General features: G+C 43.2%; 59 protein-coding genes, 1 tRNA gene and 1 other RNA gene (1 of these 61 running past the window's edge). 9 read left to right on the top strand and 52 right to left on the bottom strand.

What is annotated here, in order from left to right; translation table 11 throughout:
- The 14 genes from AC1DIV_RS09165 to AC1DIV_RS09100 form a co-directional block, all read right to left on the bottom strand.
- Positions 1–645, bottom strand: the 5' portion of a protein-coding gene (locus tag AC1DIV_RS09165) for a response regulator transcription factor (RefSeq protein WP_340878063.1). Its footprint begins 51 nt before the window's first position; only the first 645 of its 696 coding nucleotides appear in the window; it begins with the start codon at positions 643–645; its stop codon lies beyond the left edge, outside the window.
- Positions 646–792: 147 nt separating this feature from the next.
- The gene (gene msrA / locus AC1DIV_RS09160) at positions 793–1,314 is read right to left on the bottom strand and encodes a peptide-methionine (S)-S-oxide reductase MsrA (protein WP_053536794.1); all 522 of its coding nucleotides are present in this window, start codon (positions 1,312–1,314) and stop codon (positions 793–795) included.
- 108 nt (positions 1,315–1,422) lie between these two features.
- Positions 1,423–2,031, bottom strand: a complete 609-nt coding sequence (locus tag AC1DIV_RS09155) for a response regulator transcription factor (protein ID WP_053536795.1) — start codon at positions 2,029–2,031, stop codon at positions 1,423–1,425.
- Positions 2,032–2,043: 12 nt separating this feature from the next.
- Positions 2,044–3,165, bottom strand: coding sequence for a sensor histidine kinase (locus AC1DIV_RS09150; RefSeq protein WP_048688106.1), 1,122 nt, complete (start codon positions 3,163–3,165; stop codon positions 2,044–2,046).
- 94 nt (positions 3,166–3,259) lie between these two features.
- On the bottom strand, positions 3,260–4,312 hold the full coding sequence (gene desA / locus AC1DIV_RS09145) for a Delta(5) desaturase DesA (RefSeq protein ID WP_340878064.1): 1,053 nt from the start codon (positions 4,310–4,312) through the stop codon (positions 3,260–3,262).
- A 293-nt stretch (positions 4,313–4,605) separates the two neighbouring features.
- On the bottom strand, positions 4,606–5,310 hold the full coding sequence (locus AC1DIV_RS09140; protein WP_477576200.1) for a response regulator: 705 nt from the start codon (positions 5,308–5,310) through the stop codon (positions 4,606–4,608).
- Positions 5,267–6,898: an ATP-binding protein gene (locus AC1DIV_RS09135; protein WP_340878065.1), complete on the bottom strand. Its 1,632-nt coding sequence runs from the start codon at positions 6,896–6,898 to the stop codon at positions 5,267–5,269. The genes AC1DIV_RS09140 and AC1DIV_RS09135 overlap by 44 nt, the downstream gene beginning before the upstream one ends.
- 79 nt (positions 6,899–6,977) lie before the next feature.
- On the bottom strand, positions 6,978–8,504 hold the full coding sequence (locus AC1DIV_RS09130) for a tripartite tricarboxylate transporter permease (RefSeq protein ID WP_340878066.1): 1,527 nt from the start codon (positions 8,502–8,504) through the stop codon (positions 6,978–6,980).
- An 18-nt stretch (positions 8,505–8,522) separates the two neighbouring features.
- Entirely contained in the window at positions 8,523–8,978 is a 456-nt protein-coding gene (locus AC1DIV_RS09125; RefSeq protein WP_053536800.1) for a tripartite tricarboxylate transporter TctB family protein, read from the bottom strand.
- A gap of 56 nt (positions 8,979–9,034) precedes the next feature.
- A complete protein-coding gene (locus tag AC1DIV_RS09120) occupies positions 9,035–10,057 on the bottom strand; it encodes a tripartite tricarboxylate transporter substrate binding protein (RefSeq protein WP_034310025.1) in 1,023 nt (340 codons plus the stop codon).
- A gap of 159 nt (positions 10,058–10,216) precedes the next feature.
- Complete coding sequence (locus AC1DIV_RS09115; RefSeq protein WP_323066286.1) at positions 10,217–11,143, bottom strand: AEC family transporter; 927 nt, start codon at positions 11,141–11,143, stop codon at positions 10,217–10,219.
- 148 nt (positions 11,144–11,291) lie between these two features.
- Positions 11,292–12,164: a LysR family transcriptional regulator gene (locus AC1DIV_RS09110; protein WP_340878067.1), complete on the bottom strand. Its 873-nt coding sequence runs from the start codon at positions 12,162–12,164 to the stop codon at positions 11,292–11,294.
- A gap of 146 nt (positions 12,165–12,310) precedes the next feature.
- Positions 12,311–13,108, bottom strand: coding sequence for a formate dehydrogenase accessory sulfurtransferase FdhD (gene fdhD, locus AC1DIV_RS09105; RefSeq protein WP_323596303.1), 798 nt, complete (start codon positions 13,106–13,108; stop codon positions 12,311–12,313).
- 55 nt (positions 13,109–13,163) lie between these two features.
- Positions 13,164–13,526: a Na-translocating system protein MpsC family protein gene (locus AC1DIV_RS09100; protein WP_048688083.1), complete on the bottom strand. Its 363-nt coding sequence runs from the start codon at positions 13,524–13,526 to the stop codon at positions 13,164–13,166.
- A gap of 334 nt (positions 13,527–13,860) precedes the next feature.
- Between AC1DIV_RS09100 and fdhF the strand changes: the two genes are divergently transcribed.
- The 3 genes from fdhF (at position 13,861) to AC1DIV_RS09085 (ending at position 17,778) form a co-directional block, all read left to right on the top strand.
- Positions 13,861–16,800 (top strand): formate dehydrogenase subunit alpha, encoded by a 2,940-nt coding sequence (gene fdhF, locus AC1DIV_RS09095; RefSeq protein ID WP_340878069.1) that lies wholly within the window; start codon positions 13,861–13,863, stop codon positions 16,798–16,800.
- Positions 16,801–16,818: 18 nt separating this feature from the next.
- Positions 16,819–17,295, top strand: a complete 477-nt coding sequence (locus tag AC1DIV_RS09090) for a helical membrane plugin domain-containing protein (RefSeq protein WP_340878070.1) — start codon at positions 16,819–16,821, stop codon at positions 17,293–17,295.
- 111 nt (positions 17,296–17,406) lie between these two features.
- Positions 17,407–17,778, top strand: coding sequence for a hypothetical protein (locus tag AC1DIV_RS09085; protein WP_260358738.1), 372 nt, complete (start codon positions 17,407–17,409; stop codon positions 17,776–17,778).
- A 67-nt stretch (positions 17,779–17,845) separates the two neighbouring features.
- Here the strand turns inward: AC1DIV_RS09085 and AC1DIV_RS09080 are convergent, their stop codons facing one another.
- The 6 genes from AC1DIV_RS09080 to secG form a co-directional block, all read right to left on the bottom strand.
- Entirely contained in the window at positions 17,846–18,820 is a 975-nt protein-coding gene (locus tag AC1DIV_RS09080) for a nuclease-related domain-containing protein (RefSeq protein WP_340878072.1), read from the bottom strand.
- A 201-nt stretch (positions 18,821–19,021) separates the two neighbouring features.
- Positions 19,022–19,383: a transfer-messenger RNA gene (ssrA, locus tag AC1DIV_RS09075) on the bottom strand.
- Between the two features lie 123 nt (positions 19,384–19,506).
- Positions 19,507–19,974, bottom strand: coding sequence for an SsrA-binding protein SmpB (smpB, locus tag AC1DIV_RS09070; protein ID WP_034310006.1), 468 nt, complete (start codon positions 19,972–19,974; stop codon positions 19,507–19,509).
- 67 nt (positions 19,975–20,041) lie between these two features.
- A complete protein-coding gene (rnr, locus tag AC1DIV_RS09065; protein WP_202313617.1) occupies positions 20,042–22,399 on the bottom strand; it encodes a ribonuclease R in 2,358 nt (785 codons plus the stop codon).
- Between the two features lie 30 nt (positions 22,400–22,429).
- Positions 22,430–23,176, bottom strand: coding sequence for an alpha/beta hydrolase (locus tag AC1DIV_RS09060; RefSeq protein ID WP_048688071.1), 747 nt, complete (start codon positions 23,174–23,176; stop codon positions 22,430–22,432).
- A 141-nt stretch (positions 23,177–23,317) separates the two neighbouring features.
- Positions 23,318–23,551, bottom strand: a complete 234-nt coding sequence (gene secG / locus AC1DIV_RS09055; RefSeq protein WP_034309999.1) for a preprotein translocase subunit SecG — start codon at positions 23,549–23,551, stop codon at positions 23,318–23,320.
- 176 nt (positions 23,552–23,727) lie between these two features.
- Here secG and AC1DIV_RS09050 point away from each other — a divergent pair, with 176 nt between their 5' ends.
- Both AC1DIV_RS09050 and AC1DIV_RS09045 read left to right on the top strand, forming a co-directional pair.
- Complete coding sequence (locus AC1DIV_RS09050) at positions 23,728–24,270, top strand: hypothetical protein (protein WP_048688068.1); 543 nt, start codon at positions 23,728–23,730, stop codon at positions 24,268–24,270.
- Positions 24,271–24,325: 55 nt separating this feature from the next.
- Positions 24,326–25,156 carry a M15 family metallopeptidase gene (locus tag AC1DIV_RS09045; RefSeq protein WP_252268017.1) on the top strand — a complete coding sequence of 277 codons (831 nt, stop codon included), beginning with the start codon at positions 24,326–24,328 and terminating at the stop codon, positions 25,154–25,156.
- Between the two features lie 152 nt (positions 25,157–25,308).
- Here the strand turns inward: AC1DIV_RS09045 and eno are convergent, their stop codons facing one another.
- The 9 genes from eno to AC1DIV_RS09000 form a co-directional block, all read right to left on the bottom strand.
- Positions 25,309–26,604 carry a phosphopyruvate hydratase gene (eno, locus tag AC1DIV_RS09040; RefSeq protein ID WP_034309992.1) on the bottom strand — a complete coding sequence of 432 codons (1,296 nt, stop codon included), beginning with the start codon at positions 26,602–26,604 and terminating at the stop codon, positions 25,309–25,311.
- Positions 26,605–26,634: 30 nt separating this feature from the next.
- A complete protein-coding gene (gpmI, locus tag AC1DIV_RS09035; RefSeq protein ID WP_340878077.1) occupies positions 26,635–28,170 on the bottom strand; it encodes a 2,3-bisphosphoglycerate-independent phosphoglycerate mutase in 1,536 nt (511 codons plus the stop codon).
- Complete coding sequence (gene tpiA, locus AC1DIV_RS09030; RefSeq protein WP_340878079.1) at positions 28,163–28,924, bottom strand: triose-phosphate isomerase; 762 nt, start codon at positions 28,922–28,924, stop codon at positions 28,163–28,165. The genes gpmI and tpiA overlap by 8 nt, the downstream gene beginning before the upstream one ends.
- Positions 28,925–28,970: 46 nt before the next feature.
- Positions 28,971–30,155 carry a phosphoglycerate kinase gene (locus tag AC1DIV_RS09025; protein ID WP_034309986.1) on the bottom strand — a complete coding sequence of 395 codons (1,185 nt, stop codon included), beginning with the start codon at positions 30,153–30,155 and terminating at the stop codon, positions 28,971–28,973.
- Positions 30,156–30,401: 246 nt separating this feature from the next.
- Positions 30,402–31,409, bottom strand: coding sequence for a type I glyceraldehyde-3-phosphate dehydrogenase (gap, locus tag AC1DIV_RS09020; protein ID WP_034309982.1), 1,008 nt, complete (start codon positions 31,407–31,409; stop codon positions 30,402–30,404).
- A gap of 32 nt (positions 31,410–31,441) precedes the next feature.
- Positions 31,442–32,476 carry a sugar-binding transcriptional regulator gene (locus AC1DIV_RS09015; RefSeq protein ID WP_048688036.1) on the bottom strand — a complete coding sequence of 345 codons (1,035 nt, stop codon included), beginning with the start codon at positions 32,474–32,476 and terminating at the stop codon, positions 31,442–31,444.
- 139 nt (positions 32,477–32,615) lie between these two features.
- Positions 32,616–32,858, bottom strand: coding sequence for a glutaredoxin family protein (locus AC1DIV_RS09010; RefSeq protein WP_340878081.1), 243 nt, complete (start codon positions 32,856–32,858; stop codon positions 32,616–32,618).
- Between the two features lie 15 nt (positions 32,859–32,873).
- Positions 32,874–34,211, bottom strand: coding sequence for an RNA polymerase factor sigma-54 (gene rpoN, locus AC1DIV_RS09005; RefSeq protein ID WP_309076871.1), 1,338 nt, complete (start codon positions 34,209–34,211; stop codon positions 32,874–32,876).
- A gap of 314 nt (positions 34,212–34,525) precedes the next feature.
- A tRNA-Arg gene (locus AC1DIV_RS09000) sits at positions 34,526–34,597 on the bottom strand.
- Between the two features lie 289 nt (positions 34,598–34,886).
- On the opposite strand from AC1DIV_RS09000, the gene clpP reads away from it, so the two are divergent.
- Positions 34,887–35,492: an ATP-dependent Clp endopeptidase proteolytic subunit ClpP gene (clpP, locus tag AC1DIV_RS08995; RefSeq protein ID WP_034309977.1), complete on the top strand. Its 606-nt coding sequence runs from the start codon at positions 34,887–34,889 to the stop codon at positions 35,490–35,492.
- 99 nt (positions 35,493–35,591) lie between these two features.
- On the opposite strand, the gene AC1DIV_RS08990 is transcribed toward clpP, so the two are convergent.
- The 16 genes from AC1DIV_RS08990 to AC1DIV_RS08915 all read right to left on the bottom strand — a co-directional run bounded on the left by AC1DIV_RS08990 (position 35,592) and on the right by AC1DIV_RS08915 (position 49,167).
- Positions 35,592–35,849 carry an HPr family phosphocarrier protein gene (locus tag AC1DIV_RS08990; protein ID WP_048688029.1) on the bottom strand — a complete coding sequence of 86 codons (258 nt, stop codon included), beginning with the start codon at positions 35,847–35,849 and terminating at the stop codon, positions 35,592–35,594.
- A 20-nt stretch (positions 35,850–35,869) separates the two neighbouring features.
- Positions 35,870–36,823, bottom strand: a complete 954-nt coding sequence (gene whiA / locus AC1DIV_RS08985) for a DNA-binding protein WhiA (RefSeq protein ID WP_048688026.1) — start codon at positions 36,821–36,823, stop codon at positions 35,870–35,872.
- A gap of 67 nt (positions 36,824–36,890) precedes the next feature.
- Positions 36,891–37,877, bottom strand: coding sequence for a gluconeogenesis factor YvcK family protein (locus AC1DIV_RS08980; protein ID WP_318291976.1), 987 nt, complete (start codon positions 37,875–37,877; stop codon positions 36,891–36,893).
- A complete protein-coding gene (gene rapZ / locus AC1DIV_RS08975; RefSeq protein WP_048688021.1) occupies positions 37,867–38,766 on the bottom strand; it encodes an RNase adapter RapZ in 900 nt (299 codons plus the stop codon). The genes AC1DIV_RS08980 and rapZ overlap by 11 nt, the downstream gene beginning before the upstream one ends.
- 45 nt (positions 38,767–38,811) lie before the next feature.
- Positions 38,812–39,270 (bottom strand): NUDIX hydrolase, encoded by a 459-nt coding sequence (locus AC1DIV_RS08970; RefSeq protein ID WP_034309963.1) that lies wholly within the window; start codon positions 39,268–39,270, stop codon positions 38,812–38,814.
- Between the two features lie 558 nt (positions 39,271–39,828).
- Positions 39,829–40,776, bottom strand: a complete 948-nt coding sequence (trxB, locus tag AC1DIV_RS08965; RefSeq protein ID WP_034309960.1) for a thioredoxin-disulfide reductase — start codon at positions 40,774–40,776, stop codon at positions 39,829–39,831.
- A gap of 103 nt (positions 40,777–40,879) precedes the next feature.
- Positions 40,880–42,382, bottom strand: coding sequence for a tetratricopeptide repeat protein (locus AC1DIV_RS08960; RefSeq protein ID WP_063595786.1), 1,503 nt, complete (start codon positions 42,380–42,382; stop codon positions 40,880–40,882).
- Complete coding sequence (locus AC1DIV_RS08955) at positions 42,375–42,560, bottom strand: hypothetical protein (protein ID WP_340878082.1); 186 nt, start codon at positions 42,558–42,560, stop codon at positions 42,375–42,377. Before AC1DIV_RS08955 ends, AC1DIV_RS08960 begins: the two co-directional genes overlap by 8 nt.
- A gap of 31 nt (positions 42,561–42,591) precedes the next feature.
- Positions 42,592–43,248: a bifunctional phosphoribosyl-AMP cyclohydrolase/phosphoribosyl-ATP diphosphatase HisIE gene (gene hisIE / locus AC1DIV_RS08950; protein ID WP_251540511.1), complete on the bottom strand. Its 657-nt coding sequence runs from the start codon at positions 43,246–43,248 to the stop codon at positions 42,592–42,594.
- Complete coding sequence (gene hisF, locus AC1DIV_RS08945) at positions 43,245–44,003, bottom strand: imidazole glycerol phosphate synthase subunit HisF (protein WP_063595784.1); 759 nt, start codon at positions 44,001–44,003, stop codon at positions 43,245–43,247. Before hisF ends, hisIE begins: the two co-directional genes overlap by 4 nt.
- Positions 44,004–44,738, bottom strand: coding sequence for a 1-(5-phosphoribosyl)-5-[(5-phosphoribosylamino)methylideneamino]imidazole-4-carboxamide isomerase (gene hisA, locus AC1DIV_RS08940; RefSeq protein ID WP_063595783.1), 735 nt, complete (start codon positions 44,736–44,738; stop codon positions 44,004–44,006).
- Positions 44,735–45,367, bottom strand: coding sequence for an imidazole glycerol phosphate synthase subunit HisH (gene hisH, locus AC1DIV_RS08935; RefSeq protein WP_340878083.1), 633 nt, complete (start codon positions 45,365–45,367; stop codon positions 44,735–44,737). Before hisH ends, hisA begins: the two co-directional genes overlap by 4 nt.
- Complete coding sequence (hisB, locus tag AC1DIV_RS08930; RefSeq protein ID WP_048688005.1) at positions 45,368–45,955, bottom strand: imidazoleglycerol-phosphate dehydratase HisB; 588 nt, start codon at positions 45,953–45,955, stop codon at positions 45,368–45,370.
- Positions 45,956–46,044: 89 nt separating this feature from the next.
- Positions 46,045–47,334, bottom strand: a complete 1,290-nt coding sequence (hisD, locus tag AC1DIV_RS08925) for a histidinol dehydrogenase (RefSeq protein ID WP_323596313.1) — start codon at positions 47,332–47,334, stop codon at positions 46,045–46,047.
- A 26-nt stretch (positions 47,335–47,360) separates the two neighbouring features.
- Complete coding sequence (gene hisG, locus AC1DIV_RS08920; RefSeq protein WP_034311625.1) at positions 47,361–47,990, bottom strand: ATP phosphoribosyltransferase; 630 nt, start codon at positions 47,988–47,990, stop codon at positions 47,361–47,363.
- Positions 47,983–49,167, bottom strand: coding sequence for an ATP phosphoribosyltransferase regulatory subunit (locus tag AC1DIV_RS08915; protein WP_048687999.1), 1,185 nt, complete (start codon positions 49,165–49,167; stop codon positions 47,983–47,985). Before AC1DIV_RS08915 ends, hisG begins: the two co-directional genes overlap by 8 nt.
- A gap of 474 nt (positions 49,168–49,641) precedes the next feature.
- On the opposite strand from AC1DIV_RS08915, the gene AC1DIV_RS08910 reads away from it, so the two are divergent.
- From AC1DIV_RS08910 to AC1DIV_RS08900, 3 genes are all read left to right on the top strand, one after another.
- Entirely contained in the window at positions 49,642–50,700 is a 1,059-nt protein-coding gene (locus AC1DIV_RS08910; RefSeq protein ID WP_340878084.1) for a processed acidic surface protein, read from the top strand.
- A gap of 1 nt (position 50,701) precedes the next feature.
- Positions 50,702–51,334, top strand: coding sequence for a class D sortase (locus AC1DIV_RS08905; protein WP_340878085.1), 633 nt, complete (start codon positions 50,702–50,704; stop codon positions 51,332–51,334).
- 78 nt (positions 51,335–51,412) lie between these two features.
- Entirely contained in the window at positions 51,413–51,556 is a 144-nt protein-coding gene (locus AC1DIV_RS08900) for a YwzD family small protein (RefSeq protein WP_340878086.1), read from the top strand.
- 37 nt (positions 51,557–51,593) lie between these two features.
- Here AC1DIV_RS08900 and AC1DIV_RS08895 read toward each other — a convergent pair whose 3' ends face one another.
- The 7 genes from AC1DIV_RS08895 to AC1DIV_RS08865 form a co-directional block, all read right to left on the bottom strand.
- Positions 51,594–52,112 (bottom strand): acyltransferase, encoded by a 519-nt coding sequence (locus tag AC1DIV_RS08895; RefSeq protein ID WP_054398691.1) that lies wholly within the window; start codon positions 52,110–52,112, stop codon positions 51,594–51,596.
- A complete protein-coding gene (gene ppaX / locus AC1DIV_RS08890) occupies positions 52,109–52,780 on the bottom strand; it encodes a pyrophosphatase PpaX (protein ID WP_323596317.1) in 672 nt (223 codons plus the stop codon). The genes AC1DIV_RS08895 and ppaX overlap by 4 nt, the downstream gene beginning before the upstream one ends.
- The gene (locus AC1DIV_RS08885) at positions 52,770–53,714 is read right to left on the bottom strand and encodes a nucleoside recognition domain-containing protein (RefSeq protein ID WP_251540531.1); all 945 of its coding nucleotides are present in this window, start codon (positions 53,712–53,714) and stop codon (positions 52,770–52,772) included. Before AC1DIV_RS08885 ends, ppaX begins: the two co-directional genes overlap by 11 nt.
- Before the next feature lie 27 nt (positions 53,715–53,741).
- Positions 53,742–54,554 (bottom strand): prolipoprotein diacylglyceryl transferase, encoded by an 813-nt coding sequence (gene lgt, locus AC1DIV_RS08880; RefSeq protein ID WP_340878088.1) that lies wholly within the window; start codon positions 54,552–54,554, stop codon positions 53,742–53,744.
- A gap of 26 nt (positions 54,555–54,580) precedes the next feature.
- On the bottom strand, positions 54,581–55,516 hold the full coding sequence (gene hprK / locus AC1DIV_RS08875) for an HPr(Ser) kinase/phosphatase (RefSeq protein WP_048687982.1): 936 nt from the start codon (positions 55,514–55,516) through the stop codon (positions 54,581–54,583).
- Between the two features lie 534 nt (positions 55,517–56,050).
- Positions 56,051–57,151 (bottom strand): DUF4097 family beta strand repeat-containing protein, encoded by a 1,101-nt coding sequence (locus AC1DIV_RS08870; RefSeq protein WP_340878090.1) that lies wholly within the window; start codon positions 57,149–57,151, stop codon positions 56,051–56,053.
- A gap of 291 nt (positions 57,152–57,442) precedes the next feature.
- Positions 57,443–57,671: transposase (locus AC1DIV_RS08865; protein ID WP_477576198.1), on the bottom strand; the 229-nt coding region annotated here is incomplete at its 5' end.

Below are 57,671 nucleotides of genomic sequence, written 5' to 3'. Positions count from 1 at the left end.
CTGCAGCTCAAAGGGATAATCTATCTTTTTGCGCAAATAACGGATATACACATCAACCACATTCGTATCCCCTGCAAAGTCATATCCCCATACATGTGTCAGGATTTGCTCCCTTGAAAGTACTTGATTTTTATTTTGCAAAAGATAAACCAGCAAATCGAATTCACGTGAAGTCAGCTCAATCCTATTGCCTTGCCTGTGAATGTCCCTAGTACCAAGGTTCAGCTTCAGATCATGGATCTTTAATTCATCCGCTTCCCCTATTGATTGGCTCTCCCTTACATGGGTACGAAAACAAGCACGGATCCGTGCCAGCAGCTCTTCAATTTCAAACGGCTTCGTTACATAATCATTCGCGCCATGGTCCAGGCCGTTCACCTTGTCTGGCACAGCATCCCTTGCGGTCAGAAGGATGACCGGTGTCGATCCATTCTTTTTCCGGTAACGCCTTAGTACCTCTATGCCATTCAACTCGGGCAGCATCACATCCAATAAGATTAAATCCCACTCTTCGGCTTCCGCCCTTTCCAGACCTGCCTTTCCGGTAAAAGCCGATTCTGTTTGATAACCCTCATGATTAAGTTCCAGCTGAAGGACCCTCGCTATTTTTTCTTCATCTTCTATTATTAAAATTCTCTTATTCATGATCATCACCACCTACCCCTTAGTGTACTGAAGAAATATGAAAATATCATGAGAAATTGACCCCTCCGCATAAAATAATGCATTTAATTTTTGTACCTTTAAAAGGACAATAAAAAGAACCGGATGTGAAAACACACCCGATCCATTTCATTCACCGTTCCAATGCTGGCCAATGAATTCATCGCGTCCCGATTTCGCACGGTCCGCTTTATAATCATCTTTGTTTTTTTTATGATAGCCTTGATGGTATTCTTCGGCAGGGTAAAAGGTTTGGGCCGGAAGGATTTCCGTTACGATTGGTTTCTGGAACTTCCCGCTGGCCGCTACCTTTTCTTTCGCTTCAAGGGCCAGTTTTTCTTGAGCTTCATCATGATAGAAGATGGCCGTCCGATATTGGCTTCCTCTGTCATGGAATTGACCGCCATCGTCGGTTGGATCGATTTGCTGCCAATATAGTTCCAGCAATCTTTCATAAGGAAATAACTGAGGATCGAAAGTGATTTCCACGACTTCATAATGCCCAGTAGTTCCCGTCTTCACTTCCTCGTAAGTCGGGTTTTCAACATGTCCTCCCGTATAACCGGATACGATTCCCCCAATCCCCGGTTGTTCTTCAAATGGTGTCACCATGCACCAGAAACAGCCTCCAGCAAATGTAGCCTTTTGCATAATGGTCATCCTCTTTCCTTATGTAATAGAAATTAATTAATATACCATATTTCAATCCTGACACTGTGCTTTTTTGATTTGCGAAGCCTCCAGGGATTTACGCTTTGTTCAATCTTTTGACCAGCCCTTTTCCTTGAATTTTACGATTGCTTCAACGCGGTTGCTTACATCCAATTTATCAAGGATGACTGATATATAATTACGGACCGTTCCATTGGTCAGATAAAGCTGGCTTGCGATTTCCTTTGTGGTCTTACCATCTGCGATCAATTTAAGCACCTGGCTCTCTCTTTCAGTCAAAGGGTTTTCTTCTTCGAAAGCCATATCCACCAGCTCGGGAGCATAAATGCGCCGCCCATCCATGATGACACGGATCGAGTTCGCCAGTTCCTCACTAGGGCTATCCTTGAGAAGATATCCGCCTACCTCGGCCTTTCTTGCTCTTTCAAAATACCCAGGACGTGCAAAGGTGGTCAAAATGATGACTTTGCATTGGTGGCCCTGATCCTTGATCTCCTCCGCTACATCTAGCCCGGTTTTAACTGGCATTTCAATATCGGTTATGCAGATATCCGGCTTTAATTGATTGACGAGATTCATTGCTTCTTCCCCATTGCTCGCTTTTCCGACAACTTCCATGTCACTTTCCAAATCAAGGATGGACCCTAGTGCGCCAAGCAGCATCCGCTGATCTTCGGCAATTACGATTCGAATCAAGGTTAATCCCACCTATCCATTATTTTTTATAGCATTCGGAACCCTTATATACAGTGTCGTTCCATCTGTTGATCTAATATCCAGGCTGCCATTAACGAATTCGAGCCTTTCTTTCATTCCTTGAAGTCCATTTCCTTTAATATACTCTGATCGATGTGAAAGTCCCACTCCATTATCCTGTACTGTGATCGTCACCCCTGTTTGTAATTCTTCGATGACGATATTACAGCAGTCCGCACCGCTATGCTTGACGATATTGGTCACAGCTTCCTTCAAGCACATGCTCAAAACCGTTTCAACAAGCAATGGGGTATCTCGCAATTCCGTGGTGCCTTCCAAATTGAATTCTATCTCTGCCGCTTTCAATATTTGCTTGACCCGGATGATTTCATCGCTTAGCTTCGCCCCACGCATTTCCGACACCATTTCACGTACTTCCTTGAGTGCCGTCCTCGCCGTTTGACGGATATCCTTGATTTCCTTCTTGGCTGTCTCCGGATTCAAATCGATCAATTTCCCTGCAAGGTCACTTTTCAAGCCAATCAAGGACAGCTTTTGTCCAAGTGTATCATGTAGGTCACGGGCAATCCGCTGACGTTCTTCCATTTTGCCAAGCTCTGATATTCGTTTATGGGCGTCCTCCAATTGTTCTTCCAGCATACCCCGTTTATTCCGATTATACGTGTTGAAAGGGAGAAGGATCACTCCTACGACACAAATGAGCATAAAGGGAAATTGCGAAAAGAAGGTAGGGTCTTTCATGATGAAGCCAATATTGACAGACACGATGGTAGCCAATAGCTGGATTGAATATAATACGAAAAAGCCAACCTTATTTTGAACATTCCCAATAAAGAATGCCAAAAAGAGTGAAAAGTAAATGTAGCTGAAAAATATGGTCATCGATATGGAAATGATTATTTGTATCGCCGTCCACACGTATACGGGCCATCCCTTCGAAACGAATGAGAGACCATATGATATGAAAAACAAAATGATCATGACGATTCCAAAGACTATCTCCAACATCGAAGAGGATTTGAAGATGAAATAAAAAGGAAGGATACAAAAAATGATCCAGACATAAGGGCTCAGCCCTGTGTTTTTCGGAAAGATATGATACCAACTTTGCATGGCGCCGCCTCTATTTCTTTTTACCCTAGTATATACTAAGGAGTTTCATCAAAAAACCATCCAATGGGAATTGAATGGTTTTTTGATGAACTATTTATTTTTCTTGCAGACTTGGACGTTTATTATTGATTTCCACCTTAGACTTTGTTTCATTTAGACGTTCCTTAATCTCTTTAAAACTTACAAACGTCTTGTTTTCTCCATCATAAAGGCGAAAGCGAAGCGATTTTAAACTTGAACTAAGGGTGATTGTCGTTGCCTGCTGCAATGGCAGGGTGGAATCATGGACTTTTTCCAAGTTATAGTTTGGCACTCTTGGACTAAGGTGATGCACGTGGTGGAAACCGATATTACCGGTTACCCATTGCAAAACCCTTGGAAGTTTATAATAAGAACTTCCATCAATGGCAGCCTTCACGTAATCCCATTCAGATTCCTCTTCAAAATAAGAATCTTCGAACTGATGCTGTACATAAAACAGCCAGATGCCCAGTGATCCCGTTACAAAAAGCATCGGTACCTGAATCATCAGGAATGCCTGCCATCCGATAGCCAAGCATAAAAGACCATAAATTGCCACGATTGCAGCATTTGTCAAATACGTATTCATCCGTTCTTTCTTTTTAGCGCCCTTTTTATTCAGACGGTTCGATACAAGAAATAGATAAAATGGACCCAATCCAAACATGACGATCGGATTTCTATATAAACGGTAAGCAAGACGCCCCCAGAATGAAGCGGCGATATATTCATCAACGGTCATGATCCAAATATCCCCTGTACCGCGTTTGTTTAAATTACTGCTTGTTGCATGATGTATGGAGTGGCTATGCTTCCATTGCTCATAGGGAAATAATGTAACGATCCCACTGATTGTACCCAGGACGCTATTCGCTTTCCTGCTTTTGAAAAACGATTGATGGCAGCAATCATGGAAAATGATGAAAATCCTGACTACGAATCCAGAAGCAAGAACGGCCAATGCAAGTGTCAGCCAGTATGAAATGGTTAAGCTTTGATAAGCTAAAAACCATAACAGGAAAAATGGCGGAAATGTATTTATGAGCTGTTTCACGCTTGATTTAGTACTGGATTTTTCAAAAGGGGCAATATCTTTTCTCAATTGTTTTTGATTATGGTTACTCATGTTTTCCTCCTCTTAAAATATATGGAGTGTTTGAATGCATTAATTCAAAAAACGATGTCGGCATCTCTGCTTTAAGTATAAGATTAATAATCGACTTTCTATAGTCATAAACGTCAAATCCCTGCCATGACACTTGTCATATACTTGTCTGCATCAAAACTTTTCACACGTATTTTTTCCTCATTCATCATTTTTAAACTGCAAAAAAACGTGAATTTCCCATCAATCCGATTCCAAGAAATCGCCTGCATTTATTCGATCAAATAAAAAAAGATCCGCCTTTGGCGAACCCATTATATCTTGATGGCATAAACCCGTTCAGGTCGTCCTACCGTGCCATATGTTAAATCGGCATCAATTTTTTCCTCTGACATCAAGTGCTCCAGATACCGCCTTGCCGTTGTCCTGCTCACGATTTCCTTCGCCACTATTTCCGCAGTTAACCCCGGGGAAGATTTCCCCAACACAACCATCACCTTCTCCAAAGTCATCCGATCGATTCCTTTTGGCAGTGAAGTTTGTTCCCTCTCTTTTTCTTTCATTTCCTTTCGCAAAAGCTTGTCCACCTGTTGCTGCGTTACGGGAAAATTGCCCTTTTCCAATTCAGACAGTTTAATGTGATACTCTTGATACCGGCGTAACGACTGCTTGAAACGTTCAAATGCAACAGGCTTGATTATATAATCAAATATGCCGATCTTGATGGCCTCCTGGACTTTTTCAATTTCTTTAGCCGCCGTTATCATGATGACATCCATTTGTTTGCTTTGCTGCTTGATTTCCTTCAGGATATCGAGCCCATTCATATCCGGAAAATACATATCGAGCAGCAATAGATCCGGCTGCATGATTTCAATGAAGCTTTTAGCCTCGTCATAGCTTGAAGCGATCCCGATCGTTTGAAACCCCTCAAGCTTTTCGATGAATAGCTTTTGTATCTCGGCAATCCGCAGGTCATCCTCGACGATCAGAACTTCTATAGCGCGATGGGCCATCATTTAATCCCCCTCTGTCTTTTGGTATTGCTACTGTAAAGATCGTATATTCCCCTTCTTTCGTCGAAAAAGTGATATACCCCCCTAAACCATCAATTGCTTCCTGAACAAGGCTCAAACCTATACCTGAATTGGTTTGATGGCTTTTCGTCGTAAAACCGTTCCGGAAAATCAGTTCGGTAACCTCTGAGCTCATCCCTTTTCCATTATCTTCAACCTCTATGATCAACTCTTTACCCAAGTCCGTGACGAACAACGATACCCTTTTTTCCTCCCTTTCGTTTTCCCGTACAGCTTCGAAGGCATTATTGATGAGATTGCCGATGATCGTCACTAATAAATCCCGATCTATTTCGGACGGAATATCTTTAAAACTGCTTTCTCTATCGATGGTAAAATCAATTTTCAGCTCGCTGGCTAAACTTACCTTCCCTAAGATGAACCCCGCAATGATCGGATCGGGCACTTCCTTCATCAGAAAGTGAATGAAGCCCTGGGTCACATCGACTTCCTTCGATATGAAATCCATTGCTTCTTTATATGAACCAAGTTGAATCAAGCCCAGCAGTGTATAAAGCCGATTGGAATATTCATGTGTCTGGGCCCTCAGCCCTTCTGCATACGCCTTTACATGTGACAGTTCTTGAAGGAGATTGGATAGCTCCGATTTATTTCTCAAACTTGCAACGGCACCGATGATTTCCCCCTGTCCATTCAAAATGGGAATCCGGCTTGCCAAAAAAACTTCACCGTCAATCATGAATTCCTGGTCATATTCGGCCTGTGCCGTGCTTACTACATCAAGCAAATGTGTATGCGTTATGACTTCTTCGATTTTTTGTCCGCGAAGCATGACGTCTTTAGGAATATGAAGGATTTTATGCGCCGTTTCATTGACGATCGTGATTTTCCCATGAACATCAATGGCAATGATGCCTTCATGAATGGATTCCAAAATGGCATGCTTCTCTTGAAACATCCAGGCGATCTCTTTCGGCTCCAGACCCAATATCGCCTTTTTTATATTGAATGAAATGAAAAAGGCCACCAACAAACCGCCGATTAATATAAAAGAGATGATCAAGACGATTTTTCTTTGTATACTGGACACTTCTTTTTCAATATCATCCTGTAGGTAGCCAACGGAGACGACACCAATGACCTTTTCATTGGCGATTATCGGGGATTTCCCCCTTATGGAAGGTCCCAATGTGCCAGTGGACTCCGTGATGATGGATTTCCCATCCCAAACCTCGGCGTTATCTCCCCCAACCATTTTCTTTCCGATCAAGTCGGGATTTGGATGGGACAGCCGTGTTTCATTCTCATCTCCTATTACTATGAATTCCGCATCGATCTGCCTGCGAATTCTTTCCGCGATGGGCTGGATGATTACAGAAGGATGATCCGTTCGAAAAGCTTGTTTAATTTCAGGCAGCAAAGAAATGGTCTGGGCAACCGACAATGCTTTTTCCCCTGTTTCCTGCTTCAGGTTATTTTCCAGGATATTTATGAAAATAACTTCAAAGATTCCACCCATTAAGATGATTAACGTACAGATGCCCAGCATCAACTTGGTGTGTAAACGCATTCAATCACCTCTACTTACATCATATAAAAAATAACCCCTTTAAAAAAGGGGTTATTTCACAACATTCAGAAAATATCGATTAACCTTCAATATTGATGACAACATCCTTCCCTCTCTTCTTAAGTAAAACCGGAATGAGCAGCCATAATGCCGTTACGATCAGGAAGGTCAGCGAAAGCGGCCGAGTGAAAAACAAACTGTAATCCCCATCGGATATCGTCAGTGCCCTGCGCATATTGTTTTCTATCATCGGCCCTAAAACCAGGCCTAATACCAACGGGGCGATTGGATAATCATTTTTACTTAAGAAGTATCCCAAGACCCCGCACCCTAGTAATAGCAATAAATCATAAGTCGATACTTGTACCGCGTAAACACCAAAAATGGAAATCGCGATAATGATCGGAATCAAATATTTCTTTGGCGTTTCAATGATTTTCGCAAACACCTTAACGAGCGGGAGATTAAGGATGAGGAGCATCAGATTCCCGATGAACATACTGGCGATAAGTCCCCAAGCCACCTGGGGATGGTCCTCGAATAATAATGGACCTGGCTGAACATTGTACATCATGAGCGCACCCATTAAAATCGCCGTCGTACCGGAACCCGGAATTCCCAGCGTCAATAATGGTATCATCGCTCCGCCAGAAGCCGCGTTATTGGCCGTTTCAGGACCAGCCACACCAGCGATCGCCCCTGTACCGAATCTACCAGGTTTTTTTGAAATCCGTTTTTCCATAAGGTATGAGAAGAAGGAAGCAAGAGTGGCCCCTGCACCCGGCAGGATTCCTACAAAGAAACCTAAGAGCGATCCCCTCGCAATCGGCCCCGCAGATTCCTTGAATTCTTCTTTGGAAGGAATCAAATTATTGATCTTTGCAATTTCCCCATCATCCTCGTCCTTTTCCAAGATTGTCTTGAATACTTCCCCAAGGGCGAATAGACCAACAGCGATCGTCAGGAATTCGATCCCTTGATACAGCCAAGGAAAGTCGAATGTAAAACGGGCGATCCCGGATACATTATCAATGCCTATCGTCCCGATCAACAAACCGCAAACCGTCATGATCAGTGCCTTGGTTACGGATTTTCCCGCAAGGCCGCTGACTGCCGCCAACCCTAGAAGCATGAGTGAAAAATACTCCGCCGGACCGAATTTAATGGCAATCGTCGATAATGGCTGAGCCAAGGCAATCATGGCGATAAGGGTGACGATCCCTCCGACGAAGGAACCGATCGCCGAAATGGATAAAGCACTCCCCGCTCTTCCCTTCTTGGCCATTTGGTAGCCATCCAATGTGGTGACGACAGAAGAAGATTCGCCAGGTGTATTCAATAGGATTGAAGTTGTCGATCCTCCATACATCGCTCCATAATAAACACCTGCAAGTAAAATGATGGCGCTTGTTGCCGCTTGCTCTGGAGGAAGTCCACCTGTAATCGAAGCGGTTACCGGAATTAAAAGAGCCACACCGCTCATCGGCCCGATCCCCGGCAAAACGCCGACCGCCGTACCGATCAATACTCCGACAAATGCAAATAGTATGTTATACCAAGTTAGTGCCGTTTCAAATCCATGCATTAAATAATCAAAAGTGCCCACTTCACATCCCCCTTCCTTTTATGAAAACCAGATTGGCCAACCCGGCAGTGTTCCCTTTAACACATTCACGAATAAATAATAGATGATTCCGGAAAAACCTGCGGAAATGATGAGCGATGTCACCCACTTATTCCGTTCCATCGTTTGAAAGCAAACAAACAAAAACAGAAAGGTCGTAATGACATACCCTATCGTTTCCAACGTCAAAATATAAATCAAGGTGGAGAGCAGAATGATGATAAAAGGTTTATATTGCAGCTTTTCCTTACGTGATTCCTGCCCCTTGCCCCGAAATGCCTCATAGAACAGGCGAATACTTAAAAGAGAAAGAACGAGCCCCAATACAAAAGGGAAAATGTCCGGTCCTACCGAACTTCCATAAGAAGAACTGGCCAGTTTCCTGCTTCCTATCATAAACAGCACTCCGACAGCCAGAAAGGCTGCAGAAGCAAAGCGATCAAATTTAACATCCATCACAATCCCCCATTTCAGAAAATAAGAAGAAGGTGAAAGCACCCCCTTCTTCCCGATTATTTTTCCATGCCTAAAGCTTTCAATAATTGCTGCACCTGTTTCTCCTGTTCTACTAAAAACTTGCTGAATTCTTCACTATTTTTATATTCTTGTTCCCATCCCTGCACTTCCACTTCCTTTTTCCATTCAGAAGTTTCAACTAGCTTCTCAATGGTTCCGTCCCAAAAGGTTTTCGCTTCACCAGACATATTCTGAGGTCCAAAAACGCCTCTCCAAATCGTGAATTCAGCATCGACCCCTTGTTCCTTTGCCGTCGGTATGTCTTTAAGATCCCCACCTAAACGTTCATTCGAGGTTACGGCCAACACTCTAATCTTTCCTGCTTTTAAAAATTCCCTGACACTGGATGCATCCGTTCCGATCACATCCGCATTTCCGCCAAGCAATGCCGTAATCGCTTCCCCGCCACCGTCGTAAGAAACGTATTTAAGTTCGGTTGGATTCAGGCCATATTCATAGGCTGGAAGAATGGAAATCAAATGATCCATGGATCCCGGTGCCGATCCCCCTGCAAAGGTCAGCTTACGCGGATCTTTCTTCACCGCTTCAAGCACTGATTTCAAATCCTTGAATTCAGAATCCGCCTTTACCACTATCGCCCCATAATCCTTTGTCAGCTGCGCCAAAGGAGTCGTATTTTTATATCCATAAGGACTGTTGCCTTCTTTTTTAAGGTTATTGATGATGACAGGCGGTGAATTAACGAACAGCATGTCATTATTATCCGCTTGCTGTGTTGCATAATCCGCCATGAAGACAGCGCCCCCGCCGCCGGGTTTGTTTTCGACGGTCAATGGCTGGTTCACCAATTTCGTCTCACCCAAGACCTTTGTAAATGAACGGGCCGTTAAATCCCATCCCCCACCTGCACCCGAAGGAGCAACGACCGTTATCGCTTTTTTCGGATAACCTGTATCTTCTTTCTTTTCTCCTGATGTCCCCGAACTGCTGCATGCACCTAAACTTAAAGCTAACGAACCTGCCAATAGTACCGCTGATATCTTTTTACGAGAAAACATAGTAATCCCCCTTTTGAAAGCGTTTTCTTAATTCTACAAAAATATCTTCGCTTTCAATGATTGCCCAACTAAAATGCATAAATTCCAAAACCTTCATATTGTTCATAAAGTTTTATCGGGAGACACGGGAAAAAGGCCCGCCCACAAAGAGCAGCCCTGCTAGAATAGTATTTTTGATAGATACACGACCATCGTTACCGTTATGCTGCTGAATAAAGTCGACATCAAAACCGCCTGTGCCGCATACTCCGGATGGTTGTCATATTCCAAAGCGAATAATGCGCTGTTTCTGGATGTGGGAAATGAGCTTGCGATAAACAACCCTTGGGCGACAGTCCCTTCCAAGCCCAGCATGAGAATAATCAGGAAGGCGATGGATGGCGAGAGTATTAAACGCCCCGCCAAGCTAAGGATAAGCGGAAGCGGGAAATGCGTTATTTTCAAATAGGCACTCTGTGCACCTAATGTAATCAATGCAATGGCTATGAAGGCACTCGCAATATTTTCAATCGGGGTCCATAAGAAAAGCGGAATGTCGAAAGAAACTGAATGTAATATTAAACCAAGCAATAAAGCATAAATGACGGGGTTCTTCAAGAACTCGCGAATGGCACCCTTCGCACTTTTTGTATGGACGGAAACAGAATTCATCAATCCATAGGTATAGGTCAACAGGTTTTGAAAAATGATAACGATGACTTGGATCGACAGGCCAAGGGGATTTCCATTAAAAACCATCTGACTGACAGGCAACCCGAAATTGGCCGAGTTATTCAGGACTACACTATTTTTAAACGTGGCCGAAAGACTTTGATCAAACCTGGCAAGTTTCGCTACCACTGTACTCACGATGATGAGGCTTACTGCTTGAAGAGCAAGGAAGCTGAATATCTGGACGATCATCCCCCCGCCCAATTTGCTTTGATAGATATTGACAAAGCTAATGGCGGGCATGAGCAGGAAGTGATTCAATTTAGACAGCGTATTCATATCCAACTTGAATTTACGATGCAGTATGGCCCCCGCCCCTATAAGGAAAAAAACCGGTACAATGACATTCAATACGATCAGAAACAGGACACTCACTTGACTTCCTCTCCATTCCTTAGGCAAATTCCTGATGATATACATCTCCCATCTATCATAATGCCGGGATGACCATAATTAAAATACCAATAAATTATCGTTATCCATTCAAAAAAGGAATGATAAAAAAGCATTTCTGCCCTTCCCGTTAAATATCCCTCATGAAATCGACGCCTTTGACAAATTCGACAAACTCTTTGACCAGTTTTAATTCCAGCGACTTTTCATGATATAACATCCACGTATTCCTGATAAGGGGATTACCTTGCTTGTCCTTAAGGTCCATTTGACGGAGGTTTTGGTCTTTCTCCAATAAAACACTGGGGAGGATGCCATATCCCAGGCCATTCCTGACCATTTCCTTGCATGTATCCCCTTTGTCCACTTCCATCCCCACCAAAGGAGGTCCGGAAAAATTGTCTCTCCACCAATTATCGATCATTGTTTTCAAAAGGGCATCTGTCCCATAATCGATCCTCGGCAGGAAAGGCAGGTTCCGGACTTCGATTTCTTCCTTGGAAGCAATACAAATCGTTTCCTCAAAAAGATGATGCCTTGATCCTGACCATTGATAGTCCCCCCGAACAATCCCGACATGCACTTCTTCCTTATAAATGAGGTCCAGCACTTCTTTACTCCAGCCAGTTGTCACATGGAAATCCACTTTAGGAAATCGCTCACGAAATATTTTCAGCAGGCCTGGCAACTTATGCAGCGTAATATAGTTGGAAACACCCAGCCGTAATGTTCCACTGATCTCCTGACCCATATTGAATGCTGTCTCTTTTATCTGCCGGAGCCTGATCAGCATCTCATCTGCACAGATGGCCAAATATTCACCTTGAGGGGTGAACTGCACTCCCCTAGTTCCCCGCTCCACAATCTTCAGATTGAATTCCTTCTCCATTTGTTGAATCCGTTTCGTTAAAGAAGGTTGCGAGATATATAAACTTTGCGCCGTTTTAGTAATATTCCTGTGTTCATGCAACACCTTTAAAATATGCCAATCCCTTTCGTTCATAACCCTTCCCCCGATACGAATTCCCTTGAATGTTTTATAAAAACTGTACCACAAAAGGCCTGTTGGATATATCCTTTTACAAATACAAAAAAGCCCAGGCCAAACCGGCAGGACTTTCCGATAAGCATCCTTCCAGCGAAGGATGCTCAGTCATTCAATAGAATTCTTTCAGGACATGTGTAGATATTCAGTGAATCATTGCGAATGAACCCGACCGTCGTGATTCCCAATCCTTCAGCCAACTCCAAAGCCAATTCAGTTGGAGCGGACTTCGAGAGTATCAGTTCACAGCCGATTTTCGCCACTTTCAAGAGAATTTCCGATGAAATCCGGCCGCTGAACACGATAGCCTTCCCTTCCATCGAAATGCCATTTTTCAAGCAATGCCCGTATATTTTGTCCAAGGCATTATGCCTTCCGATGTCCATCCTGCTTAATACGAGGCCACCGGCATCACATAAAGCGGCATTGTGGACTCCGCCCGTGTTCTGGAAGGTGACAGCAGAATTTTGTAAATCCTTCATCAAGCGGAAGCAGTCATCAGGAGTCAGTTTCACCGAAACATCATCCATTTTCTTGGCAGTCAATGCATCATTTACAAAGACGAAACCTTGTCTGCTCATTCCGCAGCATGATGTAATATACCGCTTATTTTGAAAGTCCTGGAAGTAGGGATTCACTTTATCCGTCTTCACATGAACAAATCCTTCTTTTTCCTGGACCCAGATTTCTTTTATCTCATCATATTTTTTGATGATTCCTTCCGAAGCCAAATAACCAATCACCATATCCTCGATGTATTCAGGTGTACAAACCATCGTGACGAATTCCTGGCCATTTATTTTGACAGTAACGGGATGCTCCGTTACGATCGCATCTTCCGTCCGCTCGATGTTACCTTTGGTTATCCGGATGATGTCCCTCTTGATTTCAATCGCTTTCATGCTCCCACTCCTTTTACTATCCAGGAGCCTATTGACCAATATGTAAGGAACATGGTCAATGCCCGTTGAGTTTGTCCGCTATATTCTTATCAAATACGAATACGGAAATCGCTATGTTTTCTTTGATTTTGATGTCTGAAAACAAATGGAGCAGTTTAGCTCCAACCAGATCTTCCATTCCATCGGGAGGACTCTCCGAATACACATCCTGAACCATTTTGGTTCGTGCAGAATGGACCATATCCCTTCCTTCCTCCGATCTTGATATGAACATTTCCGTAGGAGTCAAATTTCCATATAACGTAGAAACGGCCATATTTTCCACGAAAACCGTGTGTATCCGTTCTGGCCCTTTACCGAATAGTTCCTTGCGCAGCTTACGAATCATATCATTGAATTCATGGATAACTTTTGACACCGTTGCGTCACTCCATTTCAAGAAAAATTAAGTTCTCAATTTTCTTATCATAAATCAACGCGAAGAAAAACGAAAGGGATTTGGGAATGATACCCTCTTTCCAGGATTGTTTCTTTTCATGATAAAAGGTATAATATCAATGATGAAAGTTGGGAGCATGATAGTGTACTGTTGTGTCCTATCTTTTTTAAAATTATCCATTATGGTATGGATTGGTATATTGGCAAGCTTTGCTATTAAACTATTCCACCATGACCTACATTTCCGTTCAGAGACGGAGGTGTAATCATGGTGGTTTTTTTGCGTCTTTTTGGCTATAAAAGGGGGAAATATAATGAGCGATTCAAACATCACCATCACAATCAACGGGAAGGCTTATACCGCTAATGAAGGTATGACAATACTGGAGGTCATCAACCAAAATGAGATGGCTCACCCACAGATTTGTTATGTTCCTGAAGTGGATCCGATCCAAACATGCGACACATGCATCGTCGAAGTTAATGGGAAACTCGTCCGGTCATGTTCGACAAAAGCAGTGAGCGGCATGGATATAGCCTTGGACTCAAGCAAGGCAAAAGAAGCCCAAACCGAGGCCATGGACCGGATACTTGAAAACCATTCTTTATACTGTACTGTATGTGATAATAATAACGGAAATTGCAAGCTACATAACACGGCAGAATTAATGGAAATTGAACACCAAAAATATCCTTATACACCGAAAGTGGAATTGGGTGCCGTCGATATGTCCCATCCATTTTACCGCTATGATGCCAATCAATGCATCGCATGCGGGCAATGTGTTGAAGTGTGCCAAAACCTTCAGGTCAACGAGACGCTGTCCATCGACTGGGAAGCAGAACGCCCTCGGGTAATATGGGATGAAGGAACGGAAATCAATAACTCGTCTTGTGTAGGCTGCGGACAATGTGTAACGATCTGTCCATGTAATGCATTAATGGAAAAATCGATGCTTGGCGAAGCTGGTTTCATGTCAGGCTTGAAAAACGATATGCTTGAACCGATGATAGACCTTGTCAAAGAAGTGGAACCTGGATACAGCGGGATCTTTGCCATTTCGGAGATTGAAGCGGCAATGCGAGAGACACGGACGAAGAAGACAAAAACGGTCTGTACGTTCTGTGGGGTTGGATGCACATTCGAAGTCTGGACAAAAGGCCGTAAAATCCTTAAAGTCCAACCTACTCATGAAGCACCCGTCAATGCGATATCCACATGTGTCAAAGGGAAATTCGGTTGGGACTTCGTAAACTCGGAAAAACGTTTGACAAAGCCCCTGATTCGGAAAAATGGAAGATTCGTTGAATCAAGCTGGGATGAAGCACTTGATTTGGTTGCATCCAGACTCGGTTCGATCAAACAGCAATACGGCAGAAATTCAGTAGGCTTCATTTCCTCTTCCAAGATCACGAATGAAGAAAACTATGTCATTCAAAAACTGGCACGGCAAATGTTCGAAACGAATAACGTGGACAATTGCTCTCGTTACTGTCAATCTCCGGCAACAGACGGACTGTTCCGTACAGTCGGCATGGGCGGAGATGCTGGTACGATCAAAGATATCGCCGCAGCAGGTCTTGTCATCATCGTTGGTGCCAACCCGGCAGAAGGCCATCCCGTACTGGCGACACGCGTTAAACGGGCTCACAAGCTTCACGGACAAAAACTGATCGTAGCTGACATCCGCAAAAACGAAATGGCCGAACGTTCCGACATCCATATCAGCCCAAAACAAGGAACGGATCAAGTTTGGTTGATGGCGGTTACAAAATATATGATCGATCAAGGCTGGCATGATCAAGAATTCATCAATGAAAATGTTAACTTCTTCGACGATTATAAAGAAGTACTTGAAAAATATACCCTGGAATATGCAGAAACACACACAGGCATTTCAAGAGAAACATTGATCCAAATTGCTGAGACCATTCGCGATGCAGATGGTACATGCATTCTTTGGGGTATGGGCGTAACACAAAACACCGGTGCTTCCGATACTTCGGCGGCAATTTCCAACCTGCTATTGGCTACGGGTAACTACCGTCGTCCAGGAGCGGGAGCCTATCCGCTTCGCGGCCATAACAATGTACAGGGCGCTTGCGATATGGGTACCCTTCCAACATGGCTTCCAGGATATCAGCATGTTACCGATGACGTGGCACGTGCTAAATTCGAAAAAGCTTATGGAGTGAAAATCGATGGCCAACCAGGCTTGAACAATATTGAAATGCTTAAAGCGATAGAAAAAGGCGACATGAAGGCGATGTATCTTGTAGGTGAAGATATGGCACTTGTTGACGCGGATGCCAACCATGTTGATAAAGTGTTATCCGGATTGGACTTCTTTGTTGTCCAGGATATTTTCCTTTCAAGAACTGCCCAATATGCCGACGTGGTATTGCCCGGTGCTCCATCTCTTGAAAAAGACGGAACCTTCACCAATACGGAGCGCCGTGTACAGCGATTATATAAAGCCCTTCCCACTATGGGAGATTCTAAGGCGGACTGGGAAATCACCCAAGAGATCGCCAACCGCTTAGGTGCGAATTGGAACTACTCTCACCCTAGTGAAATCTATGACGAAATGGCAAGCCTGTCACCGATATTCAGCCAAGCGAATTATGAAGTGCTGGAAGGATGGAACAGCTTCCTCTGGGGGAGCCATGATGGATCAAGCACGCCGCTTCTTTATGTGGATGGCTTCAACTTCCCTGATAAAAAAGCGCGCTTTGCACTGGCTGACTGGGTGGAACCTCATAAATTCCCGGAAGAATATGACCTTCATATCAATAATGGACGCATGCTGGAGCATTTCCATGAAGGGAATATGACGAACAAATCCAATGGAATCCAAGCGAAAGTACCTGATATTTTCGTCGAGGTTTCCCCAGAACTTGCCAAAGAACGTAAAGTCAGTGATGGCGGACTCGTTCGCTTGGTGTCTCCATTCGGGGCCGTTAAGTTAAAAGCATTGATCACAGACCGTGTTAAAAATAATGAGCTATTTTTACCGATGAACTCCGTCGATAAAGACTCTGCCATTAACTTCCTGACCGGTCCCATCTATGATCGACGCACAAGCACGCCTGCTTACAAACAGACGATGGTCCGCATGGAAGTATTAAGCGCAAGCGGAGACATTCCATTACCGGGTACCAATCCACGGAACAAAAAACGTCATCCTCAAAATGGTGTCGAGGTTGAACGTAAGTGGGCCCGTCCAGGGTATGTTCACTTAACGGATAATTAAACAAGGAGGGTGAAGATCATGGCAGCTCCTATAACGGAAATCCATAATCCCATTACTGAGGAAGAGATAAAGCTACAAAAACTGGAGGAACTGAAAACGCTGATCACCGATAATGAAGATGCCTTGAACAATATGTTTAAAATCGTCAATGAACTGAATGTCTCGGGAGTATTCGAAGCCGCGACCTCCATGCTTCAAGGAAAAGAACAAATTGCCAAAATCGCACTTCAACAAATCACAAGGCAACCTGTCACAAACCTGATCAATACCCTTATGGGTGCAACAGGAGCCTTGATGAACGCCGATGCTGCACAATCCACGAAACTGCTGAACAGTGCACTTGCAGGAATCGATGAAGGAAACAAATTCCTTCAGTCCGATAAGAAGATCGGCGTTCTGGAATTAATGAAAACATTGAATGATCCAGACATAAACCGGGCAATCGGCTTTGGCGTTCACTTCCTCAAGGGAATGGGCAAGGAATTAAAAGAATAGAAACGGAACAAAGACTCAAGAGAAGCTTCTTTTGAGTCTTTGTTTTATCATAGGGCTTAGTTGCTGCAAAACTGATGAACACGCAGCGTTGCATTGGAGTGGATGATTTAAATGAATCAAGAAGAAAAAATTAAGGAATTAGAATACGAATTGTTTTTATTGAAGCATGCATTTTTTAAATTACATGATAGTATGGCCCCGAATTTAAAGTCTAGGTATTATGAGTTATTATCACATGGCTTTACAGAGCAAGAGGTTAGTGAGTTAGATAGATTTTTCATGTGGGTTTACGGCACAAAAAATTATCCCACAAAGGAAGAAATGAGAAAAAAAATGGCGGATATAAAAAATATGGAAATGGAAGAATTACATATTGCCTCAGTAAAAAAAATCTTATTAGCTTATCAAGCTGATGGAGTTTTTCCAGTAATAGATATTATTTTGGAGGATTTCCAAAATGTTGATGTAAATATAGAGAAATGATTTTTACTATTAAGGAATGGTATAGAAACTATTCCTTTTTTATGATTAAGGCAAGATCACTCAGAAATCACTCATCAAAATACAGGCTGTACACCCTCCCCTTATTCGCACCACTGCTTGTCAGATTCAATGATTGCAAGATCCTCGTTGCACTGGATGAAGAGGAAATGTTTAAAAAGTTCCTCAACTGCCGATTCGTTATGGTCGAGCCTAATAGATAAAAATAATCTCGTAAAGCCGGGATATGTGCTTTTTTACTGGAGAGTTGGCATTGATTGCAAAGCCATGTGCCATGCCTTCTAAATAATTTATTGCCCTTACAATTCTCACAAATCACTCCTTTAATTAGGTCCTTTTCGGTAAGATTGTATCGTTCCAGAATGGAAAAGTCCGCATCGATGTGGTGTTTATTCATTACGCGAATTGCTTTCTTCAAATCTTTCTCACTAAAACTGGATTCTGTTATGGAATGCTCCATTTGATTAATTTTAGCAGGAAGTGCATCGCGATGGATAACTTTATAGTGGAGTTCATGGTTTTCAAGAGCTGTACGGATGATTGTTTGGGGATTGCTGATGACAATCAATGAAAGGATGGGCAGTGAGGGAAAACCGTTTTTCAAGAACCAATTGGTCAATTGTGATTCCTGGCGGCTGACTTGTATGATGGGATCTGAAAAGGCCGTTTCTTTTCCTTCTATCGTTCGAATGAGCTGGTTGAAATGCGGATCAAAATAGATTGACCCTGCAATGTTCTTCACTTCAATGATAAGCGCATATTTCTTGGAGATTAATAAGGTATCCAGTTGAAAAAATCGGGATTGATCCTGAAGCCTTAAATCGTGGAAGATGAAATAGCTTTTCGGTTCAAGAAAGCTTAATGGAAAATCAATGGAACATTCCCCTTTATAGCCCGCTTCCCTTTTTTTGAGATCGTTCATGATTAAGGGAACTTTAGGGTGATTCGGAGGAAGCCTGCACGCTAATGCACGTAATTTGCGGACGGCAAGAGGAACTTTTCGTTTTTTTACAATCAATTTCATCGCTCCAATCCTATTTTCTTCAAAAGGATTCTACAGCAAATGATGGAAATTGTACAGTTTATCTGCGAAATCGGGAATATATCTTCGAAATTGGAGATATATCAACGAAAAATCCTGATATATCTGCGAATTATACGATTTATCGATTTTTCGACAAAAACGACGAAAAAAAACCAAATAAAAAACCACCAATATATGTATTGGTGGAGACGGTGGGAGTCGAACCCACGTCCAGACATAACGGCACTTAAGCTTCTACGAGTGTAGTCGATATATTCGCATTTCGCGAACTCATTAGCCTATCGACAGGCGGCAGAGCAGCTAGTCTGATTGGTCTCTTCCTTCATCCTCAGACGGTGGATTCCGGCGTATCCCACTTAGAGTGAGTCCCTTACCCTACCACGTGGGCCATGGAGGGAGGAACAGCTATCGACTGTTATTAAGCAGCGAAAGCTAGGTTGTTGTTTTGTTTGCCAGTTATAGGCGTTGACGTTTTAACGAGGCCGATCCCCTCGACTCGCAACTTAAGCTCGAACTATCCCTGTCGAATCCGTAACGTCCCCATGATATAAATGGAGCGTACGAGAGAAGAATAGTCAGCAAGTTGGCTGATATTCAATTGTCATCGGTACAGGATTAATTATAACAGATTGGTTCAAAAAATCAATTGTAAGGTCTTGGCAGTTCTACATCTTCTGACGATCACGGAAAGCACGTTCAATATCACGCTTCGCTTCCTTCTTCTTCAGGTCATCACGCTTGTCATATTGTTTCTTCCCTTTTCCAAGTCCGATTAAAACTTTGGCAAAGCCATTCTTTAAATACATTTTCAACGGGACGATGGTGTAACCTGTTACCTTTGTTTCCCCGATTAGTTTACTGATTTCTTTCTTATGCAAAAGAAGCTTCCGTGTCCGTAACGGATCATGGTTAAACTGGTTTCCCTGCTCATAAGGGCTGACATGCATATTATGAAGATAAACTTCACCATTTTCTATTTTAGCGAAGGCATCCTTCAAATTCACTCGTGCCGCACGGATTGCTTTGATTTCGGTCCCTTTTAAAACGATTCCCGCTTCAAACGTTTGTTCAATAAAGAAATCATGATATGCTTTTTTATTTTGTGCTAATTGTTTACCTGAGCCTTTTGGCATCTAACTCTCCCCTTTTTACATCCAATCGCGGCAAGAGGATGAAAGAATCATCCCCCCGCCTCAATCTTTATCTCTTTTTAGGTTTTCTCTTGCGCTTGGCAGCTGGCGCATTTTCAAAGAATTTTTTCTTCTTTTTCGGTTTTCTTCCAGTAGAAGGCGAATCTCCATTACGGCCGCCGCCTTTTCCTTCATTACGTCCTCCATTGCCGCCTCGGCCGCGTTTGCGTTCACCTGAATTGGCTTTGAATATTTTCTTCTCGCCGGATGGACGCGGACGGCTTACCTTCATGCCGATAATTTCAAAATCGATGGCGCGTTCCTCTTTATTGACGTTGGAAACACGAACGTCGATTTCATCGCCAATCCGGAACACATTACCGGTACGTTCCCCGATCATTGCTAGCTGACGCTCATCGAAGCGATAATAATCATCCGTCATGAAGCTGACATGGACAAGTCCTTCAATCGTGTTCGGCAGCTCGACGAACATCCCGAAATTCGTGACTGAACCAATTATCCCGGTATATTCTTCGCCGATTTTATCCAGCATGTATTCCGCTTTCTTCAGATCATCCGTTTCCCGCTCGGCATCGACTGAGCGACGTTCGCGTTTCGATGTATGATCGGCAATCTCAGGTAAATTGGCATTCCATTTCTCCTTCGTAGCTTCATCCATTTTACCTTCCACCAAGTAGGTCCTGATCAGCCTGTGCACGATCAAATCCGGGTAACGGCGAATCGGCGATGTGAAATGTGTATAAAACTCAGCAGATAAACCAAAGTGGCCTAAGCTCTCCGGATCATATTTCGCCTGTTGCATGGAACGAAGCATGACGGTGGATATGACCGTTTCTTCCGGCTTACCGGCAACCGCCTCAATGATTTCCTGTAACGCCTTAGGATGGACGTCATTGGCCGATCCCCTTACAATGTATCCGAAGTTCGTAATGAATTCAAAGAAACGCTGCAGTTTTTCCGGCTTTGGATCTTCATGAATACGGTAAATGAACGGTAGGTCAAGACGGTGGAAATGCTCAGCAACGGTTTCATTAGCTGCAAGCATGAACTCTTCAATCAGCTTTTCCGCAACCGACCTTTCACGTAAAACCACATCAGTCGGATGGCCCTCTTCATCAACGATGACTCTTGCTTCATTGAAATCAAAGTCGATCGCACCGCGGTTCATCCGGTTCTTGCGAAGGATGGCCGCTAGCTTCTCCATGTCCTGGAACATCGGCACCAACGCTTCATAGCGTTCAAGCTGTTCTTCATCTTTATCGACAAGGATTTTGTTCACATTGCCATATGTCATACGTTCCGTCGTCTTAATGACACTTTCAAAAATATCATGGTTGACGACTTTGCCATCCGGCGTGATTTCCATTTCACATGAGAGTGTAAAACGATCGACTTGTGGGTTCAAGGAACAAATGCCATTCGATAAACGATGCGGGATCATCGGGATGACCCTGTCCACCAAATACACGCTCGTCCCTCTTTCCAGGGCTTCCTTATCGATTGGAGAACCTTCCTTCACGTAATGACTGACATCAGCAATATGAACGCCCAGCTTGTAATTGCCATTTTCAAGCTTGGAAACAGTGACGGCATCATCCAGATCCTTTGCATCCGCTCCATCAATCGTGACCAAAACATCATTACGCAAGTCCCTGCGGTTGCCAATTTCACTTTCCTGAATGGTATCGGAAACGGCATTGGCCTGCTCCATGACGTCATCCGGGAACTCCATCGGCAAACCATACTTATGGATCACGGAAAGAATATCCACACCAGGATCATTTTTATGGCCAAGAATCTCAATGACTTCACCTTCGGCACTTATGCGTCCTTCAGGATAAGAAGTAAGCTTGACGACAACCTTATGTCCCTCTACCGCTCCATGTGAAGCATGCTGTGGAATGAAGATATCGTTTGCGATCTTTTTATCATCAGGGATGACGAAACCAAAACTTTTACTTTCGGAGTATGTACCGACCACTTGTGTAATTCCGCGTTCAAGTATTCTGATGACCGTGCCTTCTTGCCTTGAGCCCGATGTTTCCGAAGATACCCGTACCATGACGACATCTCCATGCATCGCTGTGCCCGTTTCATTTGGCGGAATGAAAATATCATCCATTCCCGGGTTGTCTTCAGGTGTGACAAAGGCAAACCCCTTTGCGTGCCCCGTTAATTTACCGCGGAACAAATTCATTTTTTGCGGCAGGCCGTAACGATTGCTCCTCGTTCTGACCACCAATCCCTTTTCTTCCATCTTTACTAAAGCCTTAACGAAATTCTTGAAATCTGCCGAGTCTTCGATTTTCAAAGCCTCTTCCAGTTCTTGTACCGTTAACGGCTTATACGCTTCATCCGTCATATATGTCAGAAGCTTATTAATATGTTCTTGAATGTTATCTTCCATGAAAACCCTCCTATTCAGGGTATATTTTTGTTATTCGGACCAATCCAGACTTTCTAAAAATTCCAATACATCTTCATGCAGCTCGTCTTTTTCTTTATCAAGGGTTATGACATGACCGGATTCTTCATACCACTTGATTTTTTTGACCGGTGATTCAATGGAATCAATAATAATATCGGCACTTTTTGGATTGATAACATCATCATGCCGGCCCTGCACGACAAATGTCGGAGCGTAAATAAGATCGACGTGCTCCCGTACATCCGTTATCAATTCCTGAAGGGCTTTCAATGTATTCATCGGTTTATCGGCAAGGAGGTCCATTTCAAGCTCTATTTGCTCTTGAGTTTTTCCTTCATACTTCTTAAATTCTCTGGCGTACTCCAATACTCCTTTAAACATCATTTCTTCACTTTTGATATACATAGGCGCACACATTGATACGATACCCTTTATAGGTACAGTGTAACCTAATTTAAGAGAAAATACGCCTCCTAATGAGAGTCCGGCAACAGCAATTTCTTCATGGCCTTTGCTTTTCAGGAAATCGTAGCCCATCATGACATCTTTCCACCAATCTTCCGGACCTGTTTTCACCAGCTCCTCTGGGGGAACGCCATGCCCTTCATAGTGCGGGGCATGGCAGGTGTACCCCTGTTTCTCCAAGTAACGGCCCAGCATCCGTACATCCGCTGAATTCCCCGTGAATCCATGTAAAAGTAAGACAGCCCTTTTTCCGCCTTCAAAAGTAAAGGGCTGCTGCAGCTTGATTTTCATGACCTTGAACTCCTTTATCAGTAAATAGAATTTTTAAAAATCCCTATCCTATAATTAAGTACTAAAATCACTATATCTATTCATGCAACTATTGTGCAAAGAAAAAAGCCTAGCTATTTAGCTAGACTCATTTTTGATCCATTACACATCAAAGTATGCAACAAGTAAAGTTAAAGCAAAGAATAGAATCGCCAATACTATTGTCGCACGATGTAAAACCAGGTCCAAACCGCGTGCCTTTTGCTTTCCGAATAACTGCTCAGCACCGCCGGCAATCGCACCTGATAAACCTGCACTCTTACCTGATTGAAGCAATACCGTCACAATGAGGGCGATACTGACAATCACTAAAAGCGTTATGAGAAATGCATGCATGCAATTACACCTCCTGAAGAACCAATAAACAATTACTTTAACTTTACCACACCCAATAAATATCCACAATCTTTGTTATACTATGATGGTAAGAATTCCTAAAAACCCATCGTCATTTATTTCTTTTTGAATCAAAGTTTGAGATAATTTGCATAAATAGAGAAAGAGGTGTCAACATGTTTAAGTCCATACTACGGATTCTTGATCTCCTGACCATCCTATTCTCGGCGGTTGCCGGCTATTCTTTATGGACAGGCGGAAGCAATTTCATCAGCGTCCTATTAATCATCCTATCACCGCTTTTATTGCTGCTGGCAAAGTATCACGGAAATCGATACTTATTATTTGCTGCATATATCACGACAACCGTTTATTTTACTGCTATTATTTATAATGGACTTTCCAATAGCGGTATCGACTTTTTCCAATCAAGCTTCAATGTCCTCCTGATCGGGGCAGCAGCCGCCTTGCTGAGCGTCATAGCGGCGGTCATTGGATTCGGGACCAATACCCTTACGATTCTTTGGTTATCGCTTCACGCCCTTGTCACATTCGAGACAATCAGGATGTCCTCTGGTTTCCTTTCGAGCTTTTGGTCTGATCCCGTCGTGGAAACCGCAATCCGTAACGATTATCCATTTTTATTGATGGTCGTCTGGATTGGCTTATTTCTTGATAAATATCAAAGTGAATTAACTAGGGATTACTTATCACGATAATTTTTCAAAACTACTTTTATTGGAAATCTTATATTAAAAGCAAGGGGCCTTTCATATGTTAAAACCTATATTTGCAGCAACCGCTCTATCATCTTTCATTCTGATGGCTGGCTGTTCATCCGACCTGACAAGCGAGCATGAAAAAGAGCAAAAAGAAGAACAGCCGAGCTCCCAGGAGACTGAGAAGGAGACTGAGACCGACAAGAATAATGACTCAAAAGAATCGGCCCAGCGCCAGGTGGAGGTTGATGAAGCGGCTACACCCGCACAGGCTGGCCTTCAGACGTTAGCCGATCCGGAAAGCATACCTGTACTTGTCAATAAACAATACAGCCTGCCTGAAGATTACAAACCTGCTGACCTTATCTACCCAAATGTGGATTTCATCTTTGAAGATAAAATCGAAAAAAGAATGATGCGCGAAGAAGCGGGAAAGGCTCTTGAATTAATGTTCCAAGCTGCCGAAAAAGACAATATGCACTTTGCCGGCGTTTCCGCTTACCGCTCACACCAAACACAAATCACGGTCTTTAATAACTATGTGGCTAAGGACGGGGAAGAAAAAGCGAAAACCTACAGTGCAATGCCTGGGACAAGCGAGCATGAAACGGGCCTGGCGATTGATGTCACGACCCACGATGGGGCATGCGCTGCCCAAGACTGCTTCGGTGATACGAATGAAGCGGCCTGGCTTGCTGAACATGCACATGAATACGGATTTATCATCCGTTACCCTGAAGGCAAGGAAAACATCACGGGTTATAAATACGAACCATGGCATATTCGCTATGTTGGTGTCGATGCCGCAACTGAAATCTTTGAAGCGAAGATTACATTAGAAGAATACTATAATGCCGTACCAGTGGAAGCTGTATCGGATAAATGAGAAAAGGTGCCCGGATGCGGCACCTTTTTTTTATTAATCAAACGTTTGATTAAATCCTTTCAAGCTGGAAGCAGTGACTGGTTTCTGGGCATAAAAAACCTCCTATTCAATGTGGATGGCCAGATTGAATAGGAGGGAAAATTTCTGTAAGATTACTTCTTCAAGTTATAGAAAGATTTCAAGCCGCCATATACAGCCAAGTCACCAAGCTGGTCTTCGATGCGAAGAAGTTGGTTGTATTTAGCGATACGGTCCGTACGGGACATGGAACCGGTTTTGATTTGTCCTGCGTTTGTTGCAACGGCGATATCAGCGATCGTTGCATCTTCCGTTTCACCTGAACGGTGGGAAACGACTGCAGTGTAGCCTGCGCGTTTAGCCATTTCGATTGCATCAAACGTTTCAGTCAGTGTACCAATTTGGTTCACTTTGATCAGGATGGAGTTACCGATGCCTTTTTCGATGCCTTCAGCCAATTTTTTCGTGTTCGTTACGAAAAGATCGTCACCAACAAGCTGAACTTTAGAACCGATGCGTTCCGTTAGAAGCTTGTGGCCATCCCAGTCATTTTCATCCAGGCCGTCTTCGATGGAGATAATAGGGAATTCATTCACTAGCTCTTCATAGAAAGCAACCATTTCTTCGGATGTAACACCATTGCGGCCTTCGCCTGCAAGATCATATTTGCCTGTTTCTTTGTTATAGAATTCAGATGAAGCCACGTCCATGCCAAGGTAGATATCTTCGCCTGCTTTGTAGCCAGCTTTTTCAATTGCCTCGATGATGACTTGAAGCGCTTCACGGTTTGAACCAAGGTTTGGCGCAAAGCCGCCTTCATCGCCGACTGCCGTATTCAAGCCTTTGGCAGAAAGGACAGATTTCAAGGCATGGAATACTTCTGCACCCATACGAACTGCTTCTTTGAAGCTAGGAGCTCCTACAGGCAGGATCATGAATTCCTGGAAGTCAACATTGTTATCGGCATGTGATCCGCCGTTAATGATATTCATCATTGGAGTCGGAAGTTGTTTCGCATTGAACCCACCAAGGTAACGATACAATGGTAATCCAGAAAATTCCGCAGCGGCATGGGCAGCAGCCATTGATACGCCAAGGATTGCATTAGCTCCCAAGTTTCCTTTGTTTTCAGTGCCATCCAATTCAATCATAGTAAGGTCAAGGCCTGCTTGGTTCGTTACATCCAAACCGATGACAGCTTCAGCAATGATATCATTTACATTATCGACTGCTTTTTGTACCCCTTTACCCAGGTAGCGAGATTTATCCCCGTCACGAAGCTCAACCGCTTCGTGTTCTCCTGTTGAAGCACCTGATGGTACGATTGCACGTCCGAAGTATCCGGACTCTGTTTGGATTTCTACTTCTATTGTTGGGTTACCACGTGAATCTAGCACTTCGCGTGCATATACATGTTCGATGTACGGCATTATAAATCTCTCCTTTTCCTATTCACAATTTTATTTAGATAATAGGGATTTCCCTGTCATTTCAACAGGTTTTTCGACTCCAAGCAAATCAAGCATCGTTGGAGCTAAATCGCCTAAGATACCACCTGTTCTTAATGTTACCTTATTTTTAGTGATAATGACAGGAACGGGATTCGTAGTATGGGCTGTCATCGGGTTGCCTTCTAGCGTTACCACTTCGTCAGCATTCCCATGGTCAGCGGTGATGATCGCTGTACCGCCTTTTGAGACGATTAAATCGACAATCCTGCCTAGGCATTCATCCACTGTTTCAATCGCTTTAATGGTAGGCTCAAGCATTCCTGAATGACCAACCATGTCCGGGTTGGCAAAATTCAAGAGAATGGCATCAAAACGGTCAGCCTCAATTTGTTCCACCAATGCATCCGTCACTTCATAAGCACTCATTTCCGGTTGTAAATCATATGTAGCGACTTTCGGAGAATTAATTAAAATCCTCTCTTCACCAGGAAACTTCTCTTCACGTCCGCCGCTCATGAAAAACGTCACATGCGGATATTTTTCAGTTTCAGCGATGCGAAGCTGGGTAAGCTGGTTTTGGGAAAGTACTTCCCCTAATGTATTATCAAGATTTGTCGGATTAAATGCAACATATCCGTCAACTGTTTCTGAAAAATGTGTCAAGCAGACAAAATGGAGATGCTTCGGATGTCCAGGACCGCGGTCAAATGAACGAAAATCCTCATTCGTGAACGTATTGGAAATCTGGATCGCCCGGTCTGGACGGAAGTTATAAAAGATTACGGCATCATCATCTTTAATCGTTGCCACCGGTTTACCGTCTTCCGCCGTTATGACTGAAGGTATCACGAACTCGTCGAAAATTCCATGTTCATACGAATCCTCGACACATTCCATCGCAGAAGAATAAGCAGGGCCATCACCATACACCATCGAACGGTAGGATTTCTCCACACGCTCCCAGCGCTTATCACGGTCCATCGAATAATATCTTCCGGAAATGGTCGCAAACTGACCAACACCGATTTCCTTCATTTTCGCTTCCGCTTCCTTAATATAACCCTGTGCCGTTTTCGGTCCGACATCACGGCCATCTAAAAATGCATGTACATATACATTTTTAACTCCTTCTTTAGCGGCCAATTTCAAAAGGGCATACATATGATCAATATGACTATGCACGCCGCCATCTGAAAGAAGACCGAAAAGATGAAGGTCCGTGCCTTTTTTCTTGGTATGGCTCATGGCATCGACCAAAGTTGGGTTTTGTGCAAACTCACCTTCACGTATTGCCAGGTTCACACGGGTCAGGCTTTGATAAACGATCCGTCCTGCCCCGATATTCAGATGGCCCACTTCCGAGTTCCCCATTTGACCGGCAGGCAAGCCGACCGCTTCCCCGCTTGCAGTTAAATGGGAGTGCGGATACTGTTCCCAATATCGGTCAAAGTTCGGTTTTTTCGCATGAAAAACAGCATTACCCTTTTCTTCGTTACGGCAGCCAAAACCGTCTAAGATGATAAGTGCCACAGGCGACTTACTCATAGTGACCAGCCTCCAGCAATTGTAAAAATGAATCGGATTTCAAACTAGCACCGCCAACCAATGCACCGTCTATATCAGGTTGTGCCATGTACTCTTTAATATTCTCAGGTTTTACACTGCCACCGTACTGAATGCGGATGACTGCAGCTGCTTCATTTGAAAATTTGTCGGCAACAACTGAGCGGATATGCGCACAAACTTCATTAGCATCTTGAGCAGATGACGATTTTCCTGTTCCAATCGCCCAAATCGGCTCATAAGCAATAACGGCTTGTTTCAATTGATCGTCAGATAATCCTGCTAGGCCTTTTTCAATCTGGCTGCCTACGAAATCATTCGTTTCGCCAGCTTCCCTTTGCTCAAGTGTTTCACCGCAGCAAACGATCGGGGTCAACTGGTGGGCAAAAGCGGCATGAGCTTTTTTATTAACGGCTTCATCCGTTTCGTTGAACATTTCCCTGCGCTCAGAATGACCAAGTATAACGTAGGATACCCCAAGATCAGCCAATGCGATTGGGCTGATTTCTCCTGTGAAAGCACCGCTTTCTTCAAAGTGCATGTTCTGTGCCCCGATTTTCACATCGGTTCCTTTTGCTGCTTGAACGAGCTGATCCAAAAATAAAGCTGGAGCACATACAACCGTATCGATTACATCTTGCTTAGGAATCAAATTGCTCACTTCTTCTAAAAAGGCTGTCGCTTCAGATAGTGTTTTATTCATTTTCCAGTTTCCTGCAATAATCGGTTTACGCATTTGGTTTCTCATCCCTTCTAATGTTGAAATATGTAACGGTTTAATCTTATTTATCGTTCAAGGCTACAACGCCAGGCAACTCTTTGCCTTCCATGAACTCAAGAGATGCACCGCCGCCAGTTGAAATATGGGACATCTTTTCTGCCAGGCCAAACTTTTCTGCAGCTGCGGCCGAATCCCCTCCGCCAACAATGCTGTACGTATCATTTGCTTCCGCCAAGGCTTGAGCAACGGTTCTCGTTCCATTCGCAAATTTATCGAACTCGAATACACCCATTGGTCCATTCCAAATGACAAGCTTGGAACTTTTGATTACATCCGCAAATAATTCACTTGTTTTTGGTCCGATATCAAGAGCCATTTTATCATTTGGAATAGCATCGATATCGACATTATCCGTCTCTGCATCAGGTGAAAATTCAGCAGTTACGACTGCATCGATAGGCAAATGAAGTTTTACGCCTTTTTCTTTTGCACTTTCGATGAAAGATTTGGCTAATTCTATTTTGTCTTCTTCCAGTAATGAATTACCGATTTCATGACCTTGCGCTTTAATGAATGTGTAACCCAATCCACCACCGATGATCAAGTGATCGACCTTTTCCAAAAGGTTTTCGATAACGCCTATCTTATCCTTTACTTTTGCTCCGCCAATTATAGCTGTAAAAGGACGTTCTGGGTTGGATAGGGCTTTTCCAAGTACAGAAAGCTCTTTTTCCATCAGCAATCCAGCAACGGCCGGGAGATGGTGAGCTATTCCTTCAGTTGAAGCATGTGCACGGTGCGCAGCTCCGAATGCATCGTTAACATAAACATCAGCCAGTGCCGCAAATGATTTCGCCAATTCTTGATCGTTCTTCTCTTCTCCTGGATAGAAACGAACGTTTTCCAACAACAGGATCTCGCCATTTTGCATGTTTTCAATGATTGATTGAACGGTCTCGCCGTATGCTTCTTCAGCCTTTTGCACATCTTTGCCGCTAAGTTCGCTTAGTCTTTCCGCAACAGGTGCTAAACGCAATTCTTCTACGACTTGTCCTTTAGGACGGCCAAGATGGCTGGCTAAGATGACTTTTGCGCCTTGTTCTGTCAAATAGGAAATCGTCGGCAGTGCAGCCTTGATTCTCGTATCATCCGAAATCTTTCCGTCCTGCATTGGAACGTTGAAATCAACACGGCAAAATACGCGTTTCCCCTTTAATTCAATATCTTTAATCGACTTTTTATTCATAATCCAAGAACCTCCTTAGATATTGTTATCATATTTTTGATTCTTTTAGCCAAAAAGGGAGAGGGTAAATTTCCCAACTCCCCTTTTCTCTTTTTCATTATAGTCGGTTTCCAGGAAATTATCCAAAAACAAGAAATGTAAACGCTTGACTGATTAATGACTTACTAATAATATCATCTTCTGCCAAGTTTTTTTAGGGCTGTGATAAAAAAAACCTCACCTTGGTGAGGTTTTTTATTATTCTAATTACAATCCTTTTTTAGCCAAATAGTCGATCAAATCAACAACACGGCTTGAATATCCTGTTTCATTATCATACCAAGATAATACTTTAACCATGTTTCCTTCCATTACCATCGTGGAAAGGGCATCGATTGTAGATGATGATGGGTTACCGTTATAGTCAGTTGATACTAGCGGAAGTTCGCTGTACTCAAGGATTCCTTTTAATTCACCTTCAGAAGCCTTTTTGAATGCTGCATTAACTTCTTCAACCGTTGTGTCTTTTTCAAGTTCTGCAACAAGGTCGACAACAGATACGTTTGGAGTAGGTACGCGCATTGCCATACCATTCAATTTCCCTTTAAGTTCAGGAAGGACAAGTGCAACAGCTTTTGCTGCCCCAGTTGTTGTAGGAATGATATTCTCTGCAGCTGCACGTGCACGACGGTAATCTTTATGAGGCAAATCAAGGATTTGCTGATCATTTGTATAAGAGTGAACAGTAGTCATCATACCGCGTTTGATTCCGAATTGTTCATGAAGCACTTTAGCAAATGGAGCTAAACAGTTCGTTGTACAAGAAGCATTAGAGATTACATGGTGGTTTGCTGCATCATATTTGTCTTCGTTTACACCCATGACGATCGTGATATCTTCATCAGATGCAGGAGCAGAGATGATTACTTTTTTCGCGCCAGCTTCTAAATGCTTAGCTGCATCCGCACGTTTTGTGAAACGTCCTGTAGATTCCACAACTACTTCTACTCCCAGTTCACCCCATGCTAATTGTGCAGGATCACGTTCAGCCAATACTTTTACTTTGTGACCATCAACAACAAGGTAATCCCCATCAACTGCTACTTTTTCATTAAGAGATCCATGAATTGTATCGTATTGAAGAAGGTGCGCTAACATATTAGCATCCGTTAAGTCGTTAATAGCAACGATCTCTACCCCAGGATTACTCAATGCTGCACGAAATACATTACGTCCAATACGTCCAAAACCATTAATACCAACTTTTACTGCCATGAAAAATTCCTCCTTTTAAGTTCGCAAATATATTAAGGGGTGTAATTCCCCTGAATTAACTCTTGTGCCGCAGCTTCATCCGTGATCAAAACGGTTGATGAAGGTGCGCCTTTCATGTAGGAACGGATAGCCTTTGCTTTAGTTTTGCCACCTGCCACAGTTATCACTCGCTTTTCAGGGCTAAGATCATCTAACTGGATGCCGACTGTCAAAACTTTATGAACAACTTTGCCGTTTTCATCGTAATAATAACCGAATGCCTCTCCTACAGCATTTCCATCTAACAGCTTCTTTAACATTTCTGGCGAAGAATTTCTTCTCTCTGCCATCGCCATGGCATCACCGATTCCATGAATGATCATATCGGCAGACTTGATTTGGGAAATCACTTCTTTAATTGCAGGTTCCTTCTGAAATGATGCATAAACCTCACCGCTTAATTGATCGGGTACATATAACACTCTGTATGAGGCTTGTGCCTTCTGTGCCATTTTTTCGACAATCGTATTGGCCTGATTCTGCACCGCTTCACCAATTCCCCCGCGGGCTGGGACAAATGTCAATTTCCTGGATGCTTCATCAGGTGACAACGAATTAGCCACTTCGGCCATTGTCGATCCGCCAGTAACCGCAATGATATTCTTTGAGTTCCATTCTCGTTTCATACGGTTTGCACAAGCTTTACCCAATTCTTTTTTCACCCATGGGGTTTCATCACAATTTCCTGAGACAATTATGACTTCATCCACTTGTAACAAATCCTGCAATTGCTTTTCCATTATGTCTATACCCATTACTTCACGCATTATTCCTTCTAACTTATCCAGGATTTCAATCCCTTCATCAGTCAGCGTCATGCCAGAGCTGAAGATGTTAACCAGGTTCTGACTTTTCAGAAAATCAACCTCGCCTCTAAGCGTCCGCTCTGTCAAATTAAGGCTCACGGACAGACTGCGCCTTCCAACCGGCTGCATCATTTTGATATAACGCAGGATATCATATCTTTTTTGCATAACCATAAGGAAATCGGGCAATAATTTTCTTTGTACCTCGAGTAATGTACGCATATTTAAAACTCCTAAAAAGTTAAGTTGGACATTTAACGTCCCGCGTAGTCATTTTCTGTCCCACTTAAAACAAAAAAATATTCCTGCTACATATTTTATTCTAGCAGGAACGGAATGTTTCTTCAAATGATTTGAAAAATTATTTTTCCAAAAGCCTATTTAGAGCTGATTTATCAACGTTTCCGAACTGAACGATTTCATCTTTCCATTCAACGACAGGGATCATCAGCCCGAATCTCTCAAGCAAATCATCATCGGTATGGATATCGATTTCCTTATAGCCTATGCCTGACTCCACTTTCACTTCTTCGAGTACCAGCTTGGCTTTATCACATAACGGGCATTTATCCCTACTATATAAAACAAACGCATTCGATTCCAAAACCACTCATCCTTTTCAATCATATCTTTTTCGTTTAGATGAAGAAGGGATCCCTAATTGTTCCCGGTACTTGGCAACGGTTCGGCGTGCCAGGATAATTCCATGCTCTTCTTTCAGCCGTTCCGCCAAGTCTTGATCCGAAAGCGGCTTTTGTTTATTTTCCCCATTGATGGCTGCCTGGAGGCTCTTTTTCGCCTGCATGCCCGACATATCCTCATCAAGGCCGACCGACTGTAAAGAAGTAGTGAAAAATATCCGCATCTCTATCGTGCCAAATGGTGTCTGTACGTACTTCCCTTTAACCGCCCGGCTTACTGTGGACTCATGTATGCCAAGTTCGTCTGCGATTTCTTTCATCGTCATCGGCTTCAAATAGTTCAGGCCATGATGAAAGCACGCCGGCTGTTTTTCGACGATGCACTGAATAACCTTCAATATCGTTTCTTTTCTCTGTTGGATTCCTCTGGAGATCCATTGGTATTCCTGCCACTTATCCTGGATAAACCGCTGAACTCCCTGATCCTTATGGCTCTTCATTCGGTTTAAATATCCTTTATCCACATTAAGATTGGGTGTGTTACCATCATAATTCCCGACAAGCAGCATGCCATCCCGAACTTCCACGACCACATCCGGCACTATATAAGAAGGTTTTTCCTGAAAAAAGAGTGATGCCGGACGCGGGTTCAACGTCTGGACATAATCAAAGACTTCTTGAATCTCCTTCAGTGTAACACCGATTTTCTTACTTAGGTCTTTCCAGCGCTTTTCAGCAAAATCGAGGAAATGGTTTTCTATGATCGATTCTGCCAGAAGATTCTCCCCTTCTGCTTTCACTTGAAGCAAAAGGCACTCTTGAAGATTCCTCGCTCCAATACCATGCGGTTCGAGTTCCTGTAAAATCGAGAGACTCTCTTCCAAAACGGCCGGAGATATGCCTGGGATGCATATATCATCCAGCTGAGTCCTTAAGTAACCGTTTTCATCAAGGTTATGAATTAATAGAAGCATTGCCTTTTGCTGCTCACCGGAAAACTGCTGGTGATTCACCTGGGACATGATATGCTGTTCAAGCGATATGGTATCTTCACTGATCTGTTCAATCCAATAGTTGGCATCATACGTATTTTTAAGAGTCCGTTTACCTTTTTTGCGGTCAAAAGTTGGCTGAAATAAAGAAGATGTTGGCTGATCTATGGACAGTAATGGGTTCTCCACCATTTTATTTTCTAAAAAAGCCGATAGCTCCTGCGAGGAGTATTGCAGCAATGTAATAGCTTGCATGAGCTCCTGGGTCATTGCCATCTTTAATGTTTGCTGTTGAAAAAGTCCTGCTTTCATATTCATACTCATCGATTCATCCCTCCCCCACTCCATTTTACATTATCAGGAGAAAATTCTACACAAAAACCCATGAAAACGCTTACGATTTTTTTCTGAATAGTTTATTTGTTTTAAATACTATATGTTAGAAACGCAAATTTAACAACTACTTTTATTGAAAAATCACCATTTTTCAATAGTGTGGGCGAATATTTTCAAGACAGGACCGACATTACAGGATTCGATGGAATATTACGGAAAACAAGCAAATTCAGCAAAAATTTCAACTCTCCTAAAAATTACAAATAAAAAATCCCCCACTTTATTAAGCAGAAGATTGGTAATGCCCTCGGCAGGAATCGAACCTGCATTTCAAGCTTCGGAGGCTTGCGTTCTATCCGTTGCACTACGAGGGCGTAATAGAAAATATTTTTTCAACAGACTTCATTATATGATAGAATCCCCTCCTTTGCAAGGGTTATCAGGTTTAAAACTTTATCATTTGGGTATTATGGGTAATGTGGAAATTCATCCCTGTGCGGCATAATATATAAAATAATCTATCAGGAAGGAGCCCTAGCCAGAAAATTGTCGAACAAATTATCCATAATAGGGTTTGTTTTGTTTGACCTAAATTGACCAAAAAGTGTATCATACATACATAAAGAATTTAAATGATTCTCTTAATCGAAGGAGGAAATGAACATGAATTTAATTCCTACAGTTATCGAACAAACAAGTCGTGGGGAGCGTGCCTACGATATTTACTCCCGTTTATTAAAAGACCGGATCATTATGCTAGGAAGTGCAATTGACGATAATGTTTCCAACTCCATTGTTGCTCAATTACTATTTTTAGAAGCGGAAAATCCTGAAAAAGATATCACTCTATACATCAACAGCCCTGGCGGAAGCATCACTTCCGGTATGGCCATTTACGATACCATGCAATATATCAAACCTAATGTATCGACAGTATGCATCGGTATGGCCGCTTCCATGGGTGCTTTCCTATTGGCCGCTGGCGAAAAAGGCAAACGTTATGCGTTGCCAAACAGTGAAGTCATGATTCACCAACCACTTGGAGGAGCTCAAGGTCAAGCTACGGAAATTGAAATTGCTGCCCGCCGTATCCTTCACTTGAAAGATAAGCTGAACCAAATCTTGGCAGAACGTACAGGACAACCTATCGAAGTCCTTCAAAGAGATACGGAACGTGATAACTTCATGACTTCCGAAAGAGCTCTTGAATATGGCTTGATTGACAAAGTCATCACGCGCAGCGTTCTTGATGATAAAAACTCTAAGTAATCCTGCAACAAAAGAAAGGCTCCGGAGATCGCCATAAGCGACCTCCGGAGCCTTTTTTCATGATAAAAGAAAAGGATGCACATTTAGGCATCCCCTTTTTTAACCCTCTTGCTGAACGAACTCTTCCAATGCTTCTAACGCTTCTTTTTCATCGCGTCCTTCGACGATTAACTTCACGGACACGCCAGAACTGATGGCTAGGCTCATTAATCCCATTATACTTTTTGCATTCACTTTCTTTCCTTCTTTTTCAAGAAAAACATCTGAATGAAAGCGGTTAGCTTCTTGTACAAAAAGAGCCGCCGGCCGAGCTTGCAAACCCGTTTTCAATTTTACCTCAACTTGTTTCTCCACCATCTTGATCTCCCCTGTTAGCTTTATTTTTTCGCAGCAATAGCCTCTCCCCCACGGAGCCTGTCAGCTATTTCATCAATCTTTCGCAATCGGTGATTAATCCCGGACTTACTGATGGTTCCCCCGGATACCATTTCCCCAAGTTCCTTTAAGGTTATATCCTGAAACGCTATCCTAAGCTCCGCAATTTCCCGAAGCTTATCCGGTAAAATGCCAAGTCCTACCGTATCCTCGATATAATGGATATTTTCAACCTGGCGCAATGATGCCCCGATCGTTTTGTTCAAATTGGCTGTTTCACAATTCACAAGCCGATTCACTGAATTACGCATATCACGGACAATCCGTACATCCTCGAACCTTAATAAAGCTGAATGGGCGCCAACTATACTTAAAAACTCGGCAATCTTTTCGGCTTCTTTCAAATAAATGATGTACCCCTTCTTGCGTTCAAGTGTCTTGGCCTTCAAGCCAAACTTATTCATTAGCTCACAAAGGGCATCATTGTGCTCTTTATAAAGTGAGAAAATCTCAAGGTGATAGGAAGACGTTTCCGGATTGTTAACCGAACCCCCTGCAAGAAATGCACCTCTTAGATAAGAACGCTTACAGCATTTCTTCCCAACAATAGTATCGGATATATCATGGAGAATTTCAAAGCCATCGCCTAAAATTTCCAAATCGGTTAAAACCCGCTGCCCTCCGGATGACATCCTGACAATATATACATTGTTCTTTTTAAGCTTCATCTTTTTACGGACCAACAGCTCGACCTGGACCTCATAACTTTTTTTCAGCAGCGTATAAATCCTTCTGGCAATCGCAGCATTCTCAGTTTGAATATCCACAACAAGCTTCCGATTAGAAAATGAAAGGGATCCGTTCATCCGGATAAGCGCACACAATTCCGCTTTACCGCAGCAATCCTTTCCCTCTAATGTTGTAAGCTCTTTTTTTGTTTCTGAAGCAAAAGACATCCATTTCACCCCCAATCGAACGCAGGTAATCTATTTTTATCAATCAAAAAACCGTCCCCGCTTATATCTACGGTACTATGTGGCTTTTTGTTTCATTTACAAGCATATTATAAAGCAAATCCGCCACTTTTTTCGTATCATGGCGTATTACATTCCCTTCATAGCTGAAAATGCGTTCTTGTATGATTTCAAGACCCATCATTTTTAAGCTTTCCACATCATACATGACCGGTTTTGCATATTCAGCTTGATAGCGCTGCTGAATCTCGGTTGGTATTTCCTCATTATTAACAAGTATCCTGTCAATATATGCATTTCCCATATGGTCATATATCGCTTTTATATGATCACTCGCGCTATAATCCAGAGTCTCGCCGGCTTGTGTCATCAAATTGCAAATGTACACCTTCTTAGCCTTGGAACGGGCTACCTCTTCTCCTAAACCAGGGACAAGTAAGTTAGGCAGAATGCTAGTATATAGGCTTCCTGGACCTATGACTATAAGATCTGCCTGCTTGATTTCCTGGAGAGTTTCACTAAGCGGCTTTATATGACGAGGAGACAGGAATACTTTTTTTATTTTCTTTCCTGAGAAGGGAATCTTGGATTCTCCTGTAACAATCGTTCCGTCATCCATCTTTGCATGGAGAACCACACTTTGGTTGGCAGCCGGAAGCACTTTACCGCGGACATTAAGGAATTTACTCATTTCCTGGATCGCATGGACGAAATCCCCGGTCAGCGAAGTCATTGCCGCCAGTATCAAATTCCCAAGCGAATGCCCTGACAACTCATTTTTACTCTGAAAGCGATGCTGAAACATTTGTTCAACAAGGGGCTCTACATCCGATAACGCAGCCAGCACGTTACGAATATCACCCGGAGCGGGAATATCCATATCCTCGCGAAGGCGGCCTGAACTTCCACCATCATCAGCAACCGTTACGATTGCCGTTATATCCACCGGATGCTTCTTTAACCCTCTCAACAAAACAGGAAGGCCGGTTCCCCCTCCGATGATCACAACCTTAGGCTGTTTCTTTTTATCTAACATCTGCTTTCCCCTTACTTTTTTCGATATCGCGATGTGATACTTGAACCCTGTAATCCTTTTTGAAGTGGTTTGAAATATATTCCGTCAAAGCTACAGAACGGTGCTGACCGCCTGTACACCCAATCGCAACAACAAGCTGTGCTTTCCCTTCACGTTTATAATATGGAAGCATGAAAGCGAGCAGATCGGTTACTTTTTCCAGGAATTTTTGCGTCTCACTCCATTTTAAAACGTAACTCGACACTTCCTGTTCCAAACCAGTCCTTGGCCTCATATGATCAATATAATATGGATTTGGCAGGAACCGTACATCAAACACAAGGTCGGCATCTATGGGTAGACCATGCTTGAACCCGAACGACATGACATTGACTGTAAAACCGACACTTTTATCGGCAGAAAACTCCGAAGCGATTTTCTCCCTCAATTCGCGCGGCTTCAGTTGGGAAGTATTAAAGATCAACTGGGCCCTTCCCTTCAATTCGTCCAAAAGTTCCCGTTCCATTTTAATGCCTTCCAATGGCCGGCCTAATGGAGCAAGGGGATGGGTCCTTCTCGTTTCCTTATATCTGCGTACCAAGGAATCATCATCCGCTTCAAGAAAAAGGATTCTTGGTGAGACTGCAGCTGCATCCGTTAAATTATCCAGTGCAAGAAATAAGGAATCAAAAAATTCCCTTCCCCTTAAATCCATGACAAGAGCCACTTTATTCATCTTATTCCCGGAGTCCTTCATTAACTCCAAAAACTTTGGCAACAGCGTGGGCGGCAAATTATCGACGCAAAAAAAGCCGAGGTCTTCAAAACTTTGAACCGCCACTGTCTTGCCTGCTCCGGACATTCCGGTAATGATGACCAATTGCGTTTCACTCATCTGCCCTGTACTCATAGTTTCTCCGCCCCCATGTATAGCAATCTTTTTTATATCTAAAAATTAACCTGGATCCAACCGGTAAGAAAGCAGCTTGAACTCTGGCGTATAGGTAAAGGTTCCATAGATGATCCCACTGCCATGAACCATATAATCCAGGATGTGAAAATCACCTTCAGCCATCATCAGCTTTTTAACATCTTCAACCGGATGCCAGCTAAGTTCCCCTTCTTCACAAACATCCACATTTACACCATCGGAATCCGTTGCAAAGAAAGTGAACATCATCCATTCTGATAAAACTTTATCTCCGTCCTTCATGATGAAGGTGAAAATACCTTTGATGGAAGGGTTTTTTAAATAAACGCCCGTTTCTTCGCGATATTCCCTAATGCAAGCATCGCGTACAGACTCCCCAGGTTCCATCTTGCCGCCGGGAGCTACCCACCATCCGCGTCTAGGCTTTTTCAATAAGAGGATTTGATTATCTCTGATCAATACACAGTTTGTGACACGTTGCACGTTCTTCACCTCGATTGGCTCTGCTCGACTATAGAAACCTTCACCCCCCGTGTTGAAGAGATTCAGTTTATATCCTTAAACCGCCGCTAGATATCCATTTGGCGATTTACAAATGCTAATAGTTCAAACAAGTTGTATTTTTCATCTTCTTACCATTATGAAAGATTTATATATGTTTAGTATATCTTATCATTATACTATTTTTAAAATGAGCAAACAATAAAGTAAACTTCCTGCATTGGGGGAATCTTCATTCGCAAGGAATCACATAGGTAAGCCTTTATCCTGCTTAACTCCTATTCTTCTCCACTTTCGCTTCCTAAATGCAAAGGAACGGCTTGCTTCACATTAAAAACCGCTTGGGAACATCCTAAAAATTGGAACTAAAGATATAGTCTCAAAGCAGGAAAACAAAAAAAAGACACAGAAACTTATTCTGTGTCCTTAAACGTTTATAATTAAAGGGGGTCAACTTCTATCCCCTACTATACCGAATCATTATTTCACGCATGTTACAACATCGTTAAAACGGAATTACGATTGTATATTCTTGTGATATCAAGCCTTTGGCTGCAATTTTTCTTGAAGTTCCTCAACAAAATGCTGAGCGGATTGGGCGGCAATGCTTCCATCGCCTGTAGCAGTAACGATTTGGCGCAATGTTTTTTCACGAACATCACCTGCAGCGAAAATACCAGGTACGCGTGTTTCCATCCGATCATTCGTTTCAATATAGCCTGTTGAGTTCAAGATGCCCAAGTTTTCAAATGGTTTCGTTAGCGGAAGCATTCCGATATAAATGAATACACCGTCTGCGTCCATCACTGTCTCTTCTCCGTTTTCAGTGGAAACTAGTGTGACACCGCCGACCTTGCCGCCTTTTTCATTGATTTCCTTCAAAGTGTGATTCCAGATGAAGTTAATTTTCTCATTGGCAAATGCACGATCTTGAAGAATCTTTTGAGCACGAAGTTCGTCACGTCTGTGAACGATCGTCACTTTTGAAGCAAAGCGAGTTAAGTACACACCCTCTTCAACAGCAGAGTCTCCGCCGCCGATAACGAACAGTTCTTTTTGCTTGAAGAATGCACCATCACAAACTGCACAATACGATACACCGCGGCCGCCCAATTCTTTTTCGCCAGGAACGCCGATTTTCTTGTATTCGGCACCAGATGAAATGATGATTGAACGTGCTTTGAATTCCTTTGAACCGGCTTTGATCGTTTTATACTCTTCACCGTCGATGATTTCCTTAACATCCCCATAGGCATACTCCGCACCGAATTTCTTTGCATGGTCAAACATTTTCGTTGAAAGTTCAGGTCCGAGTATAGTGTCGAATCCAGGATAATTTTCAACTTCCTCCGTATTGGCCATTTGCCCGCCCGGTACTCCGCGTTCTAACATCAATGTTGAAAGGTTCGCACGTGATGTATAGACAGCCGCCGTCATCCCTGCAGGACCAGCTCCAATAATAACAACGTCATAAATTTTTTCAGACATGTTTTCACTCCTCCATATTCCATTACAAATGGAACCTTCACTACGGTTAGTGTTCCCTACCTATTATCCTATATAACAAATAATTTTTCGTCCAAATATCTGCTCATCCGAGTAAGTTTTGAACCAACTTCACGTACTTCGATAAGGTGGACACCGAAATGAAATGTTTGTCTGCGATTGCCTGTTTGCTCGCCTTCTCACTTTTAAGCTGAATCCACACATACTCCACCGCAGATGCCCATCCTGCAGGATTATTTAGCTTCTGCTCGGATTTCACCGCTTCGATGAAAACGGAAAACCACATTAAATAGAGCCCGGCTTCATTTAATTGAATCGGTTGGAAATGCTGATATAATAACTCAGCTGTGCGATCGGCAAAATCAATCGGTGTTAATTGGCGATCTTTAGCAGGACCTTGAACAAGTTCGGCATAATCACGTTCCAATTCAGTGAAATTCTGGTTTAGGTTGAGGACCTGGTTTTTCAATAGCTTCTGTTTATGAACCGAATGTTTCAGAAGGAAAATGGCAAAAAGCCTTTCTTCGATGAATTCACTTTCCAGCCTTTTTATAATAGAAGGAAAATGATGTTCAAAACCATCTGAAGTTGCATTCATATCTCCCCAAGGCTCCATGCCTTCCTTTTCCGGGTTCATTTCCACGACCTTTTTCCATGCCTTTTTGGCAGCCTGTTCGTGGCCTAAGTGGTAAGCGGAAATGGTAAGCCAATAGTAGAAGGTTCCATCTCCTTCGAACCCTTGCTTTTGAAGTCCTTTAAGCCAATTATATGCAGAATCATAATTTCCGATCAGAGCGAAGGTCGCTCCAAGCTTGAAACGATGTTCGGATAGCATCGGCCTAATTTTCTCCAGCATCTGTATGAGCTCTTCAACCTTTGCCTCATCCTGTTGATAATGATGAAATACAACAAGGTTACAAAGAGCATGCAGGTTTCCCGGACTTTTTTCCAATACCTCATCAAGTGTTGCAAAAGCTTCATTCACTTGACCAAGATAGAAATAGGCAAGTGCCAGGTTATTATAAGCGGACCAGTAATCCTCGTACTCGGCAATCGTTTCTTTCAGCACTTCGATCGCTTTCGGGAAATTGCCTGATTCCAGGTACTCACGGGCTTGTTCCTGTTTGGTAATGAGCCCATCATGCTTAAAGGGATTTTCTTCTGACTCATCCGACTCAAAAGTTATCAATTCAAGCAGATCCTCTGCGTCATCGCTGAACTCCCCGTCTTCTTCTTTATCAAGATAAGCACTGGCGTGACGATAAGCCTCCTTGAACATGCCTAAGTGGGCATAATTATTAGCCAGGAAGTAATGACATTCCGACATATAGGGATCCATCACATCCAAGATGTTTTCCAAAAGGTTGTTTGAATAATTATATTCACCGATTTCCGAGCAAGTGATTGCCAATTGACAAGCTATCATCGGTTCAGCAGGTTCAAGTTCCAGCGCACGTTCCAGGTATTTCTTTGATTTAGGTAATTCCCGTCTATGATAAGCTTTTAAACCCTTGGTGAAATAATACTCACCTGTTGGGTGAAAGGTTAGAATTTTTGCCTGTTGGCCAAATTTAGAGTCTTTACTCATGTAATCCTCCATCTACAAGTTGATTAACCATAGTATTATAACATATTGGAGAAAATTTGCCGAACAATTCAAGAAAATGGAAAACAGGAATCATCATGCTTTCTTCAAGAAAAATCGAAGCATTTTCCTTGTCATATGGGGATTCAAGATCGCTGCTCGCCATCGTAAATACACACAAAAGCCCTCCTATTGACGGAGGGCAATCACATTCATTCGGTTTCTTTCGGTTCGTCCTTATCGGCATGTCTAGCCTTCAATACATCAAGTACCGCTTGGAAAGGCAGCTCCTGCTCTTGAAGAAGAACGAATAAGTGATAGAGGAGATCGGCACTTTCCATCGAAAGTTCCTCTGCATCACGGTTCTTAGCAGCAATGATCACTTCTGCCGCTTCTTCACCGACTTTCTTCAGGATCTTATCAACGCCCTTATCGAATAGGTAGGTCGTATATGAACCTTCAGGCATTTCCGATTTTCTTTTTTCAATCAATCTTTCCAATTCCGTCAAGAAAGTCACATCCGCCTTCACGTCTTGTCCGGCTTCACCATTTTGGTAAATCGTTTCGCTAAAACAGCTTGTTGCCCCAGTATGGCACGCAGGACCTGCAGGCACGACCCGAACGACCAATGCATCTTGATCGCAGTCATACTTCATTTCGGTGATTTTCTGGATATTGCCGCTGGTTGCTCCTTTATGCCATAATTCATTGCGCGAACGGCTGAAGAAAACCGTTTCCCCTTTTTCAATCGACAATTGCAGAGATTCTTGATTCATGTAAGCAAGTGTCAGCACTTCGCCTGTTCCTGCATCTTGAATTATTGCCGGTACCAAACCTTTTTCATCGTATTTAATAGTTTCAAGATTCATCGTACAACCACTCCTTGTTGTTTGAGAAACGCTTTGACTTCTTTAACGGATGTTTCTTTATAATGAAAAATCGATGCCGCTAATGCTGCGTCGGCTTTACCTTCTTGGAAGGCTTCCTGGAAATGTTCAGCGTTGCCTGCCCCGCCAGAGGCGATGACCGGAACTGAAACGGCTTCAGATACCGTTTTTGTCAAAGCGATATTAAACCCTTGTTTCTCGCCGTCACAATCCATGCTTGTCAATAAAATTTCCCCAGCACCGCGGGATACGGCTTCCTTCGCCCACTCGGTCACTTCCCATTCAGTCGGTTTCCGGCCGCCGTGGGTATATACCCGCCAAGACCCAAGCCCTTCATCATATCGGGCGTCTATGGCAACCACGATACATTGGGAACCAAAATAATCAGCACCTTCATTAATTAAATCCGGACGCAGGATGGCTGCTGTATTTAAGGATACTTTATCGGCACCAGCCCGCAGGATCTTCTTCATATCCGCCAATGAATTAATGCCGCCGCCCACCGTGAACGGGATTGCCAAGCTGCCCGCTACCGCTTGAACGACGTCGACGATCGTTTCCCTGCCTTCATGTGATGCGGAAATATCCAGGAAGACAAGCTCATCGGCACCTTCTTGGTCGTAAAAGGCTGCAAGTTCGACCGGATCTCCAGCATCCCTAAGGGAAACAAATTGTATGCCCTTGACTACGCGCCCATCTTTTACATCGAGACATGGAATAATTCGTTTAGTGAGCATTTAACCACGCACCTTTTCTAGTGCTTCTTCTACAGTAAAGCGGTTGGTATAAAGTGCCTTGCCAATGATAGCCCCTGCAATGCCTTGGGCTTCATACTCCTTGAGGGTGATAAGGTCTTCGAGTGAACTAATGCCTCCTGAAGCAATCACGTTTTTACCAGTTGCCTCCGCCATGGCCAATATACCTTTCACATTCGGCCCTGAAAGCATGCCATCCGTCGCGATATCAGTCACGATAAAGGTCTCGGCACCAGCATCGGCCAGTAGTTTGCCAAGATCTACCGCAAGGGTTCCAGACGTTTGAAGCCAGCCATGAGTGGCAACCTTGCCATCCTTCGCATCGATCCCGATAGCGATATGGCTTCCATATTTCCTAATCATATCTTTAGTGAAATCAGGGTCTGAAACGGCCGAGCTGCCTAGAATGACACGTTCCACTCCATTATCCAGATAATGGGCTATATCCCGTTCCGTTCGGATGCCGCCGCCGATTTGAATGCGGGCGCCTAACTCACTTGCCGCTTTAATTACGTATGAATCATTGATTCTTACTCCCTCTTTAGCTCCGTCAAGGTCGACCATATGTATCCAACCGGCTCCTTGGTCCGCAAAGCTTTTAGCCATATCGAAGGGGGAATCACCATAAACGGTTTCCTGATTGTAATCTCCCTGGATTAAGCGGACGCATTTGCCTCCGCGCATATCAATCGCCGGGTAAATAGTAAAGTTGCTCATGCTTCTTCCTTCCCTTCTACTAATGACAGATAATTTCTCAAGAGTGACATCCCCATATTCCCGCTTTTTTCCGGGTGGAACTGCATGCCGAATACATTCCCTTTACCGACGATCGCCGGCACTTCCACATCATACATCGCCGAAGCGGTAACGAATGATTCATCTGTATCGACGTAGTATGAATGGACGAAATAAACATGTTCCTCTTCCAGCCCCTCATTCACTGGTGATGCGTGTTTGAATTCAAGTCGATTCCAGCCCATGTGCGGCACTTTATAAACCTGGTCATTCGCATCCACTCCCTTAAAACGAACGACTTTTCCCGGGATGAGGGATAATCCTTTTGCCGGTCCATTTTCCTCACTTTCATCAAAGAGAAGCTGCATACCAAGGCAGATGCCTAATAGATACCCCCCATCCGCTACATATCCCCGTAGAAATTCATCCAGCTTTTGTTTTTCCAAGAGACTCATGGCATCCCTGAAAGAGCCAACGCCGGGAAGTATGATCCCTTTCGCCTTTGAAAGTTCTTTTGGGTCATCGGAAATGAATGAACCGGCACCAAGGCGCTCAAGCCCTTTACTTACAGAAAATAAATTCCCCATGCCATAATCGACGATCCCGATCATTTACAACATTCCTTTCGTCGAAGGGATGCCTTTGACACGTGGATCGATTGTCGTAGCTTCATCCAATGCACGTCCAAGCGCTTTGAATATTGCTTCGATCATATGATGTGTGTTGTGACCGTAATGAACGACTACATGAAGGTTCATCCTGGCTTCAAGAGCGAATTTCCAAAGAAACTCGTGCACCAGTTCAGTATCGAAAGTACCGACCTTTTGCGAAGGAAACTCAGCCCGGAACTCAAGATGCGGACGATTGCTTAAATCGATGACAACCTGGGCGAGTGCTTCATCCATAGGTACGAAAGCATTTCCGTAACGCTTTATCCCGCGCTTGTCTCCAAGGGCCTCCAATAACGTCTGACCCAAGCAAATGCCAATATCTTCAGTTGTATGGTGATCATCCACGTCCGTATCCCCATTTGCATCTACTGTCAAATCAAACTTCCCGTGTTTCGTGAACAAATCCAGCATATGCGTCATAAACGGAACGCCGGTCTTAATGGAGGAATTACCTTCCCCATCCACATCAAACTTCAAACTTATTTCCGTTTCATTCGTCTTTCGCTCCACACTAGCAAAACGTTCCATTACAGCTCCTCCTCAACGGGGTACGACCCCTTTTCCTAAGATGTAAATGCATGTCTAAAGTTTTTATATCACCGATTTCACTTATTTAATCATTCAGGACCTTTTCCCGATTCATTCACACCACGTGATTCGATGGCACGGGCATGGGCCTCCAATCCTTCCATTCGGGCAAATGCTGCGATTTTTTCTGCATTTTTGCGGAAGGCCGTTTCACTATACATGATGATGCTCGATTTCTTTTGAAAATCATCCACATTCAGCGGGCTGGAAAAACGGGCGGTTCCATTGGTAGGCAACACATGATTGGGGCCTGCAAAGTAATCCCCGACGGGCTCCGAGCTAAAGCGGCCAATGAAGATTGCACCGGCATGGCGGATTTTAGCCATGATTTCAAGTGCATCCTTGGTCACAATTTCCAAATGTTCCGGTGCAAGTTCATTAATCGCTTCAACAGCTTCTGCCATATTCCCGCATACAACGATTCTTCCATAATCCCTTATCGAGGCTGCAGCAATATCATGACGTGGAAGCAACGCCACCTGCTTGGTCACTTCTGCTGCCACTTCTTCTGCAAGAGACGTAGAAGTCGTGACCAAAACACTGCAAGCCCGGGCATCATGCTCCGCCTGTGATAACAAGTCTGCCGCTACTTCTGCAGCGATGGCCGTTTCGTCCGCCAATACCGCTATTTCACTTGGACCTGCTATCATATCAATGGCGACATCCCCGAATACTTCGCGCTTCGCTAACGCCACATATATATTTCCCGGACCCACTATTTTATCCACTTTCTTAATTGTTTCCGTCCCATAAGCGAGGGCAGCTATGGCCTGGGCCCCGCCAACTTTATAGATTTCCTTAACTCCGGCAATTTTAGCGGCTGCCAAAACCGCTGGCGATAATTTCCCATCTTTCCCTGGAGGAGATACCATAACGATCCGTTCCACCCCCGCGGCCTTCGCAGGAAGTGCATTCATCAATACTGACGAAGGATAGGCCGCTGTGCCTCCAGGTACATAAACACCTACAGCATCAAGAGGTGTCAATTTTTGTCCTAGCATCGTTCCCGTATCATCAGTCGTAAACCATGAATTTCGAATTTGTTTCTCGTGAAACATTCGGATATTATTCGCAGCTTCTTGAATAATCTCAAGCTGCTCAGCAGTCAATGCCGCTGTCGCTTCTTCCATTTCCAGCTCCGATACAAGCAATTCCCCTGGACTGACACCATCGAAACGTTCGGTATAGGTATGTAAAGCCGCGTTTCCGCTTTTCCTGACATCATAAATAATATCCTGAACCGCTTTTCTTTGATCGGCAGTACCTGCTTCAACCGAGCGTTTCAGGGAAATCCCTTCAGCAAACCGTTCTATTTTCATACCTTCACCTCATTAGCGATTCTTTACTATTCAATAATTTCTGCTAGCCGTTCCACGATTTCGGTAATCCTTGCTTCTTTAATTCGATAGCTGACAGGGTTTGCTACCAGCCTCGAAGTCACATTGGCGATTTTCGCATATTCCACAAGACCGTTTTCCTTCAATGTCCGCCCGGTTGAAACGATATCGACGATTCGTTCAGCTAAACCAATTAACGGTGCTAACTCAATAGACCCATTCAACTTTATAATCTCGACTTGCTCCCCCTGCTCGCGAAAATAACTGGAAGCAACATTCGGGTATTTACTGGCTATTTTGGGGGCGATGTCACTTATTTTCGTACCTGGCAGTCCAGCTACAGCCAAGTAGCAGGCACTGATTTTCAAATCAAGTAACTCATAGACATCACGTTCTTCCTCAAGCATGACATCCTTCCCTGCAATTCCAATGTCAGCGACGCCGTGTTCCACATAGGTTACGACATCCATCGGTTTAGCTAAAATGAACCGCAGATTCTCTTCTTCCACCTCAAGGATCAATTTCCGGGAATCATCAAACTCGGGAGGGAGACGAAAACCGGCCCTTCTTAATAGCTCTGCCGCTTCTTCAAATATTCTCCCTTTCGGCATGGCAATCGTTAAAAAGCTATTATTCATCTTTTCCATTCCCCCCGTTCCCCACGAATAAATGAACTTCAGAAAATGTCCGTGTAAAAGCATCGACATTTTGGACGACTGTAATATCTTGAATCGTTACCAATTTCCCTACGGAGCGTTTTTCCCTTGCAAAACCGATCGCTTCCAATCTTCGTTCAGGACTGAATAAAATACATTCTGGCGCGACAGGCTGAATCGGCTCCCCAAGAGCTTCTGCAAGACGATCCACCCGGATTGCAAAACCTGTGGCCGAAGCATTCCAGCCGAACTTCTCAAGCAGATTATCATACCGGCCGCCATTGCCGATTGGAGAACCGACTTGTCCGGCATACACTTCAAATAAAGTTCCCGTGTAATAACTCATATGACTGACCAATGTTAGGTCGAAGCTCACATATTGTTCAACGTCAAATTCTTTTAGCTGCGCAGACAATTCCTTCAGTTCAGCCAAAGAATCTTGCCCTTTATTATTTTCAACCAACCCTAGCGCCTTTTCCACGGTTCCTTCACTGCCACGTAAGGAGGTAAATTCGATAAGCCGTTGTTTATCAATGGATGAAAGCGGCAGTGATTTAACATGCTCGCGATAACCAACATAATTTTTTTCATACAAAAACTTCCTTAATATAGAGGCCCTTTCTTCCGTACCTAGAATACTCAAGAAAAACTCTTGCAGAAATCCGATATGTCCAATGGAAATTTTAAATTCCTGAAGCCCTGCAGCCTTTAGAGCATCCGCAAGCAGGGCAATCATTTCAGCATCGGCACTTATTGACTTATTTCCGATACATTCAATGCCAATCTGTTCGAATTCTGCCGGCCTGCCTCCTTCACGCTGCTGTGCCCGGTATACATTCGCGGAATAGGCCAGGCGAAGCGGAATTTGCTGTTTTAGCAGCTTGGATGCTGCGACCCGTGCAATGGGCGCTGTCATCTCGGGACGGAGTACGAGCGTATGCCCCTGGGAATCAAGAAGTTTAAACAACTGTTGATCCAATATTGCTGAAGCCTCGCCAATTGTTTCATAATATTCCAAAGCTGGCGTTTCAATAAATTGATAGCCCCACTTCTTGATTTCATCACTCATTTTATTTCTGGCCGACACTTTCGTTTCATACAGCACCGGCAATGTATCTCTCATGCCTAATGGTTTTTCAAACATAAATGGCTTTGTCACGACTGCACATCCTTTTGCAATATTGATTACTATCTATATCCAATCGGTCCGCCTATAGGCAAAAACCGATGCACCCATTCCCTATTTTGTGTTTATCCCTTTATCTTTCCAAGGTTTTCACGCTTAAATCCAATTTTCGGATAACATATAAAAATAGTATCAAATTAAATGACATAATCATATAAATAATCGCAATAATCTATTAAATTACTTTAGTTCGCTAATATGGTAGCAGGTTGAAGTTATTAATAGTTTACCCCCGCCCCCACCTCACGTCAAGGAAAATATGCCTAATCCCATTCCTTCCATACCACGTCGGTCTTGGATATTCTTCATGATCGGTTTAAGCCCTTTTCCCTAGACGATTCCTCCTATCTTTAGCCATTCATTGTTATTAATGTGTACCTTTTGGTTTAGCTGTTTTATAATACATAGGGGTTTGGCAATATTAGATAAATTTAGGGGGATATGGGAATGAAGAAATATTTTTCGTTTTTTGTGGCACTTATCGTTCTTTTTTCACTAGGTTCAAGCGGAACGAAGGGTTTTGCGGCAACTAAGATCAACCAGGATGAGCTTAATGCATACCTTTCTGAAGTTAGAATGACGCAAGAAGAATTGGAAGAGTATTTATCCTATTACGACTTAACATTGAATGAATTGAAATCGGCAGAAGAGTTGCGTGAAACATTAGGACCTGCCGTCACTCCTGAGACCTTACAGAATCTACTTAAACAATATGAAATGACAGAAGCTGAACTTACTGAATTACTAATGGAATACGGCGAACTGGAAGAGGGGGATTCCATCATCGATACCTTCCATTTCATTTACGACATTGAGGATATCATCGATTTAGAAATGAATTATGATGAGGAAGAGATGGAATATGATGAAGAAGAGATCAGCGATTTAATGGATGGTCTCTTTACTGAGATCGGCCTTACGGACGAAGAGCTCGACAGATTCATGAACCACCTTTTGCCTATCGTCGAAGACCCTTCTTTTGAATCTCGTTTAATGGCGATCTCCGATAGGATGAATCAACTAGAGTATTTTGAAACAATTGATGAATTATCTGCAGAACAAGTGGCAGAATTGCTTTCGATATATAATGATCTTCAAAGCTTGCTGCAAATTCAATTCAAATTCGCTTTAATTCAGGATGGTGTCAAGACAAACCTTTCCCTTGATGCATTATTCCAGCTTAAGGAATTGACGAATGCTAGTTTACTAGTTTCCATTTATGATTTAAACGGCAAGTTCCTGCTCGATTTTACATTGACCGGTGAAATGATCGGTTCCGATTTAGTGAAAGAAACCGGCAATGACATGAAACAGTCCAATGAGGTCATTTCTAAAGTGGCTGAGGTAAAAAAAGAAAAGAAGAAACCGGCAAAACCTGAGCATAAAACGGAAAAAGGCGGAGTGCTTCCTAAAACGGCAGGTAATTATTTATTCGGTGCTTTATTCGGTTTAGTGTTGATGGGTATCGCTTTCGGATTAATTAGAAAAGCGAGACTCACTAATTAAGATGAGCAAAAAAAGGCAATCCAGGCATAAGAAAAAATCGTTGCTTATCACTGCTGTATGCTTTTTGACCTTAGGTTTTTATTTTACAACGACAAACGCTTATACGCTGTTAAAAGGCTATGCCCTATATAAATGGAATAATCCTGACACGACGGAAGCAACGGCTAAGCTCCCCGAACCGAAGACGAAAGCAGATAATCCTGATGGCATTGAACTATATGAAGAACGACCGGAAACCGGTGATTTGATGGGTGAGCTATATATTCCAAAAATCGAAGCAACACTCCCGATTTATCACGGAACGGACGAAGATGAGCTCGAAAAAGGCGTCGGTCATTATGCAGGATCCGTCCTTCCCGGTGAAAAGGATAATTCCGTTTTATCCGGTCATCGAGATACAATTTTCAGAGATCTAGGTGAAGTCGGCGAGGGTGACTTGCTGATTGCCAAGACAGAAGCAGGTACGTTTACATATAAAGTGAGGAAGGTCCGTATCGTCGATGCAGATGACCGTACCGTGATCGTTCCCAAGCCTAAAGCCACACTTACAGTAACAACCTGCTACCCGTTTTCATATATTGGTAGTGCACCGGAACGGTACGTATTGGTTGCCGATTTATTGAAATCGGAATAGATAAATGAGATGCGGGGCTGAAGTCGTTCAGCTCCCTCTTCATAAATCTTTACTAGATGATAGGAGGCCAAGCTCAATATGGAAAAACAGGAACAGGAAAGGTTTTTTCAAATTTTAAAAGAAACGTATGAAGCGACGGTGAACCAGGAAAATGTATCAATCAACGAAGTGATAGAGCATCTAAAGAATGAACTGACTCCGTTATACCCAAAATGCCATTAAAAAAGGACCTGCCGCATATAGGGGCAAGTCCCTTTTTTCATAAGGAAGTTTGCTGCTCTCTCTCAAGCATTTCCTCTTTGGTATATATGATTTTCATTGGATTCCCGCCAACGAAAGCTCCCTCCGGAACATCCTTATGGACAAGCGTCCCCGCAGAGACAATCGCTCCATTACCAATTGAAAGTCCTGGAAGAATGGTCGAATTCGCGCCAATCAATACTTCATCGCCAATGACCACTTCTCCTAAACGATATTCATGAATCAAATATTCATGAGCAAGGATCGTTGTATTATAGCCAATGACAGTATTTATTCCGACCGATATTTTTTCCGGAAACATCACATCCGGCATGACCATCAAGGCAAACGAAGTATGCTTCCCGACCTTCATATGTAAAAAAGTCCTGTATAGCCAATTCTTCATGCCCAGAAAAGGCGTGTAACGCGCTAGCTGTATCACCACAAAATTCTTGACGACTTTCCAGAATGGAACGGTCTTATATACATGCCATAGTGAATTGGCCCCTTCAACTGGATAGCGGGACGTGCGTCTCATTTTTTTCTAGCCTCCGTGAGTTTTTCAACCTCAACGATACTCAATAAATCCGCCATCTGCTCAAGCATATAATCAGGGTGATAGCTTTCCAGGAATTCACGGCCTTTAATGGACCAGGAGACCCCTGCCGTTTTTGTACCTGTATTTTTCCCGCCCATAATATCATGATAACTGTCGCCAATCATGATCGCTTCTTCAGGAACCGAACCGAGCTGATGTAAAGCTTTTACCAAAGGCTCTGGGTCCGGCTTTGCCTTTTCCACCTCATCCAGTGTGACCACCACTTCAAAGAACTGATCCAGTTTGCTTAAACGCAGTCCCTTTTCGACGACATCGCGCTTCTTTGTCGTAACGACTGCCAATTTATAACCGCTCTGCTTCAGCGTTTGAACGGTTTCGAACACCCCGTCAAATTGTGTGACAAGCAAATCATGGTTCCTCCAATTATGCTCCCGATAGTATGCGATCATTTCATCCACACGTTTTGGATCAATGGAAGAAAACGTATCGATCAAAGTCGGTCCGATAAATGGAATGATATCTTCCCGATTGTACTTTCCGGGACAAAAGTGGTTTAAAGTTTCTGTAAAAGAGGCGATGATCAATTCATTTGTATTGATCAAAGTACCATCAAGATCAAATAATAATGTAGTTATGTTACTGTTCATATACAGCTTCCTTTCTCTGTACCCTATCAGTCCGATTCCATATATACGCAACGGCCATCGTTAAAACAATGGCAGTGAGCAGCCGAATAAGTAACAGCGGCAAGACCGGAATCCCCAGCGGAATAAAAATCAGTGTGTCTTCTACAACAGCATGGCAGGCAACTAAAAAGATGAATGCAATCGTCATATCCTTCTTCGAAACATTATCCTCTTTAGCCGCTTGAATCATCACGCCTGCGCCATATGCCAAACCGAGAGTCAGGCCTGTAACGAAAGGCATGGAAGCATTCGGCTTCATCCCCAGGACCTTCATGAAAGGGGCAAGGGCTTTCGAGAAGGCTTCCAGCCACTTTAAATCCTTCATGATTTGAACCGCAACCATGAGCGGAATAACGATGACCGCCAGCTGGCCAATACCTGAAAGGGCCTGGATGACCCCATGCAAAAGGATTGCTCCCGTTCCGTTAATCTCTGCAGCCTCCCCGATAGCCGTTCCTTGGGCCATTTCAGATCCGCCCTGCCAAACAAGATTGATGACGACAGCGGACAAAAGCGCAAGCCCGATCCGTACTGTTAGGATGACCCACAGCTTGACACCGGTTTTCATCGCCACACCTGACTCGATCAATAAATTATGTGAAAAAGATAGCATCATAGCGATGATAAAAACTTCTTTCACAGTCAAATCAAGCGTTAATATGCCTGCAATCGCTGCGTATAAATTCAGGAAATTCCCTAATACAAGCGGAATTGCAGCATCCCCTGGAAGACCGATGAGATTCATCAAAGGCGCTATCAAGTTGATGATGAACGGCAATACAGGCGTATATTGAAGCACAGTGACGATCAGAGTAACCGGAAATATCACTTTCCCCAAAGACCAGGTTGTATTCAAGCCTGAAAGAAGTCCCTTTTTAACCGAATCCACTATCACTATGCCCTCTCCCTTTTCACATATTACCTATGCATCTAAATATCTTTTGTCTGCATGCCCGCGGACCCTTCTATAGACCACTAAAGCAATGGCTACAGCTATCAACACTACCGAAATCACTTGTGCGATACGCAGTGACTCCGTCAGCATCAAACTGTCCGTCCGCAATCCTTCGATGAAATAACGTCCGATGGAATACCATATTACATAGGTTAAAAACAGTTCCCCCCTGCGCAAGTTCACTTTCCGTAAACTTAAGAGAATTATGACTCCGAGGATATTCCAAATCGATTCATACAAGAAGGTCGGGTGATAATACGTACCGTTTATGTACATTTGATTTATGATGAATTCAGGCAAATGCATATTTTCAAGGAATGACCGTGTTACTTCTCCCCCATGCGCTTCCTGATTCATGAAATTACCCCAACGGCCAATCGCCTGCCCCAACAATAAGCTCGGTGCAGCAATATCCACCAGCTTCCAAAATGAGACCTTCTTGACCTTTGCAAAAACGATTGCAGTCAGCACCGATCCGATCAACGCACCATGTATGGCAATTCCGCCATTCCATATTTTTATGATATCCCCCGGGTTTTGTGAATAGTACTCCCATTGGAAGATCACATAATAAATACGGGCACTAATGATCGCGATCGGGACAGCAAACAAAATCAAATCAGTAAATATTTCCTTATCAAGACCTCTTCGCTCCGACTCCCTTAATGCGATAATAAGACCCAATAACACACCGAAACCGATGATTAGCCCATACCAATGTACCTGAATGGGACCTAGATCAATCGCTATCGGATTCAGCGGCTGTATTCCTTGTTCCATTTTGTCCCCTCTTTTCCTATAACCTTTTAAAATTCATCATGTTCCGGATCTGCAATGGCATGGTTCAAGCGATCTGAAAACTGTTCTGCAGCATTTACTCCCATTCGTTTCAGGCGGTAATTCATGGCTGCCACTTCAATGATAACAGCTAAATTTCGCCCTGGACGGACAGGTACGGTAATTTTCGTCACTTCCGTATCGATGATTTTCATTTTCTCTTCATCAAGGCCAACCCGGTCATACTGCTTATTTTTTTCCCATAGTTCCAGATTGATGACGATTGAGATCTTTTTATTGCTGCGGACTGCACCAGCTCCAAAAAGTGTCATTACATTTATGATTCCCAATCCCCTAATTTCAAGAAGATGTTCAATTAAATCCGGGGCATTCCCGACTAGCGTATCTTGATCTTCCTGCCTGATTTCGACACAGTCATCGGCTACGAGACGATGACCCCGTTTCACTAATTCCAGGGCTGTCTCACTTTTACCGACTCCGCTTTTACCGGTGATCAACACACCTAAACCATAGATATCCACCAATACACCATGAACGGCAGTGGTTGGTGCCAACCTGCTTTCAAGGAAATTGGTCAGACGGCTGTATAACCTTGTCGTCTTCATATTGGATCTCATCACAGGAACGGATTCCCGCTCAGAAGCTTCGATCAATTCTAACGGCACTTCCTGACCACGCGTAATGATGATGCCTGGAGTAAAGTCCCGGCACAACTCTTCCATCCTCTGTATTCGATCCGGTTCATTCAACCGATTAAAAAAGGACATCTCCGTCATACCTAACAGCTGTACTCGATCTGCGGGATAATAATCAAAAAAACCGGCTATTTCAAGTCCGGGACGAGATAAATCACTCGTGACGATCGGTCGGTTAATTCCTTCTTCCCCACTGATAAGTTCTAGACCGAACGCTTCTACTATATCCTTTGTACGGACTTTTGCCATATATCTTTCCTCCTTTTGGAGCGATGCTATTTTTTGAGATACTTTTTCTATTTTAGCATTTTTCTGTTAATAACCAAACAATGCATTATCGATTTATCGTTTTTTTATTCACTCCGCACGGATGATGGCAGCGGGATGGCCCCATAACCAGTAAAGAGAGGAGAGGGACATACATGAATCCTTACACCAAATAAAAGCAAGCCCGGCAGTTTATATTGGCGGGCTCTCTTAGTAGACAAAAGAGGGAGAATAATGTTCCTGAACCAACTCCAACGCAAAACCTTCAACTCCTTAAATATGGTTTCTATCTAAATTTAATAACAAATTTGATTGGAGAGGAAGGTACGAGACTCCTGCGGGCAAAGCGCGTCTAGGGGAGACCCCACAGGCGCAAGGACTCCACGACCGCCTCTGGATAAGCGAGTGCCTGGAGCGGAAATCAACATCCAAATTGTACAATCCAAAAAAAAATGCAGGCAAACTCATTTTCAGAGAGTTTGCATGCATTTTGCGCCGCCAGTGAACTTTCCCTTTTCAGGAAACCGTTATTGCTGCAGTCTTCGTTTCTGCAAAAACATGAAGCACAGGAACCTCTTCTTTAACTGTCTTGAACTTAAGGACCTTCTGAACCACATCACTTTTCTCTTCGATGATGGTCATCCCTTCCAAAGTTACATTAAAGCTTCCTAAATTGGATTTCAACTCTCCTTCGATCGCCTTACCTGGAGGAAGGGTCAGCTGGACTTTTCCAGTGACTGACTTAGCATGGATCGAATCGCAATCCATCCCTGAATTCGTACAGATGACTTCACCATTGAACGTTTGAACATCCAATTTCTTGAAGTACCCATCGGCATTAATCGCTCCATTCAGGGTCTCGGCTTCCAAGTCATTAAAATTTGTATCTGAAATGGTGATCATCCCGTTACCAGTTTCAAGCTCACAGGAATCACCCGTACCCTGCATGATATGAATGGCACCATTCGCCGTTTTCGCTTTAAAGTTCTCTGATTTCAATGATTCAGCCGTGATTGCGCCATTGAACATCCTTACATGAATGTCCTCATATTCTTTTCTTGGAATGTACATGGTCGTATCAACCTTTATGGATTTTTCACGAACCTTGAACTTCAATTTTCCATTTTCAATCGTGAAATCGACTTCTTCCAAAAAGTTTTTCCTGGCATCTTCTATATCTTCCACACGGTATACCTTAGCTTGGCATTCCACCCGGACATCATCATGGTCCCATGCGGCGATTTTCATTTTCCCATTCGCTATATCTACATCAACTACATTCAGGAAATCTTGATCATGCTGGAAAATATGACTGACCTCCACAGATTTCCCGAAATTGAAATCAAGATCCGTTTCTTTGATTTTCTTAAAAGCACTTTCAACGAAATCCATAATCTTTTCTTTCGATGACTGGATATTCTTCTTAAACGTATCCTGATTGCTTCCTTCGCTTTTCTTATCCACGACTACCGTCGATAATTCATTTTGCAATTTCTGCTCTTTAGCTTCACTTTCCTGACTGGCTTTATCTAATTCTTCCAATAGGCCCATGGCTTCTTCCGCTGATAACTTTCCATCCTGAATCATTTCTAAAATTCTCTTTCTTTCCTCCTGCATGAACATTCCTCGCTTTCTTCTATCATTTTATTCATACATACGCCTAGATATCTAAAAAGTTTCATAAATACCGTTTTTCCCATCATTCGACAAACGAAAATGACAATTTCCGAAAAGGAAGATGTTTGATTTCCCCGGAAATAACTTGTTTTCCCATTCTTTAATCAAATGATTGATTAAATGCACACCGTCATTTTTCTACAAAAAAACAAGCCTGATGGCTTGTTCAAGACTGTAGATAAACTCGAAGAAAAGCCAGTTGATCTGACCCAATAAAGTTAGACATATAATTTAAGCAGCTTCTAAGACCTGAGTTCGGTATTCTATCGGACTCAGGTCTTTTAATTTTACCTTCATTCGTTTGTGGTTAWAGTAATGAATATAATCATCTAATTCCTTTTCAAAGTGCTCCATACTTTCAAACTCTTGGAGATAAAGCAATTCAGACTTTAACAAGCCAAAAAAGTTTTCCATGACTGCGTTATCTAAACAATTTCCCTTACGGGACATGCTTTGTATA

The sequence above is a fragment of the Peribacillus sp. 05N428 genome (assembly GCF_056397085.1).
This window is presented reverse-complemented; position numbering and strand designations above follow the sequence as displayed.

What these genes read in the sequence shown, in the direction of transcription:
- msrA (WP_053536794.1), bottom strand. Translation starts at nt 1,314, where the DNA reads ATGCAAAAGGCTACATTTGCTGGAGGCTGTTTCTGGTGCATGGTGACA.
- AC1DIV_RS09150 (WP_048688106.1), bottom strand. Translation starts at nt 3,165, where the DNA reads ATGCAAAGTTGGTATCATATCTTTCCGAAAAACACAGGGCTGAGCCCT.
- desA (WP_340878064.1), bottom strand. Translation starts at nt 4,312, where the DNA reads ATGAGTAACCATAATCAAAAACAATTGAGAAAAGATATTGCCCCTTTT.
- AC1DIV_RS09140 (WP_477576200.1), bottom strand. Translation starts at nt 5,310, where the DNA reads ATGATGGCCCATCGCGCTATAGAAGTTCTGATCGTCGAGGATGACCTG.
- AC1DIV_RS09135 (WP_340878065.1), bottom strand. Translation starts at nt 6,898, where the DNA reads ATGCGTTTACACACCAAGTTGATGCTGGGCATCTGTACGTTAATCATC.
- AC1DIV_RS09125 (WP_053536800.1), bottom strand. Translation starts at nt 8,978, where the DNA reads ATGGATGTTAAATTTGATCGCTTTGCTTCTGCAGCCTTTCTGGCTGTC.
- AC1DIV_RS09120 (WP_034310025.1), bottom strand. Translation starts at nt 10,057, where the DNA reads ATGTTTTCTCGTAAAAAGATATCAGCGGTACTATTGGCAGGTTCGTTA.
- AC1DIV_RS09110 (WP_340878067.1), bottom strand. Translation starts at nt 12,164, where the DNA reads ATGAACGAAAGGGATTGGCATATTTTAAAGGTGTTGCATGAACACAGG.
- fdhD (WP_323596303.1), bottom strand. Translation starts at nt 13,108, where the DNA reads ATGAAAGCGATTGAAATCAAGAGGGACATCATCCGGATAACCAAAGGT.
- fdhF (WP_340878069.1), top strand. Translation starts at nt 13,861, where the DNA reads ATGAGCGATTCAAACATCACCATCACAATCAACGGGAAGGCTTATACC.
- AC1DIV_RS09090 (WP_340878070.1), top strand. Translation starts at nt 16,819, where the DNA reads ATGGCAGCTCCTATAACGGAAATCCATAATCCCATTACTGAGGAAGAG.
- AC1DIV_RS09085 (WP_260358738.1), top strand. Translation starts at nt 17,407, where the DNA reads ATGAATCAAGAAGAAAAAATTAAGGAATTAGAATACGAATTGTTTTTA.
- AC1DIV_RS09080 (WP_340878072.1), bottom strand. Translation starts at nt 18,820, where the DNA reads ATGAAATTGATTGTAAAAAAACGAAAAGTTCCTCTTGCCGTCCGCAAA.
- smpB (WP_034310006.1), bottom strand. Translation starts at nt 19,974, where the DNA reads ATGCCAAAAGGCTCAGGTAAACAATTAGCACAAAATAAAAAAGCATAT.
- rnr (WP_202313617.1), bottom strand. Translation starts at nt 22,399, where the DNA reads ATGGAAGATAACATTCAAGAACATATTAATAAGCTTCTGACATATATG.
- AC1DIV_RS09060 (WP_048688071.1), bottom strand. Translation starts at nt 23,176, where the DNA reads ATGAAAATCAAGCTGCAGCAGCCCTTTACTTTTGAAGGCGGAAAAAGG.
- secG (WP_034309999.1), bottom strand. Translation starts at nt 23,551, where the DNA reads ATGCATGCATTTCTCATAACGCTTTTAGTGATTGTCAGTATCGCCCTC.
- AC1DIV_RS09050 (WP_048688068.1), top strand. Translation starts at nt 23,728, where the DNA reads ATGTTTAAGTCCATACTACGGATTCTTGATCTCCTGACCATCCTATTC.
- AC1DIV_RS09045 (WP_252268017.1), top strand. Translation starts at nt 24,326, where the DNA reads ATGTTAAAACCTATATTTGCAGCAACCGCTCTATCATCTTTCATTCTG.
- eno (WP_034309992.1), bottom strand. Translation starts at nt 26,604, where the DNA reads ATGCCGTACATCGAACATGTATATGCACGCGAAGTGCTAGATTCACGT.
- gpmI (WP_340878077.1), bottom strand. Translation starts at nt 28,170, where the DNA reads ATGAGTAAGTCGCCTGTGGCACTTATCATCTTAGACGGTTTTGGCTGC.
- tpiA (WP_340878079.1), bottom strand. Translation starts at nt 28,924, where the DNA reads ATGCGTAAACCGATTATTGCAGGAAACTGGAAAATGAATAAAACACTA.
- AC1DIV_RS09025 (WP_034309986.1), bottom strand. Translation starts at nt 30,155, where the DNA reads ATGAATAAAAAGTCGATTAAAGATATTGAATTAAAGGGGAAACGCGTA.
- gap (WP_034309982.1), bottom strand. Translation starts at nt 31,409, where the DNA reads ATGGCAGTAAAAGTTGGTATTAATGGTTTTGGACGTATTGGACGTAAT.
- AC1DIV_RS09015 (WP_048688036.1), bottom strand. Translation starts at nt 32,476, where the DNA reads ATGCGTACATTACTCGAGGTACAAAGAAAATTATTGCCCGATTTCCTT.
- rpoN (WP_309076871.1), bottom strand. Translation starts at nt 34,211, where the DNA reads ATGAGTATGAATATGAAAGCAGGACTTTTTCAACAGCAAACATTAAAG.
- clpP (WP_034309977.1), top strand. Translation starts at nt 34,887, where the DNA reads ATGAATTTAATTCCTACAGTTATCGAACAAACAAGTCGTGGGGAGCGT.
- AC1DIV_RS08990 (WP_048688029.1), bottom strand. Translation starts at nt 35,849, where the DNA reads ATGGTGGAGAAACAAGTTGAGGTAAAATTGAAAACGGGTTTGCAAGCT.
- whiA (WP_048688026.1), bottom strand. Translation starts at nt 36,823, where the DNA reads ATGTCTTTTGCTTCAGAAACAAAAAAAGAGCTTACAACATTAGAGGGA.
- AC1DIV_RS08980 (WP_318291976.1), bottom strand. Translation starts at nt 37,877, where the DNA reads ATGTTAGATAAAAAGAAACAGCCTAAGGTTGTGATCATCGGAGGGGGA.
- rapZ (WP_048688021.1), bottom strand. Translation starts at nt 38,766, where the DNA reads ATGAGTACAGGGCAGATGAGTGAAACGCAATTGGTCATCATTACCGGA.
- trxB (WP_034309960.1), bottom strand. Translation starts at nt 40,776, where the DNA reads ATGTCTGAAAAAATTTATGACGTTGTTATTATTGGAGCTGGTCCTGCA.
- AC1DIV_RS08960 (WP_063595786.1), bottom strand. Translation starts at nt 42,382, where the DNA reads ATGAGTAAAGACTCTAAATTTGGCCAACAGGCAAAAATTCTAACCTTT.
- hisIE (WP_251540511.1), bottom strand. Translation starts at nt 43,248, where the DNA reads ATGAATCTTGAAACTATTAAATACGATGAAAAAGGTTTGGTACCGGCA.
- hisF (WP_063595784.1), bottom strand. Translation starts at nt 44,003, where the DNA reads ATGCTCACTAAACGAATTATTCCATGTCTCGATGTAAAAGATGGGCGC.
- hisA (WP_063595783.1), bottom strand. Translation starts at nt 44,738, where the DNA reads ATGAGCAACTTTACTATTTACCCGGCGATTGATATGCGCGGAGGCAAA.
- hisH (WP_340878083.1), bottom strand. Translation starts at nt 45,367, where the DNA reads ATGATCGGGATCGTCGATTATGGCATGGGGAATTTATTTTCTGTAAGT.
- hisB (WP_048688005.1), bottom strand. Translation starts at nt 45,955, where the DNA reads ATGGAACGTTTTGCTAGTGTGGAGCGAAAGACGAATGAAACGGAAATA.
- hisD (WP_323596313.1), bottom strand. Translation starts at nt 47,334, where the DNA reads ATGAAAATAGAACGGTTTGCTGAAGGGATTTCCCTGAAACGCTCGGTT.
- hisG (WP_034311625.1), bottom strand. Translation starts at nt 47,990, where the DNA reads ATGAATAATAGCTTTTTAACGATTGCCATGCCGAAAGGGAGAATATTT.
- AC1DIV_RS08910 (WP_340878084.1), top strand. Translation starts at nt 49,642, where the DNA reads ATGAAGAAATATTTTTCGTTTTTTGTGGCACTTATCGTTCTTTTTTCA.
- AC1DIV_RS08905 (WP_340878085.1), top strand. Translation starts at nt 50,702, where the DNA reads ATGAGCAAAAAAAGGCAATCCAGGCATAAGAAAAAATCGTTGCTTATC.
- AC1DIV_RS08900 (WP_340878086.1), top strand. Translation starts at nt 51,413, where the DNA reads ATGGAAAAACAGGAACAGGAAAGGTTTTTTCAAATTTTAAAAGAAACG.
- AC1DIV_RS08895 (WP_054398691.1), bottom strand. Translation starts at nt 52,112, where the DNA reads ATGAGACGCACGTCCCGCTATCCAGTTGAAGGGGCCAATTCACTATGG.
- ppaX (WP_323596317.1), bottom strand. Translation starts at nt 52,780, where the DNA reads ATGAACAGTAACATAACTACATTATTATTTGATCTTGATGGTACTTTG.
- lgt (WP_340878088.1), bottom strand. Translation starts at nt 54,554, where the DNA reads ATGGAACAAGGAATACAGCCGCTGAATCCGATAGCGATTGATCTAGGT.
- hprK (WP_048687982.1), bottom strand. Translation starts at nt 55,516, where the DNA reads ATGGCAAAAGTCCGTACAAAGGATATAGTAGAAGCGTTCGGTCTAGAA.
- AC1DIV_RS08870 (WP_340878090.1), bottom strand. Translation starts at nt 57,151, where the DNA reads ATGCAGGAGGAAAGAAAGAGAATTTTAGAAATGATTCAGGATGGAAAG.